The organism is Rhizobium sp. BK008 (genome assembly GCF_014197345.1).
In the GTDB taxonomy this organism is placed as follows: domain Bacteria; phylum Pseudomonadota; class Alphaproteobacteria; order Rhizobiales; family Rhizobiaceae; genus Rhizobium; species Rhizobium anhuiense.
Window position 1 is genome coordinate 115,016 of record NZ_JACIFK010000001.1, and the last position, 54,645, is coordinate 169,660.

A 54,645-nucleotide genomic window follows, 5' to 3' on the forward strand; every position below is an offset into this window, starting at 1 on the left:
ATCCTCGTGCTCGACGAGCCGACCGAAGGCATCCAGCCCTCGATCATCAAGGATATCGGCCGGGCGATCCGCTATTTGCGTGACTCCACAGGCATGGCGATCCTGCTCGTCGAACAATATCTGGATTTCTGCCGGGAGCTCGCCGATTACGTCTACATCATGGATCGCGGCGAGATCGTGCATGAAGGGCTTGCCGAAACGCTGGATACGCCGGAGGCCCGCCGTCATCTGACCGTCTGACCGGCAGATGCCGCATTTTGCAGCAGGGGACCCAGCAATTCGCAGATCTGCCGCATCTGCTGCGGGCATCCTGGACGGCATGGGAATTGCTTGCTTTCTGCTATCTGCGCGCTTGAATGAAAATCAAAGGCGCGACCGAAAGGGACGATATGACGATTGCGGCGGCAGGCACGAGACCGCAAAGAGCGGAGGGGCGCGGGCATCTGGCGGCAAAGCTGTTCGATGGCCGTACGCGCATCCGTGAGCTCTATCAGGAGGGAGCGGCGAAGATCCGCCTGCCTGATACCTTCAATGCCTCCATGGAAGCCGTCATCATCAACACCGCTGGCGGGCTCACCGGCGGCGACCGGATGGATTGGAGCGTCGATGCCGGCGCCGGTACGCGCATCGACGTCACCACCCAGGCCTGCGAGAAGATTTACAAGGCATCGGCCGGCACCGCCGAGGTGACGACCAGCATCAAGGTTGGAGCCCAGGCTCGCGTCGACTGGCTGCCGCAGGAAACGATCCTCTTCGATAGAGCCGCACTTTTCCGCCGGCTGGATGTCGATCTTGACGAGAGTGCCGAATTTCTCGCCGTCGAAGCCGTCCTGCTCGGCCGCAAGGCGATGGGGGAGGCGGTGGAGACCGGGCTGTTCCGCGACCGCTGGCGCATCCGCCGCTCGGGCCAACTGATCCATGCCGAGGAACTCAGGCTTTCCGAAGGCGTGGCGGCGCTGGCCGCGCGGCAGGCCGTGCTCGGCGGGCAGGTGGCCTTTGCGACGCTGCTTTATGCCGGACCGCTTTCCGAAGCCTATCTCGCCAAGGTCCGGCCGCTCGTCGAAGGATCGATGGGCGGTGCAAGCGCCTGGGATGGCAAGCTTGTCGTCCGCCTTGCGGCGGCCGACGGATTCTCACTCAGAAAAATCCTGATCCCGGTCATTTCCGCCTTGCGCAATGGCGCGCCTGTGCCGAAAGTCTGGAATCTATGAACCTGGAGCATGATGCCGAAAAGTGTGAGCGGTTTTCGGACGACATCAGGCTCTAACTCTTTAATGCAGAACAGGATCATCCTGTTCTAGGTATGAAGCAGATGGGCAAGCAATGAACCTCACTCCGAGAGAAAAAGACAAGCTGCTGATATCAATGGCGGCGATGGTGGCGCGGCGGCGGCTGGAGCGCGGCGTCAAGCTGAACTATCCCGAAGCGATCGCGCTGATCAGCGATTTCGTCGTCGAAGGCGCCCGCGACGGCCGCCCGGTTGCCGAGCTGATGGAAGCCGGCGCCCATGTGATCGGCCGCGGCCAGGTGATGGAGGGCGTTGCCGAGATGATCCACGACGTGCAGGTGGAGGCGACGTTCCCGGATGGAACCAAGCTCGTCACCGTGCACGAGCCGATCCGGTGAGGAGATAGGAATGCTGGAGCTCAGGCCCAATTGCGAATGCTGCGATAAGGATTTGCCGGCGGACAGCACCGAGGCACGGATCTGCACCTATGAATGCACCTTCTGCGCCGATTGCGTCGAGGGTGTGCTGAAAGGTGTCTGCCCGAACTGCGGCGGCAATCTCGTCGCGAGGCCTATTCGGCCGGTTGATATGCTTGCCAAAAATCCGGCGTCGACGAAGCGCGTGCTGAAGGCCGAGGGCTGTGCGCCCAAGGCGGCTTAAGGAGGACGAGATGATTCCAGGTGAAATCATTGCCGCAAGCGGCGACATCGAACTGAATGCCGGCGCGCAGACGGTGACGCTGGAGGTTTCCAATACGGGCGACCGGCCAGTGCAGGTCGGCAGCCACTATCATTTCGCCGAGACCAATGCCGGGCTTTCCTTCGATCGCGCTGTTGCACATGGCAAGCGGCTCGATATCCCGGCGGGAACGGCGGTGCGCTTCGAGCCGGGGCAGACGCGCTCGGTGACGCTGATCCCGCTTTCCGGCAAGCGCGAGGTTTACGGCTTCCGCCAGCTGGTGATGGGCAAGCTCTAAGAGCGATGGTCGGGAGGAACGCATGCGTTTGAATATCTGCCTGGTCGGAGCGGCGATGCTGCTCATGGCTGGTAGCGCCTCCGCCGAGGAGATCGATTGCAACAGTCCCAAGACGCAATCGGACATGACGGCCTGCGAGGCGGCGCGCCATGAGGCTGCCGACAAGGCTCTGAATGCGCAATACAAGAAGACCCGCGCCGCCCTGGCGGCGATCGACAAGGACCTGGATGGCGACATGAAGGGCGCGGAGCAGGCGCTGGTCAAAGCGCAGCGCGCCTGGATCGATTATCGCGACGCCGAATGTGACGCCTTCGGCTTTCAGGCCCGCGGCGGCACGATGGAGCCGATGCTGGTCGCCGGATGTCTCGCCAACATCACGGACAAACGCACGAAAGAGCTGAAAGAGCTCGAAGACACGATGAGCAACTGAGGTGATCAGGAAGATCATGATCGTCGGCAATGGTGAGGTCGGAGAAGGGATGGCAGGCATCATCGATGCCGCCGATTTCGTCGTCCGCTTCAACGAATGTCGCTCCTATGGCGACGGCGGCAGCCGCACCGATGCCGTCGCGGTCTGCAATACCGGCCGGCCGGCGAAAGCGATGCTCGGTTCGCGTGAGTGGCGCACCCATCCCGGCGTCGTTTCGGCGCGCGAGATCTGGAGCGTGCGCGATCCGGAAAAATTCGCCGCGCTGCGCGCGCCGCTTGCCGTCTCGCATCCGGAACTCGACGATTTCTGCGACGACTATACCGATGAGTTCAGTGCCTTCTGTGCCGATGCCGGCAAGAGGCACGTCGTCATCGGCAAGTCGATCCACGAGGCCGTCGACGTGTCGCTTTCGGCTTTTGATCCGCAGCCATATGTCGTGCCGAGCAGCGGCATGATCGTGATCGGCGAGGTGCTGGAGACACATGCCGATGCCGAGGTGACGCTCGCCGGCTTCGGCCATGCGGGCTGGGAATGGCACCCTTTTGCGGCCGAAAGGCAGCTTGTCGATAGTTATATTGCCGCCGGCCGCCTCACCCGGCTCGGCGGAAAAAACCTTATCTCTTCTTCCCACGGAGCCTGATGGATGCCCTACAAGATCTCGCGCGCCGCCTATGCCGGCATGTTCGGACCGACCACCGGAGACAAGGTGCGCCTTGCCGATACGGAGCTTTTCATCGAGATCGAGAAGGATTTCACCACCTATGGCGAGGAGGTGAAGTTCGGCGGCGGCAAGGTGATCCGTGACGGCATGGGCCAGAGCCAGGTGACGCGGGCGGATGGCGCGGTCGATACGGTCATCACCAATGCGGTGATCGTTGATCATTCCGGCATCTACAAGGCCGATATCGGGCTGAAGGACGGGCGCATCGTCGCGATCGGCAAGGCGGGCAATCCTGACATGCAGCCTGGCGTCAATATCATCGTCGGCCCGGGCACGGAGGCGATCGCCGCCGAAGGCAAGATTATCACCGCCGGCGGCATGGACAGCCATATCCACTTCATCGCGCCGCAGCAGATCGAAGAAGCGCTGATGAGCGGCATGACCTGCATGCTCGGCGGCGGCACGGGGCCGGCGCATGGCACGCTTGCCACCACCTGCACGCCCGGTCCCTGGCATCTGGCGCGGATGATCGAAGCGGCCGACGCCTTCCCGATGAACCTCGCTTTCGCCGGCAAGGGCAATGCCTCGCTGCCGGGGGCGCTCACCGAAATGGTGCTAGCCGGCGCCACCTCGCTGAAGCTGCACGAGGATTGGGGCACGACGCCAGGCGCCATCGACTGCTGCCTGTCGGTTGCCGACGAATATGACGTGCAGGTGATGATCCACACCGACACGCTGAACGAAAGCGGCTTCGTCGAGGATACGATCGGCGCGATCAAGGGCCGCACCATCCATGCCTTCCACACGGAAGGGGCGGGCGGCGGGCACGCGCCCGACATTATCAAGATCTGCGGCCAGCCGAACGTCATTCCCTCGTCCACCAATCCGACGCGGCCCTATACGGTCAACACCATCGCCGAGCATCTCGACATGCTGATGGTCTGCCACCACCTGTCGCCGTCGATCCCCGAGGATATCGCCTTTGCCGAAAGCCGGATCCGCAAGGAGACGATCGCGGCGGAAGATATCCTGCATGATATCGGCGCCTTCTCGATCATCTCGTCCGACAGCCAGGCCATGGGCCGCGTCGGCGAAGTGGCGATCCGCACCTGGCAGACGGCCGACAAGATGAAGCGTCAGCGCGGCCGGCTGAAGGAAGAAAAGGGTGACAACGACAATTTCCGCGTTCGCCGTTATATCGCCAAATATACGATCAATCCGGCGATCGCCCATGGTCTCAGCCATGAGATCGGCTCGGTCGAGATCGGCAAACGCGCCGACCTCGTGCTGTGGAACCCGGCCTTTTTCGGGGTGAAGCCCGACATGGTGCTTCTCGGCGGCTCGATCGCGGCCGCGCCGATGGGCGATCCGAACGCCTCGATCCCGACGCCGCAGCCGGTCCACTACCGGCCGATGTTTGCTTCCTACGGCAGGAGCCTCACCAATTCCTCCGTCACCTTCGTCAGCCAGGCCTCGCTCGACGCCGGCCTGAAGGGCCGGCTCGGCGTCGCCAAGCAACTGGTTGCGGTGAAGAATACGCGCGGCGGCATCTCCAAGGCATCGATGATCCACAACGACCTGACACCCGAGATCGAGGTCGATCCGGAGACCTACGAAGTGAGGGCGAACGGCGAATTGCTGACATGCGAGCCGGCGACGGTGCTGCCGATGGCGCAGCGCTACTTCCTGTTTTAGGTCCACGTCCGATGTGCGACGGACGGCCCTGATGAGAACAGGCATCCGCTGGCTGTTGCGGATCGTCTTCCTGCTTGTGCTTGTGGCGGCCTGCGGAACCTTCATTCCCAGGCCGCTGATTGCGCCGGCCAAGGCGTCTGCGGCGATGACGCATCGGATTCTCCTGCTGTCGGGTCCTATCCATACCGATATTGCCATTCCGCTCGACGCGGAAACGCGGGCGGCTTTCTCCTTCCTCGGCGATACCGGTTTTCCGCTTGGCCATCCGAATGCCGAATGGCTCATTATCGGCTGGGGCGGCCGTGCCTTCTATCTGGAAACGCCGACATGGGCGGAGCTGAAGCCGGTGCCGGTGCTGCGCGCGCTGACGATCGACCGTTCGGCGCTGCATGTGGACCTTGCCGGTCATATCACCGAGCCGCAGCCCACCGTTACGGCATTCGATGTCAGTGACGATCAATTGGCGCGGCTGCGCGATTTTATTTCGGAGAGCTTCGTCCGCGACGCAGGCACGGTGGTGCCGATCCCGGATGCCGGATACGGCGAGATCGACCGGTTCTTCGAGGCCAAGGGATACTTCAACGCCCTCTTCGGCTGCAACACCTGGACTGCCGCTGCCCTGCGCTCGGCCGGGCTTCGAACCGGCTTATGGAACCCGCTTCCACAAGCATTGCGATTATCTGTTTCTGTCTACAATTGAAGCAACCGCCGAGCCCGCCCACTCCTAAAGTGAATTGTGAACCGCACTCTCCATTTGGTTGTAAAAATCGCGGGGAAAACCGATGTTTTCCCCAGCTAAACCATTCTGAAACAACGGCCTTGATCAGCGTAGAAAATCGCTTTTATGTCAATTAGTTAAGTGTCTCTCTGATCTGTTCGATTCAGGGATTGGAAAGCTGCATCCCCTGCTAGAAAAATTCTGTCCACCGAATCGTCTGAAACCATTCGAATTTTAACGAGTCGATTAAGACACCCGCAGCAATTGGACTCTTATCAATGCCTTGAAACGCCGGGCAGGAAGGTCGATTCTCATGAGAAACTGGATGTCGCTGCAGGCCGATTTTGGCAATTTTCAACATCGCAGAAACGTCTATGTCTTCGCGCTGAAGATGAGCTTTCTTGCCGTTGTTCTCTCCGGCGTCATTATGGTGCTGACGATACCGCCGCTTGGCTTTTTCGGCCTGTTGCCGGTGACACTCTCGTATGCGATCAGCTTCGGCGCCATTTTTTCCTGGCTCGTCGGCGGGACGGTTTCCGGCATGCTGTCGCTGGCTGCCGGTTTTGCCCTGCATGAGCTGACGCTGTCCCGGGCGGAGTTCGAAAAGCTCAGCCGGACGGACACGCTCTCCGGCCTGCTGAACCGGCGCGCCTTTACCGAGGCACTGGAAAAAACCGAGGGCAACGCTTCGCTTGTGATTTTCGATGTCGACCGCTTCAAGGCGATCAACGATCGCTTCGGCCATGCTTGCGGCGATGCCGTCATTACCGCAGTATCAGGCATGCTCACATCTACCTTCGATCAAATTTCCATTGTCGCACGGCTGGGTGGGGAGGAGTTCGGCGTCATCGTCTCCGGCGAGCCGCTGGAGGCACGGATGGAGCGCATCGAAGGTGTCCGAGCCCGGATCGCAAGCGGCGCCATCAAGGCGGACGGGCACGATATCCGCATTACCGTTTCCGGCGGTGTGGCCGATCTCGTCGCCGAGCGCAACAAGCAGCAGGTCTATGCTTCTGCCGACCGGGCGCTCTATCTGGCCAAGGCGCTTGGGCGCAATCGCGTCGTGCACGAGCGGGAGGGTTTGCATCATGCCTGGCACGGGCTTGCGGAGAACGGCGTCGATGTCGAAGGCAGGGGGCTGGAGAGCGACAACGTGATGCAGGCTTACGGAATATAAAGATGGATCCGAGTGAAAAACCATTGGTGCTTGCATCGGGAAGAGCTATTTTGCATGGTCGTCCTCTCAGAAAACGGACATACCATGCAGCGCGTTACTTCCTATCTTCCTGCCGGAACCCCTTCCTCCCATCCGACCGCCCAGGTCAAGCTGCCGCATGACTTGCGCCATTTGCGCCGCAAGCTGCTGCATCTGGAAAATGGCGAGATGGTCATGCTCGATCTCAAGGATGCGGTGCTTTTCGCCAATGGCGATCTGTTGGTGCGTGACGACGGCGAGTTGATCGAGATCCTCGCTGCCGACGAGAAGCTCTTCGAGGTTCGCGGACGCGACCGCACGCATCTGGTGGAACTCGCCTGGCATCTCGGCAACCGGCATCTTGCTGCGCAGATCGAGGAAGACCGCATCGTCATCCTGCGCGATCATGTCATCCGCACCATGCTGCAGGGCCTCGGCGCCGTCGTTCTCGAAATCGACGAGCCGTTCCAGCCGGCGCGCGGCGCCTACCATTCTCACGGCGGGCATTCGCATGGGCATGATCACGATCTTGCCCATAATCACGGCCATGACCATGATCACGAACATGGCTACGAGCATGAGCATGAGCACCGCCACGATCGCGGTCATGATCATGACCACAAGCACGACTGAGCCTTGATGACGAGTGATCGCGAGCTCCAGGCATTGCTGCGCCTGACGGCATGGCTCTCGCCGGCCTTTCCGATCGGCAGCTTTGCCTATTCGGGAGGGCTGGAGCGGGCAGTGTCCGACGGGCTGGTTACAGATTCGAGCTCGCTTGCGGCCTGGATCGGCACGCTGATCGGCCATGGGTCGGTCTGGAACGATGCCGTGCTTCTGGCCGAAAGTCACAGGTACCAGGCAGAGCCCCTGCGCCTTGCCGAGATTGCCGCACTCGCCGAAGCGCTTGCCGGGTCGCGCGAGCGCCATCAGGAAACGATGTTGCTCGGCGAGGCTTTTCTTGCGGCGGCGCGGGCCTGGCCGGACGAGGTGTTCGAGCGATTGCCTGACAAGGTCGCTTATCCCATTGCGGTCGGGGCGGTGACGGGCGCCCACGACATAAAGCCCGAGAAGGCGCTTGCCATCTTCCTGCATGCCTATGCATCGCAGGCGATATCGGCAGGCATCCGTCTCGGCGTTGCCGGACAGAGGAATGGCGTTGCCATCCTTGCCGGTCTTGAAGAATGTATCGCGGAGGTCGCCCGACGGGCGGCAGCCTCGACGCTCGACGATCTGGGCTCGGCGACCGTGCAGGCCGATATTGCCAGCCTGCGCCACCAGATGCAGACGACGCGGCTGTTCCGCTCGTGACGGTGCGAAATTATCGCTGTGGCTAGAGCAATTCCAGCAAAAGGGTGCAGCGGTTTTGCGCCCGGAATTGCGTGAAAACAACGAGATAGAGCGCTTCCGTGATTCGAAGAAAAACAAGCGCTCTAAGTCATTTGACGGTGGCGCGGGCGGGCGGCTTCGCTATCATCAGCTTGGATTGGAGTAAGGCACATGAAATCAAGAAACGGACCTTTGCGTGTCGGCATCGGCGGGCCGGTCGGTTCGGGCAAGACGGCGCTGACCGAAAAGCTCTGCAAAGCGATGCGCGACGATTATTCCGTCGCCGTCGTTACCAACGACATCTATACGACCGAGGATGCCGAAGCGCTGGTGCGCATGCAGGCACTGCCTTCCGACCGCATCGTCGGCGTCGAGACCGGCGGCTGCCCACATACCGCTATTCGCGAGGATGCGACGATTAATTTGCAGGCGATCGCCGGCCTCAACCAGCGGATCCCCGATCTCGACGTCGTCTTCATCGAATCCGGCGGCGACAATCTGGCGGCGACCTTTTCGCCCGATCTTGCCGATATCACCATCTATGTCATCTCCGTCTGCCAGGGCGAGGAAATCCCGCGCAAGGGCGGGCCTGGCATCACCCGCTCGGACCTGCTTGTCATCAACAAGAAGGACCTGGCGCCCTATGTCGGCGCCGATCTCGAGGTGATGGACCGGGATGCGACGCGGATGCGTGCGAGCCGCCCCTTCGTCTTCTCCGACATGAAGCGCGGCGACGGCGTCAGCTCGATCGTCAGCTTCCTCAGGGAGCAGGGCGGGCTCTGACGGTCAGAACGGCGAAAAAGGAATGGCAAAAATGAACGGGCCGGGAGTTTACTCCCGGCCCGTTCATTTTGTGGGTTCTTTGCCTATTCCGCCGCGAAGGGCGGCAGGCGGAGCACGTTGGTGTCGTTGCCGTTGGCGGTCTTGCGCTTGCTTTCCGGCTTTTCGATCGCGGTCAGGCGCTCCTCCAGCGAGTCGATCTCGCTGCGGTTCTCGCGGGTGACGCGGGTGAGATCCTCGCGCGACAGCGGCAGGTCCTCATTGTCCTTCCGGCCCACCAGCCGGCCGAAAGCCCAGCCGAGCAGGCGGGACAGATCGTCCATGATCAGGAAGAAGGAGGGCACGACGACGAGCGAGAGCACCGTCGAGACGATGATGCCGCCGATCACCGCGATCGCCATCGGCGCCCGGAAGGAGCCGCCTTCGCCGACACCGAGCGCGGAAGGCAGCATGCCTGCCGACATGGCGATCGAGGTCATGATGATCGGCCGGGCGCGCTTGCGGCCGGCTTCGACCATGGCTTCGACCCGGGCTATGCCCTGGTGGCGCATCTCGATGGCGAAATCCACGAGCAGGATGGCGTTCTTGGTGACGACACCCATCAGCATCAGGATACCGATCATGACGGGCATGGACAGCGGATTGCTGGTGAGGATCAGGCCGGCTGCGACGCCGCCAATGGCGAGCGGCAGTGAGAACAGGATGGTGAAGGGCTGGATCACGTCCTTGAAGAGCAGGATCAGCACCGTCAGCACCAGCAGGAGGCCCATCAACATGGCGTTGACGAAGCTCTGCTGCATCTCGGACTGGACTTTGGTGTCGCCGCTTTCGGCAAGGTGCACCGTGGCCGGAATATTGGCCTCCTTGACGATTTCACGGAACCGGGCCGAAGCCGTGTCGAGCGCCACGCCCTGCGGCAGGTCGGAACCGATCGAGACGACGCGGTAACGGTTGTTGCGCTTGATCGAGCTTACGCCCTCCGAATAGTCTATATTGGCGACGCTCGCGAGCGGAACGGTGCCGCCGCTGGCGGTCTGGATCTTCAGTGCCCGCAGCGCCGCAAGGTCGCGACGCATGTCGAGTGCCGCCTGGACACGGATCGGGATCTGGCGATCGTCGAGCGAGATCTTGGCAAGGGCCGCATCGACATCGCCGATGGTGGCGACGCGGATGGTCTCGGAGATCTGCTGCGGCGTGATGCCGAGGCGGGCGGCCTCGTCTTTGCGCGGGTAAACCTGCAGTTCCGGGCGGGGCAGGGCGCCGTCGGCGCTGACATTGGCCAGCAGCGGATCAGCGCGAAGCTTGGATTCCAGAATGCCGACGGCGTCGTTCAGGTCCCTCTCGTTCTTGGAGAGGAAGTTGAAGGAGAGGTCGCGTTCGCCGCGGTCGTTGAGCTTGAGGATATGAACGTCGGGAATGTCGCGCAACTTGGCGAAGACTTCCTTTTCGATATCCCATTGCGGACGTTCGCGGCCGTGGACTTCCACCTTCGGCAGCATCGGCCCGATGACCGGGATATGGCCGAGCCCGTCATTGACCATCTTCTTGATCAGCGATTGGTCGAGCTTGTGAAGCGCCAGCGTGATGGTGGCGCGGCGCAGTTCGAGATCCCCCTTCGGCGATGCGCCGCCGAGGACGAAGACGCTTTCGACGCCGTTGATGTCCTTGACCCGATCGTAGATCGCATCCGTCGTCTTCTCGGTATCGTCAAGCCGTGCATTGGGCGGCAGTTCGACGGAGAGAACGATGCGCGAGGCATCTTCCGGCGGCAAAAAGCTGCCGGGAACCTGCATCAGCAGCAAAACGGAGCCGACCAGGAAAGCGAAGGCGACAATCAGCGTCGCGTAACGCGTATACCAGCGCCCGGTCGTGCCGCGTATGAGACGGGTGTATCCACGCATCAGCAGGCCGTCATTGTCGTGATGGTCTTCCATGCCGTCTTCGGCGCGCATGAGATAGGCAGCCATCATCGGGGTGATGAGGCGCGCGACCATCAGCGAGAAGAAGACGGAGAAGGCGACCGTCAGGCCGAACTGGATGAAGTACTGGCCCGGAATGCCCGGCATGAAGGAAACCGGCACGAAGACGGCGATGATCGTGAAGGTGGTGGCGATGACGGCAAGGCCGATTTCATCAGCCGCCTCGATCGCCGCCCGATAGGGCGTCTTGCCCATCTTGATGTGGCGGGCGATGTTTTCGATTTCGACGATCGCATCGTCGACGAGAATACCGGTCGCGAGCGTCAAAGCGAGGAAGCTGACGAGGTTCAGCGAGAAGCCCATCATGTCCATGATCCAGAAGGTCGGGATCGCAGACAGCGGAAGGGCGATTGCCGAAATCAGCGTCGCGCGCCAGTTCCTCAGGAACAGGAAGACGACGATGACGGCGAGCAGCGCGCCTTCGAGCAGCGTATGGATGGCGGCTTCGTAATTGCCATAGGTGAAATACACCGAATCGTCGATCAGTTCGATCTTCACGTTCGGGTTTTCGGTCCGCACCTTGTCGAGGCTTTGCGCTACGGTCTCGGCGACGCTGACTTCGCTGGCGCCCTTCGAGCGGAAGACGCCGAAGGTGACAACCGGCGTGGCGTTGAAGCGCGAGAAGGATTTCGGCTCTTCATAGGTGTCCTTGATGACACCGAGATCGGACAGTTTGACGAAGCGGCCGTTCGGCAGCGCGATCGTCGTGTCGGCGAGCTCCGCGACGTTGCGGGCATCGCCCAGAACACGGATCGCCTGTTCGCTGCCGGCCACCTGGCCGCGGCCGGAGCCGAGGTCGATGTTGGTGCCACGCAGCTGCTGGTTCACGCTTGCAGCGGTGATGCCATAGGCATCGAGCTTGCCGGGGGTGAGTTCAATGCGCACTTCGCGCTCGGCGCCGCCATAGCGATCGACGCGGCCGATGCCGGCCTGGCCCTGCAGTGCACGCTTGACGGTATCGTCGACGAACCAGGAGAGTTCTTCCAGCGACATATCGGGCGAGGAAACGGCGAAGGTCTGGATCGCCTGGCCCTCCACATCGACCTTGGTGACGATCGGCGCTTCGGCCGTCGCCGGCAGGTCGCTGCGGATTCGGTCGATCGCGTCCTTGACGTCCTGTACGGCCTGTTCCGTCGGCACTTCCATCCGGAACATCACATTGGTCTGCGAGCTGCCGTCTGTCACCGTCGACTGGATTTCGTCGATGCCGGTGATCGAGGCGATCGCGTCTTCGATCTCCTTCGTCACCTGCATTTCGAGTTCAGCCGGTGAGGCGCCGCTCTGGGTCACGCTGATCGAAACGAGCGGCACATCGATGTTCGGGAAGCGCGTGATCGGCAGCGAATTGAAGGACTGCATGCCGATGAACACCAGCAGGCAGAAGGCCAGAAGCGGCGCGATGGGATTTCGAATGGACCAGGCTGAAAAATTCATCGGATGGTCTCTTTAGTTGGAAGCCGGGGGCTGTTCACGCACCGGAGTGATGTGGTCGCCGTCACGGACATAAGCGCCCGCCTTGGCCACGACCTCGTCGCCGGTCTTCAATCCATCGACGATCTCGACATAGGCACCGTCCTGGATGCCGGTCTCGATCTTGGCGAATTTCACCACGCCATCCTCGACCTTGCGGGCGGAGGAGCCTTCATTGCCGGTCAGCACGGCGGTCAGGGGAAGCGATACGCCCTCGGTCTCGCGGACGATGATCTCGGCGCTGCCATACATGCCGGAACGCGCCTTGCTGTCATCGTCGATGGAGATATGGACGAGGCCGAGGCGGGTGACCGGATCGACGGTCGGCGACACCAGGCGGACGGCGCCGGAAAGCTTCTCGCGGCTGCCGGAAAGCGAAATTGCCGCCTTCTGGCCGGCCACGACCCTGACGATATCGCTTTCGGCGACCTCGGCGACAAGCTCGACATCACCGTCGCGGATGATGGTGAACAGCGGGTCGCCGTTGCCGGCGGCTATCGCGCCGACCTTGGCGTTTTTCGCCGAGACCGTGCCGGCGACCGGCGTCTTCACGTCGGTGCGTGCCAGCTTCAGATCGGCATCGGCGATCTGGCTGTCGAAGACCTTGAGATCGGCTTCGGCGACCTCGATCGCCTGTTCGGCGGAGACGACGCGGGCATTGGCGGCAGCGGCAGTCGCATCGGCCTGTTCGACCTGGGCGGTGGAGACCGTGCCCTTCTTGACCATTTCCTGGGCGCGGGCCTGCTGCTGCCTTGCCTGTTCGGCATTGGCCTGTGCCTCGATGAGCTGGGCGCGCAGCTGGGCGAGACTTGCCTGACCCTTGGCTTTCGTCGCCATCATCTGGCTCTTTTCCAGCACCAGCGCGTCGTCATTGAGCGTCGCCAGCGTGCTTTCCGCCTGAACCTTGTCGCCGACATCGGCTTTCAGCGTGCGGATCGACAAACCTTCGACCTGCGGCTGGATATAGACTTCCTCGACGGGCTTGATCGTTCCCGTGCCGATGACACGGTCGACGAGAGTGCGATTGACAGCCTTGGTGACGACGATTGCCGGCAGGTTCTGCTGCGGTTTTGCGACCGGCGTTTCCTGCGAAAATGCGGTTGATGCAGCAAGAGCGGCTGCGAAAAGGGTGGAGGCGCCTAGAATTCCAATCGGCTTACGTGCCATGCGTCTTCGTCCAATCTTATGATAAGGTTGGCCGAACTCGCGCGTCTGCCACTCAGCGCGCGATCAGGCCACTGCCCTTCCTGCATTCTCAGAGGTATCCGCCGATCCTTTGCCGTCTTCATCCCTCGCCGGCAAATTCGGCTTGTAGGTGGTATCGATTTGCTCGATCTACAAGTCCGGCAGAAAACAATTCCCCATGAGGCGATAATAATTACCATTCCGACGTCAATCAATCACCGCAAGGTTATGTCAACATTACGAAGATTGATCGCGCTTCTACCACATGACGTTTGACGCCCGATAAATGCGACAGTTGCAAGGTGTTTTTTCCGGTCTTGCGCCGAAAAACAAAACGCGCGGAAATCTTCCGCGCGTTTCGCTTCGCAATATTGCCGAAACTACTTGGCAGCGGCGTCGGTAATGTCGTGCGTCCAGGCGCCCGCAGGCTCCTTGCTGATGATCTTCTGGTCGAGCAACGCCTTTGCCGTGCGGGCATAGAGCGCTTCGTCCAGCTTGCCGGAGCCGTCGCCGACCAGCTTGGCGACTTCGCCCATCATGCGCTTCTGGTGGTTTTCGTCCTGACCGCCATTGTCCATGACGATCTCGGCGGCTTCATCGGGATTCTCGGTCGCATATTTCCAGCCCTTCAACGAAGCGCGGACGAACTTGACCATCTTTTCCTTGAAGGCCGGGTCCTTCAGCTTGTCTTCCATCGCATAGAGGCCGTCTTCGAGAAGGTCGTTGCCCATCTCGGTATAGTTGAAGACCGTCAGTTCTTCCGGCTTGAAGCCGGCATCGATCGCCTGCCAGTATTCGTTATAGGTCATGACGGAAATGCAGTCGGCCTGCTTCTGGACGAGCGGCTGTACGTCGAAGCTCTGCTTCAGCACGGTGACGCCGTTCGGGCCGCCTTCCGTGGACAGGCCGAGCTTGTTCATCCAGGCAAAGAAGGGATATTCGTTGCCGAAGAACCAGACGCCGAGCGTGTGGCCCTTGAAGTCGGCTTCGGTCTTAACCGGGCCGTCCTTGCGGCAGACCATTTCCAGGCCGGACTTCTGGTAGGGCTGGGCGATGTTGACGAGCGGAACGCCCTTTTCGCGGGCAACCAGGGCGCCGCCCATCCAGTCGACGATGACATCGGCGCCGCCGCCGGCGATCACCTGCTCGGGGGCGATATCGGGGCCGCCCGGCTTGATGTCGACGTCGAGGCCTTCTTCCTTGTAAAAGCCCTTGTCCTTGGCGACGTAATAACCGCCGAACTGGCTCTGCGTGACCCATTTCAACTGCAGCACCACCTTGTCGGCGGCCATCGCATGGGCTGCTGCAAGCGACATCGCGCTTGCCATCATTGCAACCATCAACTTTCTCATTTTCTTATCCTTACCCTCTGAAGTTATGCCCGGACCTGTTTGCAAAGCCCGCGCGCGTCTAGCCACCACGGATAGACGGATGCCAGAACGTCACCGCCCGTTCGGTCAGGGCGATGACACCATAGAAGATCGAGCCGGCCAGCGCCGCGACGGCGATTTCCGCCCAGACCATGTCGACATTCATGCGGCCGATCTCGGTGGAGATGCGGAAGCCCATGCCGACGATCGGCGTTCCGAAGAATTCCGCAACGATGGCACCAATCAGCGCCAGCGTCGAGTTGATCTTCAGTGCATTGAAAATAAAGGGCATTGCTGCCGGAAGCTTGAGCTTGAGCAGCGTCTGCCAGTCGCTCGAGGCATAGGTGCGCATCAGGTCGCGCTCCATGCTGCCGGAGGCGGCAAGGCCGGCGACGGTGTTCACCAGCATCGGGAAAAAGGTCATGATGATGACGACGGCGGCCTTCGACGGCCAGTCGAAGCCGAACCACATGACCATGACGGGGGCAACGCCAATGATCGGCAGAGCCGACACCATGTTGCCGATCGGCAGCAGGCCGCGGCGCAGGAAGACGATGCGATCGGCCAGCACCGCGACGGCGAAGCCGCTGAGGCAGCCGACGATGTAACCGATCAGCACCGCCTTGAAGATCGTCTGCCTGACATCGTCGCCGAGGATCGGCAGCGAGGCCATGATGCGCGCGCCGATGGCGCTCGGCGGCGGCAGCAGGATGAAGGGGACGCCGGCACCGCGCGTAACCGCCTCCCAGAGGATGAGTATCCAGGCGCCGAAGATCGCCGGGATCAGCAGTTGGAGTGTCGATCTGCCGAAGGTGGTGACGGGCTGCAATTTCGACAGCTCGGTGACGCATCGCCAGGCAAGCAGCCAGCAGGCAAAGAGCAGCAGGAAGAAAGCCCGTGTGGCCGCGCCGTCATTGCCGGAGAGAGCGGAAAGCAGCATCCAGGCGGCGCCATGTGCGCCGATAAACAAGACGGTGGCACGATAGGCCGGCGGCTGCGGCGCGAAGGACAGGAGGGCTGCCGCGATGACGATGGTGAAAGTGAGGCTTGCCGTGCCGTCGGTGAAGGGGCGCGGCGCGCCATCGGCCAGGAGCGGCAGGGCCGTCAGCGCCGCGAGACAGAGAAGGAGGGCAACGACGCCTTGCCAGGAAAAGCTCAGATGTCTCATGCCGGCCTCCCGCCCATGGTGCGGTCGACGATCTTCGCCGCAAGGCCGACGATCGCGACCAGGATACCGGCCAGCAGCGATCCGGCGACGAGGGCGGCCCAGATGTCGATGGTCTGGCTATAATAGGAGCCGGCGAGCAGCTTCGAGCCGATGCCGGCGACAGCCCCCGTCGGCAACTCGCCGACGATGGCGCCGACCAGGCTGGCGGCGATCGCGACCTTCATCGAGGTGAAGAGGAAAGGGATCGAGGCGGGAACGCGGAGCTTCCAGAACGTCTGCATCGGGCTGGCATAATAGGTGCGCATCAGGTCGAGATGCATGATTTCGGGCGAACGCAGCCCCTTCACCATGCCGACGGCGACCGGAAAGAAAGAGAGGTAGGTGGAGATCAGCGCCTTGGAAACGAGGCGGGAAGCGTCGGAATCGAGGTTCAGCAGATGCGCAATTGCATTGTCGCCGGTCAGCACATTGTAGGAGATGATGACGATCATCGGTGCAATCGCAAGGATCGGTATGGTCTGGCTCGCCACCAGCCAGGGCATCAGCGAGCGGTCCATGGCGCGATTGTGCACGATAAGCACGGCAAGAAGGATGCCGAGCAGCATGCCGAAACCGAAGCCGAGCAGGGTCGAGGAGAGCGTCACCCAGCTGTGATAGACGAGGCTGCGATTGCTCGAAAGGCTGCGCAGGAAGGTGTTCTCGTAGACGTTCTGCGCCACCTGATGCGGCGCCGGCAGGATCGGCTTCGGCTGGGCGAGCGTCTTGCCAATGAATTCGATGGTCGTAGGGGTGGCGCCGGCGCGGCCGTCCATGTCGCGCTGGAACGGCGCGTTCATCAGGACCGCAGCGACATACCAGATGACGAGGAGGGCCAGCAGAATGGTGGTGACGGGGACGATCTTGTCTTTGAAGGTATCGGGTTTCACAGCGACTGCCCCCATTTGCTGGCCCCGGACGCCCAACCATCCCTCGAACTCAACCGGCTAAACCTCATGGCTATGCCCCGTTCTCAGCCCCTCGCGGACGCGATGGGCGATTTCCAGGAATTCGGGGGTGTCGCGGATGTCGAGCGGGCGTTCGGCCGGCAGGGTCGAGTCGATCACGTCGGTCACGCGGCCCGGACGCGGCGACATCACCACGATCTTGGTCGAGAGGTAGACCGCCTCGGGGATGGAATGGGTGACGAAGCAGATAGTCTTGTTGGTGCGGGTCCAGAGCTTCAGCAGCTCTTCGTTCAGATGGTCGCGGACGATCTCGTCCAGCGCGCCGAAGGGCTCGTCCATCAGCAGCAGGTCGGCGTCGAAGGCGAGCGCGCGGGCGATCGAGGCGCGCTGCTGCATGCCGCCGGAAAGCTGCCAGGGGAATTTCTTCTCGAAGCCGGAAAGACTGACGAGATCGAGCGCTTCGGCGATGCGCCTCGTCCGGTCCGCGCCAGAATATCCCATGATCTCCAGCGGCAGGGCGATGTTGTTTTCGATGGTGCGCCAGGGATAGAGCGCCGGCGCCTGGAAGACATAGCCGTAGGCACGGGCCTTGCGCGCCTCTTCCGGTGTCATGCCATTGATCGAGATCTCGCCCGAGGTGCTCTTCTCCAGATCGGCGATGACACGCAGGAAGGTCGTCTTGCCGCAGCCCGACGGGCCGATGAAAGAGACGAAATCGCCCTTGCGGACATCGAGATTGACATTGCTCAGGGCACGCACCGGGCCGTCATTCGCCTGGTAGGTGAGACAGAGATCCTTGGCGGATACGACGGAAGGTGCTTGCATCAATGCGACCAGTCTTGTTTTCCCCGCGGGAACGCGGTTTGCGTGTTATCATTATCGCCGGTTTTATCGACGATACATTCCATGGAGGATGAGGATGGACGTGACATCAAAGCCCACCTGCCACATCGTTCGCCCCAATCATGCCTATGACGGCAAGCAGGGGCTCAGCTATTTCGAAGGGGTCGCGGCCGAGACGGTCGGCGCCAAGGGCATCTGCATGCACCTCCTGACGATCCCACCCGGCGTGCGCGCCAAGGCGCATCTGCATGAGGCGCACGAGACGGCGATCTACATGCTCTCCGGCGAGGCGCATACCTGGTACGGGGACCGGCTGGAGCATCACGTCGTCGTCCATGCCGGCGAACTTTTCTATATCCCGGCCGGCGTGCCGCATCTGCCGGCAAACCTCAGCAGCACGCCGTGCACGGCGGTCATCGCGCGCACCGATCCGAACGAGCAGGAGAGCGTCGTGCTGCTGCCGGAGTTGGACGCTTTGGTGCCGGCGTGAGGTCATTGGCATGGAGGCGTCGGTCCCCGGTTGATGGCCGTATCGTTACGCACCATCATCATACGCCGGTTGCCGGAATGCCGCTGCGCTCCACCTTGCGCGGAGAGGTGATCTCCTTCCAGGTGGACAGCGCCTTGCTGACGGCCGTCACCGGCTCGCGCCGGACGAATTCGCCGTGGCCCTCGCGGGTCTTGACGGTGCTTTCCTCGATCGCGACGATGCCGCGCGTCAGCGTGTAGCGCGGCAGGCCGGTCACTTCCTTGCCCTCGAAGACGTTGTAGTCGATCGCCGACTGCTGGGCCTTGGACGAGATGGTCTTGGAACGTTTCGGATCCCAGACGACGATATCGGCATCGGCGCCGACCAGGATCGCGCCCTTCTTCGGATAGATGTTGAGGATCTTGGCGATGTTGGTCGAGGTGACGGCGACGAATTCGTTCATCGTCAGCCGGCCTGTGTTGACGCCATGCGTCCAGAGCATCGGCATGCGGTCTTCGAGGCCGCCGGTGCCGTTCGGGATCTTGGTGAAATCGCCGACGCCGAAGCGCTTCTGCGCCGTGGTGAAGGCGCAATGGTCGGTGGCGACCACCTGCAACGAGCCGGAGGCAAGGCCCGCCCAAAGCGAGTCCTGATGCTGTTTGCTGCGGAAGGGCGGCGACATCACCCGGCGGGCGGCGTGATCCCAGTCGGGGTTGGAATATTCGCTCTCGTCGAGCGTCAGGTGCTGGATCAGCGGTTCGCCATAGACACGCATGCCTTTGGCGCGGGCGCGGCGGATCGCCTCGTGCGCCTGTTCGCAGGAGGTGTGGACGATATAGACCGGGCAGCCGGCCATATCGGCGATCATGATGGCGCGGTTGGTGGCTTCGCCCTCGACTTCTGCGGGCCGCGAATAGGCATGCGCCTCGGGGCCGTTATTGCCTTCGGCCAGCAGCTTTGCCGACATCGAGGCGACGACGTCGCCATTTTCGGCATGCACCAGCGGCAGGGCGCCGAGTTCGGCGCAGCGCTGGAACGACGCGAACATCTCGTCGTCGTCCACCATCAGCGCGCCCTTATAGGCCATGAAGTGCTTGAAGGTGTTGATGCCCTTGTCGCGGACGATGGTCTCCATCTCCTTGAAGACCTGCTCGCTCCACCAGGTAACCGCCATGTGGAAGGAATAATCGCAATTGGCCCGGGTCGATTTGTTGTCCCACATGGTCAGCGCTTCGAGCAGGGACTGGCCGGGGGCGGGGAGCGCAAAATCGACCACCATCGTCGTGCCGCCGGAAAGGGCCGCGCGCGTGCCGCTCTCGAAATCGTCGGAGGAATAGGTGCCCATGAACGGCATTTCGAGATGGGTATGCGGATCGATGCCGCCCGGCATGACATAACAGCCGGAGGCATCCAGCGTCTCGTCGCCCGAGAGGTTCGGCCCGATCTCGACGATCTTGCCGCCGTCGATTTTCACGTCAGCCTTGTAGGTCAGGTCGGCGGTGACGATGGTGCCGTTTTTGATGACTGTGGTCATGATCGTTCCCCATTCCTTAATGATTTGAAAGGCGAGCTTCGCGGCGATTACCTCACACCACGATCTCCGCCGTCTCGACCACCGCATGGAACAGCACGTCGGCTCCAGCCGTCGCCCATTCCTTGGAAATCTCCTCGGCCTCGTTGTGAGAGAGACCACCCACGCACGGGCACATGACCATCGTCGCAGGTGCAACCTTGGCGGCCCAGCAGGCGTCGTGGCCGGCGCCGGAGATGATGTTCATGTGGCTGTAGCCGAGCCTCTCGGCGGCATCGCGCACCGAGGTGACCAGTTTCGGATCGAAGGTGATCGGCTCGAAGTGGCCGATTGCCTCGATGGAACAGCCGACGCCGAGCGCATCGGTGATCTCGGGCGCCTTCGCCTCGATCTTGGCCCGCATCCGGTCGAGCTTCTCCTTGTCGGGCGAGCGGATGTCGACGGTGAAGACGACCTTGCCCGGCAGCACGTTGCGGGAATTCGGCGAGAAGAACACCTGGCCGACACCGCCGACGGCGCCCGGCTGTTCGCCCATCGCCACACTCTGGACCATTTCCAGGATGCGGGCCATGGCGAGGCCGGCATTGACGCGCAGGTTCATCGGCGTCGAACCGGTATGGGCTTCCTTGCCGGTCAGCGTGAATTCCAGCCACCACAGGCCCTGGCAATGGGTGACGACGCCGATCTGCTTTTCCTCGGCCTCGAGGATCGGCCCCTGCTCGATGTGATATTCGAAATAGGCATGCATCTTGCGGGCGCCGACCTCTTCGTCGCCGACCCAGCCGATGCGCTTCAGCTCGTCGCCGAACAGATTGCCATCCGGATCCCTGCGATTATAGGCAAAATCCAGGCTGTGCACGCCGGCAAAGACGCCCGACGCCAGCATGGCAGGCGCGAAACGGGCGCCTTCCTCATTCGTCCAGTTGGTGACGACAACAGGATGTTTGGTCTTGATGCCGAGATCGTTCATGGTGCGTACGACTTCGAGGGCCGCGAGCACGCCGAGCACGCCGTCATATTTGCCGCCGGTCGGCTGGGTGTCGAGATGCGAACCGACATAGACGGGCAGGGCATCGGGATCGGTGCCGGCGCGGGTGGCGAACATCGTGCCCATGCGGTCGACGCCCATGGTCAGGCCGGCCTCGTCGCACCATGTCTTGAAGAGGCCGCGTCCTTGCGCATCGGCATCCGTCAGCGTCTGGCGATTGTTGCCGCCGGCGATGCCGGGGCCGATCTTCGCCATGTCCATGAGACTGTCCCAGAGACGGTCGCCATTGACGCGCATGTTCTCGCCTGGTGCTGCCACCATTTCCTATGCCCTCACCTGTTTGCGGCAGTCATGCAAAGGGCATGCCTGCCTGTTCCCGTGGTCTATTCCTGCGCTTCTTATTGGTTTTGTCGAGCGCCGGAAAATCGCCAGTTGCCTTTGTTTTTCATCTGGCGGATAATTTGACCGATTGGTAAACATTACAACTTCCACCGCCGGGCTCAAGACGAAAATCACGAAAATCGCCGATAAAAATACGGGCAGTTGCTCAACAAAGCGGCAGGAGGTGTCTCCGGGCAAAACTTGAGCGAAGAAGTTGAATTTCAAGGGGAAATAACAGCCTGTGACCATACCGAGAGCAGCGAAAACCCTGAGGCGGACGCGAATCCAGGAGGAGAAGGAAGAGCAGATCCTGGAGGCGGCGCTCGACGTGTTTTCGGCAAGCGGCTTCCGCGGCTCGACCATCGACCAGATCGCCGAAGTGGCCGGCATGTCGAAACCCAATCTGCTCTATTACTTCCGCACCAAGGAAGCCATGCACCGCGCGCTGATCGACCGGGTGCTCTACACCTGGCTGGAGCCGCTGCGGGCCTTCGACGCCGAGGGCAATCCCGAGGAGGAAATCCGCAGTTACATCAGACGCAAGCTGGAGATGGCCCGCGATTTTCCGCGCGAGAGCCGGCTTTTCGCCAATGAGGTGCTACAGGGCGCGCCGCATATCGAGGACGAGCTGAAGGGGCCGCTGAAGGAACTGGTCGACGAGAAGGCGGAGGTCATCCGCGCCTGGGCGAAAGCCGGCAAGATCGTCAAATGCGACCCCTACCACCTGATCTTCTCCATCTGGTCGACGACGCAGCATTACGCAGATTTCGACGTCCAGGTGCGGGCCGTGCTCGGACAGGAGCATTCCGGTGAGGGCCGCTTCGAGGATGCGGCGCGGTTTCTGGAGCAGCTCTTCATCGGCGGGCTGCGACCGGATCGTTCCGAGACCTGAGGTCTATTGCCTTTTAGGAAGCGGCACGCGGCCCAGTATGTCCGTCATGCCTTCCATCGTATAGGGCTTCTGCAGCACAGGTGCGTCCGAATGGCTGTTCGCCTGGGCGATGCCTTCCCCATAACCTGTGGCAAAAATGAAGGGCACGCCGTCAGCTGCCAGCCGGTCGGCGATCCCGAAACTCGTCTCATCGCCGAGATTGACATCGAGAAGCGCCAGATCGAAGGACCGGCCAGCCAGGATTTCCATCGCCTCGCTGACACTTGGCGCCGTTGCCACCTCGGCGCCGAGCCGGCGTAGGATGTCCTCGCCATCCATGGCGATGATCAGGTTGTTTTCCACCAGCAGAACATTCAGGCCGGAGAGTGGCTGATCGTCGGCAATCGTCTTGCGATCGGCCGCTCCGACCGGAGCCGGCTTTGACGATTCGCTCGTCGGGCCGACGACATGTCGCGCCGGAATGCAGAAATCCGCCTCGAGCCCGTCCTTGGCGTAGCGGACCTCCGCCTTGCCGCCAAGGTCATAGGGAATCGAGCGGCGGATGATGGTCGAACCGAAGCCGTGGCGTTTGGGTTCGATGACGGGCGGGCCGTCTTTTTCGTGCCAGTCAATGTGCAGATTGCCTTCGTCGTCGCGCCGCCAGCCGAGTTCGACGGTGCCGCTGCCGTTGCCGGAAAGACTGCCGTATTTGGCGCTGTTGGTCATCAGCTCATGGAAAACAAGGGCGGCGGTGGAGAATGCCTGCGGTTCCAGCAGTACGTCCTCGCCGCTCATCCGGATGCGTTGTGCGTTTTTCCCGAGATAGGCGGCTGTTTCTGCCAGCAGCAATTGCCGGAGCGAAGCGGGCGCCCAGTGGTCGCGGGTGATCTGGTCATGGGCTCGTGCGAGCGACTGGATGCGGCCCTCGAGCTGGCGGATGTAGTCGCCAAGGCTGACGGAGGTTGCCTGCGACTGCCGGACGATCCCGGTGATGAGGCTCAATATGTTGCGGACACGGTGGTTCAGTTCGGCGATCAGCAGTTCCTGGCGCTCGTTTGCCGTCTGGCGCGCCATGCTGACCTCGTCGGTCAGGCGCAGCACCACCTCGATCAATGTAACGCGGATGGTTTCGGCGACGCGGTGCTCGGCTTCGGTGAAGGGCAGCGAGCGGCCGCGCACCAGTTCAGACCAGGCTTCGAAACTCTTGCGCGGCGTCAGCCGCGGGCCGTTGGGGCCGTACTCCACCGGCTTGTACGGGTCGCCGCCCCAGCGGACGGTGCGCACCAATTCCTGACGGAAAAGCACGACATAATCGCGCGGCGAACGCGAGATGGGGATGGCGAGCATGCCCGCCACCGCGTCGTCGACCTCAAGATCCGGATAGGCTTCTGCGAACCTGTCCACGGCATAGATGCGGCCGGCGGCATTGCGGTTGAGGTGGCGGACGAGGGCTGTGAAGCCTCTCTCGTCCGGCCCGATGCCGGCAAGTGCCAGCCGGCCGTTGATCCAGACGCCGATGCCGTCGGCAGGAATGGCGTCGGCAAGCGCCTCGATCAGCCAGGCGGGATCGTCGAGCAGGCTTGCATTGTCCGCCACGGAGGTGAGGAGCCGGTCGGCGATGCGGCGCGCCTTGGTCTCGTATTCGAGAGCCTGCCGCCGTTCGCGGCTTTCAAGGCGCGAAGCAAACATCTGGCCGAAGAGTTCGGCAGTAGAGCGGCTTTGGGCCGAAGGCAGACGCGGGCCGTAATGATGGCAGGCAAACAGGCCCCAGAGCCTGCCGTCGACGACGATCGATATGGAGAGCGAGGCGCCAACGCCCATGTTTTTCAAATATTCGATATGGATCGGCGAGACCGAACGCAAGACCGACATGGAAAGATCGAGCGGCTGGCCGTGTTCGTCGAGCGGCGGAAGGATCGGGACCGGGACGGCGTCGACATCGGCAATGATGCGGAACAGGTTGCGCAGATAAAGCGCGCGTGCCTGCACCGGAATGTCGGAAGCCGGGTAGTGCAGCCCGAGAAACGAGCCGATCCCGGCCCGGGCGGCTTCCGCCACGACTTCGCCGGAACCGCTTTCATCGAAACGGTAGACCATGACCCGATCGAAGCCGGTGAGGGCGCGCGCCTGTCTTGCTCCTTCGCGGAAAAAAGCCTCCATTGTTTCCGTGTGATCGAGGCGGGACATCATGCTGCGCATCGAGAGGGAAGCGGCGTCGCGCCTATCTTCCTGGCAGCGCTCGCCTTCGATGATGACCTGACCTTCGTTCAGATGCACGGCAACGTCGAACCTGTTTTGATCGGGCGTCAGAGCAATGCCGAAAATGCGCTCGACGACGTCGGAGCTGCGCAACGTGGTCAGCTTGTTGCGGACCGTGTGGAGTGCTTCAGGGGTGATCAGGGAGACAATGGGACGGCCGATCGCGTCGGTCTGCGCAACACCGAGGAACTCCACCAGATTTGTAGAGGCGCGCGTGACAATCCAGTCTGAGGATACCGCCAAGAGAAAGCCGAAGGGTTGAACCGAGCCGAGCTGGTGTATCGGCTCACGGTCGCAATTGGTGAGATCGACGGGTTCGTGCGTGCCGCTCATTGGACAGCTTCCGTGGGGACCGCTTCCATCGGGGCCGCTTCCAGCGTGAGTTGCCCGGCTTTGAGGAAGAGGTCGAAGACATCGCGGGCAGCGGTTATGGCAGCGGCGGGATCGTCCACGTTGCTCCCGTCAAGACGATCCATGAAGAGCCGCATGGCGCCCTTCGGGCCTTGGGGGCTCAGGTAGCTGCCGGGCAAGTGATCAGGGATGGCCTTGGCGAGCAGGGCGCCGCCGAGCTTGGAGCCTTCAAGGACGTAGGCAGCCCCCCAGACCGCCGCGTCGCAATGCAATGCCGGTTGCGGAAGGAGCGGGGGCAATCGATCGTCGAGCGCCCTTATGTCGGCAGCGAGCAGGTGCGCGCGCCTTCTTTCCGGCCAGTCGGGGAGCAGGCGGGCGATTCCGGCTTGCTCAAGCGCATGTTCGACCGATGGTACGACCTGGGCATGGGCGCGCAGGAAGGCCTTGTAATCCTGGGGGCGTGAGAGGTTGAAACTGCCGAAGAGAGTGTCGACCGCGGCGTGGCAATCTGCTGTTTGTGCGCGGAGGGCGCTGCGAAGTGACATGCTGACCGTGTTCCGAGTGATATGGCGTGCGCTATGAGGGGCGACGAACTAGCGATATACTGCGGTATCGAGTTATTTCCAGAGAAACGGCTAGGAATAACATAGGTTTCTCGCCTGCTGGTGGCTGCAATCCGCCATTGGCGATCAGCACCCAACGTTCAGCCCATCATTGCGGGCAGTCTGGCGGCGAGCGTGTCGATCGCGAGCCTCACCTTGGGCAGCATGACCGGGGAGCGTAGCCAGATGGCATGGGCATCGAAGACATTGGCCGGTTCGTGTTTCAGCACCTGAATGAGCCGGCCTGCCAGCACCTGCTCGCGTACCAGCCAGCAAGGCAGCCAGGCCAGGCCGCGCCCGGCGACGGCCGCATCGGAAATCGACGCGAGGTCGTCGAGCCGCAGCCGTGCCTTCGGCTGCATCCGCCGTCCGGGATCGGCTGCAGTGGGGAATATCCACCCTTTGTCGTTATCGCCCCGCCTGTAAACGATGCCTTCATGCAGCGGAATATCGGAGATCGCCTGCGGCGCGCCATATCGTTCCAGATAGGCGGGCGATGCGCAGACGGTCATGCGCTGGCGGGCGATCGCCCGGGCCATCAGATCCGGATTGTCCTTCAGCGGTCCGTTGCGGATGGCAAGGTCGAAGCCGTCCTCGAGCAGGTCGACGATCCGGTCGCTGAAGGATAGGTCGAGTTCGAGATCCGGATGTTCATCGAGCAGGCTTGCGAGGATCGGCGCGATGCAATGGCGGCCGAAAAGCACGGGCATGGAGATGCGCAACCGGCCGCGCACATCACGCCGGCCGGATTCCAGCATGGCTTCCCCGAGGCGGATTTCCTCGACCGCTCGCAGGCAGCGCTCGTAGAAGAAACGGCCTTCCTCGGTCAGGCTCTGCATGCGCGTCGTGCGGTTGAAAAGCCGAACGCCGAGACGCTGTTCCAGACGTGCGATCGTCTTGCCGACGGCCGAGCGTGTGAGGTGGAGCCGCTCGGCGGCAGCCGAAAAGCCGCCTGCCTCGACGGCTTCGACAAAAATCGAGATCCCTTTCAGCTGTTCCATTTGTTTCCTTTTTGGAACCATTTTGGTGAATTAATATCGCAACTGGCGCGAAATATTCAACGATATGTTTTCGCTCCCTGCAATGGACAAGGAGCAAGACAATGCAGACAACACGGCAATGGCAGATCGATGCGGTTGGATCGGAGCACAATCTCACGGTCGGCGAGCGGAGGCTCGAACCGGTTTCGGGAAACAGGATCCTGGTCCGGACGGAAGCTGTCTCGCTCAATTTCCGCGACCGGCTGGTGATGGAGAGCGGCATGGGATTGCCGCTGCAATTTCCCTTCGTGCCGGCCTCCGATATGGCGGGGGTCGTGGAGACGGTCGGGCCTGAGGTCACCCGTTTCAAGCCGGGCGACCGGGTCATTTCGACCTTTTCGCCCGACTGGATCGACGGACGCGGGTTGGGCGATGCCCGCACGCCGCCTTACAAGACACGCGGCGGCGTCTATCCCGGCGTCCTTTCCCAATACACCGTTCTGTCGGAGGAATGGTATTCGCGCGCACCCGATACGCTCGATGCAGCACAGGCGAGCACCTTGCCCTGCGCCGGGCTGACTGCCTGGTTCGCCTTGATCGAACGCGGTGGTCTGAAGGCCGGTGACAAGGTGCTGGTGCAAGGCACCGGCGGCGTGGCGCTTTTCGGCCTGCAGATCGCCAAGGCGCACGGCGCCGAGGTCTTCATCACCTCAGGCAGCGCGGAGAAGCTCGAGCGCGCCGTTGCTCTCGGCGCCGATCACGCGATCAACCGCCGCGAGGGCGACTGGGTTGAGCAACTCTACCAACTGACCGGCGGCTATGGCGCCGACCACGTGCTTGAGATCGTCGGCGGCCCGCATCTCGACCTGGCACTGAAAGCGGTGGCGATCAATGGCCGCATTTCCGTGATCGGCGTGCTCGAAGGCTTCGAAGTCTCCGGCCAGGCCGCTCCGCTGCTGCTCAAGGCGCCTGTCGTGCAGGGCATTTCCGTCGGCCATCGCCGCGCGCTGGAAGACCTGGTGCGGGCAGTCGACCAGACCGGGCTGAAGCCCGTGATCGACAAGCGCTATGCCTTCGACGAATTCCCGCAGGCGCTCGATCATCTCTATCGCGGGCCCTTTGGCAAGGTGGTCGTCGAGTTCTGACGGTCGCGATCTTCCGTTCGATTAAGTTATGCGGCCATTCAAAGGGCGACAGCGCCGGGCATCTGAAAAGACGCGCGGCGCTGCCGGCGGAGAAGGGAGGCTGCTCAGGCCGCGGCTGGAACGCCTTGTTCGAAGGTGAAGCGTTCATCGGCCCAGCCGGTCATGCCGCCGATCATCAGTTTCACGGACAGGCCGAGGCGGGAGAGGCGAAGTGCGGCCTTATCAGCGCCGTTGCAATGCGGGCCGGCGCAATAGACGACGAAGAGCGTGTCGGAAGGCCAGGCCGACATGCGGTGCGCCGTCATCTTGCCATGCGGCAGGTTGATGGCGCCGGGAATGTGGGACTGTGCAAAGAGCGTCGGCGAGCGTACGTCGAGAAGAACGAAATCGACCTTGCCAGATGCAAAGGCTGCGTGGACGTCGGAGCAATCGGTCTCGAAGGCAAGCTTGGCGGCAAAATGGGCAGCGGCGATATCAGCAGCGGCGGCGGGGATGTCTGCGACGGGGCTTGGCATTTGCGATTTCCTTTTTGGTTCGAATTGCAGCCTGGTATCGCCGATGCTAAAGCTCTGCGAAATTGGCCATCATGACTGACAGCGTAAAGATCATGCCAAACTCCTCGCCGCAGCAGACGAAAGGACCGCTGGTCGCAGCGCTTGCCTATGACGGGCTCTGCACTTTCGAATTCGGCATCGTCTATGAGGTCTTCGGCCTGCCACGCCCGGAGATGGGGGAGGATTGGTATCGCTTCTCGGTCTGCGGCATCGAACCGGGGCCGCTTCGCGCCGCCGGAGGGCTGACGGTCGCCGTCGACAAGGGCCTGGAGGTGCTCGATGAGGCGGACCTGATCGTCGTGCCCGGCTGGCGGGCGATCGATGCGCCGGTGCCGGCACCCCTCGCGAGAGCACTGACGGCAGCGCATCAGCGCGGCGCGCGCATCATGTCGCTCTGCTCGGGCGTTGCAGTTCTTGCCGGATCGGGACTGCTTGCCAACCGCAGGGCGACAACACATTGGCGCTATGTCGCCACGATTGCCGCGCGTTATCCCGACATCACGCTCGATGCCGACGTTCTCTACATGGACGAAGGCAGCCTGCTGACGGCGGCAGGCAGTGCTGCCGGCATCGATCTCTGCCTGCATGTGGTGCGCGGCGATTTCGGTTCGGAGGCGGCAAACAGCGTCGCCCGCCGGCTGGTCGTGCCACCGCATCGCGAAGGCGGACAGGCGCAATTCATTCGCGCGCCGGTTCCCGAGGAGCGCGAGGGCATCCGCTTGGGGCCGCTGATCGAATGGATGCGCGAAAGCCTTTCCGAGGACCAGCCGATCAGCCTGCTTGCCAAAAGAGCCGGTATGAGCATGCGCACCTTTCAGCGGCGCTTCGAAGCGACGACGGGTCTCAGCGTCGGCGAATGGCTGCTGACGGAGCGGCTGCGCCATGCCCGCGATCTGCTGGAGAGGGAACTTGCCGTTTCGCTCGACGATATCGCCGTCGCCAGCGGCTTTGGAACACTGGCGACGATGCGGCATCATTTCCGCAGGCGGCTCGGGACGAGCCCCAATGCCTATCGGAAGTCGTTCGGCGGTTAAATTGGCCCGAGGCTTCGAACGTTACTGGCAAGACTGCAACGCCGCGGATTTCCGCGGCGTTGCAAATCCCTATTCCGCCGCCTGGCGTGCCATCGGGTTGTTCGGGTGCGTCGTCCAGTTGGCATAGTTCGGGTCGACGACGCGGCCGGTGCGCTTGTCGAGGGTGCCGGCGGGAAGCTGCTCCATGGTGATGCAGTTCTCGACCGGGCAGACGCTGACGCAGAGATTGCAGCCGACGCATTCCTCGTCCATCACCTCGAAATGACGAGCGCCGTTGACGAAGTTGGTGATTGCCTGGTGCGAGGTATCCTCGCATGCGATGTAGCAGCGGCCGCACTTGATGCAGGCGTCCTGGTCGATCTTGGCCTTGGCGATGTAGTTGAGGTTCAGATACTGCCAGTCGGTGACGTTGGGCACGGCGCGGCCGGTAATGTCGTCGAGGTTGCGGTGGCCTTTTTCGTCCATCCAGTCGGAGAGGCCCGTGATCATCTCCTGGACGATCTTGAAGCCGTAGGTCATCGCCGCTGTGCAGACCTGGACGTTGCCGGCGCCGAGAACGAGGAATTCGGCCGCGTCCCGCCAGGTGGTGATGCCGCCGATGCCTGAGATCGGCAGGCCGTAGGTTTCGGGATCACGGGCGATCTCGGCCACCATGTTGAGCGCGATCGGCTTGACCGCCGGGCCGCAATAACCGCCGTGGCTGCCCTTGCCGCCAACCGTCGGGTTGGGGGCGAAGTTGTCGAGATCGACGGAGACGATCGAATTGATCGTGTTGATCAGCGAGACGGCATCGGTGCCGCCCGCCTTGGCGGCGCGGGCGGGGCGGCGGACATCGGTGATGTTGGGCGTCAGCTTGGTGATGACGGGCATCCGGGTGTACTGCTTGCACCAGCGCACGACCATTTCGATATATTCCGGCACCTGGCCGACCGCGGAACCCATGCCGCGCTCGGACATGCCGTGCGGACAGCCGAAATTGAGCTCGATGCCGTCGGCGCCGGTCTCTTCGACCAGCGGCAGGATCGCCTTCCAGGCCTGCTCCTCGCAGGGTACCATGATCGAGGCGATCAGCGCCCGGTCCGGCCAGTTCATCTTCACCTGCTTCATTTCCCGCAGGTTGGTATAGAGGTCGCGGTCGGTGATGAGCTCGATGTTGTTCAGCCCCAGCAGGCGGCGGTCGGCGCCCCAGATCGCGCCGTAGCGCGGGCCGTTGACGTTAACGACAGGCGGGCCTTCCTCGCCCAGCGTCTTCCAGACCACGCCGCCCCAACCGGCCTTGAAGGCACGCTCGACGTTGTAGGCCTTGTCGGTCGGCGGCGCCGACGCCAGCCAGAACGGGTTCGGGGACTTGATGCCGACGAAATTATTGCGGAGATCAGCCATTGTTCATTCTCCCCTTCATGCAACCGCGACAGCCGGAGCGGCGGCCGCGGTGAGGGTGCGGTGGATGGATTCAGCCGCGTCGCGACCGTGGGCGACGGCGGAAACCGTGAGGTCGTCGCCGCCGAAGACGCAGTCACCACCGGCCCAGACGCCGTCGAGCGAGGTATGGCCTTCGCCATCGACGGCGATGCGGCCGCTTTCCATGCGCAGCGAACCGAGACCGGAGGCGTCAAACGTCTGGCCGATCGCCTTGAAGATCTGGTCGGCGGCAATGACGCCCGTTTCGCCGGTGCCGACCAGGCGGCCTTCGAGAAGCTTGGTATATTCCACTTCGATGGCGGCGACTTTGCCGTCCTGCGACAGGATCGATTTCGGCGCCAGCCAGTGGCGGATGATGACGCCCTTGGAGCTTGCCAGATCCTGCTCGAATTCCGAAGCGTTCATGTGTTCCTTGCCACGGCGGTAACAGATCGTCACCTCCTCGGCGCCAAGCAGCTTCGCCTGCACGGCAGCGTCGATCGCCGTCATGCCGCCGCCAAGGACGACGACGCGGCGGCCGACGGCGATTTCGCTCTTGTTTTCAGCCTGACGCAGTGCCGCGATGAAATCGACGGCGTCGTCGACGCCTGCGAGGTTCTCGCCCTCGATGCGCAGCGCGTTGACGCCGGCAAGGCCGATACCGAGGAAGACGCCGTCATATTGGGCCTGCAGATCGGCAAGCGAGAAATCGCGGCCGAGAAGCTGCCCATGCCGGACCTCGATGCCGCCGATCGAGAGGATGTAGTCGACTTCCTTCTGGGCGAAATCGTCGACCGTCTTATAGGTGGCGATGCCGTATTCGTTGAGGCCGCCGGATTTTTCCCTGGCATCATAGATGACGACGGAATGGCCTTTCACGGCCAGGCGATGGGCGGCGGCAAGGCCGGCTGGGCCTGCGCCGACGACGGCGATCGTCTTTCCGGTCGGTTCGGCCCTGGCATAGAACTGCTTGCCGGCCTGCATGGCGGCATCTGTCGCATAACGCTGCAGGCGGCCGATCTCGACGGGCCGCTCTTCGGCCGTGTTGCGCACACAGGCCTGTTCGCAGAGTTCTTCGGTGGGACAGACGCGGGCGCACATGCCGCCAAGGATGTTCTGATCGAAGATCGTCTTTGCCGAGCCGATCGGATTGCCCGTCGAAATCTGGCGGATGAACAGCGGAATGTCGATCGAGGTGGGACAGGCCGTCATGCACGGCGCGTCATAACAGAAATAACAGCGGTCGGCGGCGACCAGCGCCTCGTGATTGTCGAGGCGCGGATGCAGATCGGAAAAATTAGCCTCATACTCGGCGGGCGAAAGCCGGCCAGCATGAATCCCAGTTTCCAGTCGTTCCATTGAAGTTCCCTCATTATTGGTAAACGGCCTGTGAGGGAAAGCGTAACTCAGGTTTAAAAATTTATCAAACGGTAAAATTTTGACGGTTTTCTCTTGCTGGATGCCAAGTAATCAATTGTTTTTATTGGAAGAATTTATCTGGTCCGCATTCGTGAAATGGCTGGACGCGCCCCGCGCCAAGGGCATCGGAAAAAAGATTCAAAAAAGTCGAATTTTTTTCCGATCGGAGGGAACCAAAGTTTGATGTCGCCGTTATTGCGATATCCGGATGGTGATCGCATCGACCCAACATGCGCGCCCCCAACCCACTATCCGGACGTACTCACGGTCCCCTCCCGGTGAGTGAAGACAGCCGGTGCGCCGCCCTCGCACCGGCTGTTTTTCCGTTTGGCGCCTATTTCCAGGCTTTCACACGCGTTTGAAGATCTCGAATTCGGTTTCCGGAATGGTCAGGCGATACTCGATGCGGCCGGGAACGAGTTTCAGCTCCGCCTTGCCATTGACCGACGAAGGCACGACCCGTTCCAGCACGGTGCGGCCGAAGCTGTTGTCGCTGAATTCGTGGACTTCCGACTGATCATGAAGCACCTCCGCCCAAGCGACTTCGATCGCCTTCCTATCGCCGATTGCGGCTTCGCGGCAATTCAGCGTGATCGAGGCGGCGCCGCCTGATATCGCGCCGTAGGAGGCGGAGTTGACGATGAGTTCGTGGAGGGCGAGCCCGAGATGCACGGCGGCATTCGGCGTCAGATGCGCATTGATGCCATAGATCGGCATGGAGCCTGATGTTTCCGGCCAGTAGGGGGCGAACTGCTTTTCGGCGAGTTCGAAGAGATAGGCGCCGCGCCAGCTCGAATCCGTAATCAGATCCTGCGAGTTGGAAAGCGATTGCAGCCGTCCGCGGAATTTGAGGAGGAAGGTGTCGAGAGACAGCGTGTTGCGCGCGGTCTGCGTGGCAATCCCCTGGATGATGGCGAGAAGGTTCTTCGAGCGGTGTGAGAGTTCGCGCAGCAGCGATTTCAGCACTTTTTCGCGGTGCCGGCTTTCGGTCACTTCGGCCATGACGGAGAGAAGTCCGTGCGCGCCGCGTTCACCGGTGCGCTGGATCTTCAGTTCATAGGTGCGCCTTTCGCCGTCGACGTCGATCTCGACCTCGGCATTGTTGGGGATGCCGGTTTCCAGCACCTTGTGTTTCAGCGCTGTCAGATATCGCCCATGGGCGTCGCCGAAAAGGGCAGCGTCGCTGTTGCCGGGCATAAAGAGCGCTGCAAAATGCGGCGGCAGATTTTCGGCGTAGAAGATCGACAGCCGGGCGTCTTGGCAGAGGATTGAAATCCCGGCGCTGCCGAGCGCGCGTTCCATCATTGCGGCTTTGCCTTCGAAGGTGAAAGGCACGCCGGACAATGGTTCAGTCGTATTCACTCGACCGCCTTTCCTTGTGACATCTTGAACGTCGCTGAAGGGAGCGCCCTTCCAGACACCGCCTGTCAACTCTAGAACAAAGCGCTGCAAAAACCGTTAAAGCCACCGGAGTCCCGGTAGCACCGGAACGTATGCTTTGGCGATTTGGTTCCGAAGTCCGGAAAATTGCGTCTCAGGCGGCCACTCTGGTCGATTCGTTGAAGAAAAGAGCTTGGCTGATCAGTGCCTTGACCATGTCCGGATTGAAGGGCTTGGTGACAAGGAAAGTCGGCTCAGGGCGCTCGCCGGTCAGAAGCCGTTCAGGGAAAGCGGTGATGAAGATCACCGGCACGCTCGACGTCTTCAGGATGTCGTTGACTGCGTCGATACCGGAACTGCCGTCGGCAAGCTGGATGTCGGCCAGCACCATGCTCGGCTTGGTCTTATTGTAGAGCGCGACGGCTTCGGCATGCGTGCGGGCGATGCCGGTGACGCGATGGCCGAGGCTTTCGACCATCTGCTCAATATCCATGGCGATCAGCGGCTCGTCCTCGATGATCATGATATCGGTGGCGACCTGACGGGAAATTTCCTGCGAGGCCACGTCGAGCAGATGCATGACGTCCTGTTCCTCGGTTTCCAGGATATCGGCGATTTCGGCGACGCGAAAATTCTCCACAGAGGCGAGCAAAAAGGCCTGACGGGCACGAGGCGAAACCTTGGAAAGGTTCAGTGTGGCGCGTTGCTCCCAGGCATAGGGCGAAGTCGGCTCTGGAATCTGGACTGCGGTGGAACCAAACAGTTGCGTAAACAGTTTGTAGAGTGCGACCCGGTCGTTCGCCGTATCCGGGAAAATCGACAGATCGGCGATGATGGCTTCGAGGACGGCGGCGACATAGGCGTCGCCCGAAGTCTGGGTGCCGGTGAGGGCGCGGGAATAGCGACGCAGATAAGGAAGGTGCGGCGCAATTCGAGTAGAAAGTGTCATTAATGGCTCCTGCATACAGGCCGGCATTGGCTTCAATGAGCGGTTAACGTCGCCTTGCTAAAAAAGTTCCGGAACGGGAGGAACTTTTTTTGTCGCGCCGCATTATTCCAGCCGACAATGAAAGGGCGTAGCGTTTTGACCCATGCAACGGCAAATACTGGCGACATCGACACTGGAACGTTCGGAGTCGATGGTTGAAATCATGATTGATCCCCTGCACGCCCCTCTAACAGACAACCGGCGAGAAGACGAATTGATGACTACACGCAAGAAAGAGGCAGCCGATCAGCGAAAGCTGGAGCTGCGGGCAAGCGACATCCTGGACCCGAACAATCAGATCGGCGTCAGGTTGCGGTCGCTTTATGCGGCCGCACAGGATGAAGCGATTCCCGATCGTTTTCTCGACCTTCTCGAAAAGCTCGACCATGCTGAAATGATGGCTTCCGCCAAAATGGCCGAATAGGATCGCCGCATGGAAGATAAAGCGCAACCCAGCTTCAAGCGGGAACTGCTGGCGGCACTCCCCAGTCTTCGCGCCTTCGCGATCTCGCTCATCGGACGGCACGACCGTGCCGACGATCTCGTCCAGGACACCATCATGAAAGCCTGGGCCAAACAGGATCATTTCGAGATGGGCACCAATATGAAGGCCTGGCTCTTCACGATCCTGCGCAACGAACTCTACAGCCAGATGCGCAAGAGCGGCCGCGAGGTACAGGACAGCGACGGGCTGTTCACGGAATCGATGGCGATGCATCCCTCGCAATATGGCGCGCTCGATCTGCAGGACTTCAAAAAGGCGCTCGACCAGCTGCCGCCGGACCAACGCGAAGCGATCATCCTCGTCGGCGCCTCGGGCTTCTCCTATGAGGAGGCCGCCGAAATCTGCGGCTGCGCCGTCGGCACCATCAAGAGCCGCGTCAACCGGGCCCGCCAGCGACTGCAGGAATTGCTGCAGATATCAGGCGAGGCGGATTTCGGCCCCGACGCCACGTCGGCGCCGCTGACGTCGAAGGCCTTTGCCTTCTGACAAGAGTTATACTTGGGAGGAAGGCCGGCTGCCCCTTCGGGGCGCCGGCTTTTTTGCGTTCGTGGGAGTGTTAGAAGGGCGTGTATCCAAAAGTGGTGGATATTTGTCTAACGCGCACTACTGTTCGTCCCTCATTCCTGTGCTCGTCACAGGAATCCAGTGCGCCCAAGTCCTTGGGCGCGAAAGGTTTTTCCCACCTGCCGTGTCGGTTCATTCACCGCGCGGAACGCGCCGTAGCTGGATTCCTGTGACAAGCACAGGAATGAGGGAGAGCGAGGTGGGAGTCATGCCTAATCTTCCGCTGGTAATGTGAAGAGGAAATACTTTCCCCTCTCCATTCTCGTGACAGTTGCGGGATAGGAGCAGGTGGGTTGCCACCTCAATCAATCCTCGCGCTTCGAGCCCACCAGATTGGCCGCGACGATTGCCGCCAGGACGCCGGCGGTCAGGAGCGGCTGGGCGCGGACGAGGCCGAGCCCGACCGTTGCCAGCGATTCCAGTGCCGCGCGGCGTTCACGGGCGCGGCGCGCTTCCCGGGCGTTGATGACCGCCATCACCACCAGCGCGATGACGGCGATCAGCAGCGCGCAGGCGGCCAGGAAGAGGGCCGCGCCGACCGGGCCGTAGATGCCGGCGAGCCAGATGGCGCCGGCGGTGACGGCCAGCGCGTAGGCGGTGAGGAGGAAGAGCACGGCAAGCGCAATGAAGATGCCATTGCGCTTGGCGCGCGCAACGGTGCGGTGCACGCTTGCGCCCGTCAGCAGGCTGAGGATCGATAACAGCATCGCGCTTCCTCAGCGCCGGGCGAGGAAGGCGATGGCAAGGCCGAAAGCGGCTGCGGCGCCGATCGTTGCCAATGGATGCTTGCGCACGGTCTCGCGCATTTCGGTTGCGCCGCGCTCATAGCCGTGCTGCAATTCGCGCAGCAGATCCTCGCTTCGGCCGAGCAGTTCCTCGTAGCCGGCGCTGGCCTGGCCGCGGATTTTGTCGCCCTGGTGGCGTGAGCTCTTGCCAACGAGGCGGGTCAGTTCCGCGAGTTCGTCGCGTAACGCTTCGATCTGCTCCTCGATGCCGGATTCCAAATTGTGGAAGGTGCCGTTGCGGCGGCTGCGGCCGGACTGGAAGATAGAATAGCTCATGGCTGTCTCCATTGGCTGGGGCGCGCGCAAGCCCGCCTGTTTCGCACGTGGGTCACCACCGTCCGTTGCATGAATCAAATCGCCCGGCATTGACCCAGATCACTGCCGACAACGTGTCGCACGGTCAAAAGTTCCGTGCAGGCAGGCTCAGGGGCGGGAAACGGCGCTGTGGGCGAGTACGAAGGGGGTGCCGTCGGCCGGCACCTGATTGATCCGCAGCGCGCAGCCGAACACCGACAGCATCGTTTCGTCGTTCAGCACGTCACCGATGCTGCCGGCGGCGGCGAGGCGGCCGGATTTCATCAGCACGATGCGGTCGGCAAAGAGCGCCGTCAGGTTGAGATCGTGCATGACGGCGATGACACCGCCGCCGCGTTGGCAGAAGTTGCGGGCGAGCGTCATGATGGTCAGCTGGTGGCTGATGTCGAGGCTCGAGACCGGCTCGTCGAGCAGCAGCCAGCAGGGCTTGCCATCGACGACGGGCTCGGCGATCTGGCAGAGCACGCGGGCAAGCTGCACGCGCTGCTGCTCGCCGCCGGAGAGTTCCTGATAGAAACGGCCTTCGAAGCCGGTCAGGTCGACGGAGGCGAGCGCGGCCGCCGCCGTCTGCTCGGCCTTGTCGGGATGCAGGTTGAGACCCGATGTCAGGCCCATGCGGACGATCTCGCGCACGGTGAAGGGAAAGGAGATGGTGCTTGCCTGCGGCAGCACGCCGCGGATGGCGGCAAGCTGCCAGGGTTTCAACCCCTTGACCTCGTCGCCGCCGATGCGCACCGAGCCGCCATAGGCAAGTTCGCCGGAGATGGCTTTCATCGTCGTCGTCTTGCCGGAGCCGTTCGGTCCGGCAATCGCCGTCAGTTCGCCGGCCTTTGCGGTGAAGGCAACGTCGCTGATGATGGCCTTGCCGGAAAGGCGCACGGAGACGCCGGAAACTTCGATCATCTGAACGTCACTCACAACATCCGCTCACAGCGCAAGACGCGAACGCTGCCTCAGCAGGATCCACAGGAAGAACGGCCCGCCGACCGCCGCGGTGATGATGCCGATCGGCAGTTCGGCCGGCGCAACCAGGGTGCGCGCCAGGACATCCGCGAAGATCAGCAGCGAGCCGCCGAGAAGCGCTGCGGCCGGCAACAGGAAACGATGGTCCGGGCCGATCGCCATGCGCAGGATATGCGGCACGACGATCCCGACGAAACCGATGCCGCCGCTGACGGCGACGGACGCACCGGTCGCCGCGGCGACCCCGACGATCGCGACATTTTTCAGCCGTTGCACCGGCACGCCCATATGAAAGGCGGCCGCCTCGCCGAGCGTGATGGCATTGAGGCCGCGCGCCATGAAGGGCAGGGCGGTGAAGGACAACAGGATGATCGGGCCGGCCGCGGCGATCTTCGTCCATGTGGCGCCGGCAAGCGAGCCCATGCTCCAGAAGGTCAGGTCGCGCAGCTGCTGGTCGTTGGCCATGTAGATCAGCAGTCCTGTCATGGCGAGGGCAAGCGCGCCGAGTGCAATGCCGGCAAGCAGCATCGTTGCCACGGAGGTCTGGCCGTGACGGGTGGCGATCCTGTAGAGCAGCAGCGTCGTGACGAGACCGCCGCCGAAGGCGGCCGCCGGCAGAGCGTAGATGCCGAGAAGGGCTGCGAGCGGGGCTGCGATGCCGCCGCCGAGCACGATGATGGTGACTGCGCCGAGGCTTGCGCCGGAGGAGACGCCGACGAGGCCTGGATCGGCCAGCGGATTGCGGAACAGGCCCTGCATCACCGCACCGGAAACCGCGAGCGAGGCGCCGATCAGGAAGCCGAGGATCGCCCTGGGCAGGCGGATATCGAAGATGATGATCCGGTCACGCATGCTGAGCGCCGTCTCGGAGCCGGCCATGTTGCTGATAACGTCGAGGATCGAGGCATCTGAAGCGCCTGTCGTCACCGAAAACAGCATCGAGAAGACCGAGTCGGCGGCAAGCAGAACGATTGCCAGCAAGGCAAGCCGCGTCCGGTCGCCCGCCGGCTTGATTTCGCGCATGTCTGCCATCGAGACGTGTCGCCCTCGTTCCATGGCTTGCGGCAGGGCCATGATCAGCCCCCGTAGATCGCCGTGTTGAGATCCCGCGCCGCGGCTGCCGTGCGCGGACCGAAGCCGAGCAGGTAGACGCCGTCCATCCGGATGATCGCTTTTTTCTCGCCTGCCGGCGTCAGCGCGATCGCCGGCTGCGCCAGCAGGTCCTCGTTCTTGGTGCCGGCGCCATCGCCGCGGTTCATCATCAGGATGAAGTCAGGCTTGGCTTCGATGATCGCCTCGTCCGTCAGCGGCTTGTAGCCTGGGAATGCGCCGACGGCGTTGACTGCGCCGGCGAGCTTGACGATGCCGTCGGCTGCGGTGCCGGTGCCCGATGCCATGATCCGGCCGTTCTGGGCGCTGAGGATGAAGAGGACGCGCTTGCGTTCGGCCTCCGGGCGCTTTTCGGCATCGGCGATCGCCGCGTCGAGATCGGCCGCGACCTTTTCTTCAAGTGCCTTCGCCTTGTCCGGCACGCCAAGCAGCGTGCCGACGCGGTCGATCTTGGCGATGATGCCGTCGCGGGTAAAGGCGCTCGGCACGGTCTCGAAGGGTACGCTGGCATTCTTCAGCACAGCCAGCGCCTCCTGCGGGCCTGAACCTTCGACGGCGATGATCGCCGTCGGGTTCATGGCGAGGATGCCTTCCGGCGAGAGTGCACGCATGTAGCCTACGTTCGGCAGCTTCAACGCCGCCTCCGGATAGATGCTCGTCGTGTCGCGGGCGATCAGCCGGCTTTCCTCGCCGAGCGCATAGACGATCTCGGTGATGTCGCCGCCGACCGAAACCAGGCGTGACGTGTCGAGCTTCTTTTCCTCGCCATGGGCGGCGCGCACGAAGGCGAAGCCTTCGATCGGCCGCGCCGTCGGGATCAACGGCAGCGCCATGACGGCTGCCGTCAGGGCCAGTTCCCAGGCACGGATCCGGCGCAGATTGTTACGCATCGTCATCGCTATGATCCTTATGCGGCCACGCTTGCTGCCCGCGGCAGGTTTTCCATGATCTCGCGCCACTCGACGCGTTCGTCGGAACCTTCCTGCCGCTTGCCGAAGAACTGGATGATCATTTCGCCGTCGGCATCGTAAGCCTCCAGCGAGGTGACGTGCCCGTCCTTGGTCGGCTTGCGCACGGCCCAGGTCTCGGCGATGTGATCCTGGCGCAGATGCAGATGGAAGGTCGGGTCCATGATATTGATCCACGGACCCATCGGCTGCACGTTGAAGATCGGGCCGGAATGGATCTGGACGATGCCGTTATTGGCGACGAAGCACATGATCGGCAGGCCTGATTTGACCGAGGCATGCATCATCTCTGCCGTCGCTGTGTTGTCGAGTTTCCAGGCATAGTCGTCGCCGACGCTGCGTACGGCCGCCTGGCGGCCGATCTTCAGGCGCTTCAGCATGCCGAAGAACTCATGTGTATCGGTGAGTTTGCTCCAGTTGTCGCGCAGCTCGTCGCGGCTGACGTCGGCGGTTTCATCGACGGCATTCGAGGTCTCGGCCTCGATAAATTCCTGCGACTGGTCTTCCAGCTTCAACTCGGCGACGATCGCGTGATAGGCCTCGACATTCGAGCTTGGGCGCAGATGCACCTTGTGCACGGCGTTGCCTGATTTGTCGAAATATTGCAGGCTGAGGCGTTCCTGGTCGCCATCCTTCTTGGAGACGGCGAAGCCATGCTCCCAGCGGCTCGGGAAGATGCGCAGGTCGATATTCTCGCCGAGAACGATGGCGGCCTGCGCGCCGCTCTTGATGTTTTCGAAGACGCCGATCTTCTCGTGCACGGCGCTTTCGTTGCGCGACAGCGCCATCACTTCGCCGAGACCGGCGACGCGTTCGAGAAGCTTCAATGCGCTGCCGTCGATGCGGGTGACGCTGATGCCGGTTTCGGCGGCGACGAGGGCTGCCTCTGATATCTTCAGCTGGGCGGCGATATCGCGCTCGCGCATCTTCGGATTTTCAGCGCGAAACGCACGGATTTCGGCTGGCGCCGGTCTTGTCTGCTCGGTCATGTCCTACCCTACTTATTGAGAATGAGCTTGCCCTGACGGGTGATCTTCAGGCGGTAGACCACGCCGTCATGTCGAATCATGATCTCGTTCGTGCCGCGGAAAAGATCCGGGCTTTCGACGATCCGGTGCTGCGCCGCAGGCTCGCTCTGCAGCGGCACATGCTTAAAGTTATCTGGCTTTTCAACCATCATTTCGGTTGGCAATTCCGTGAAGCCGGTGATCGGGATCGCCGGTTTTGATGACAATTAACTTGACTTCTTACTCATAGTTTTTTAAAGACGCAATAGGAGACTAATGCAGTCAAGTTTTTGAGATTGCTGATATCGGGACAATGGCGGAGAAGATTATGGCGGTGAGGTTTGCGGCTGTTACGGCTGGCATGGTGATGGCGGTTTCAAGCATATGCCAGGCGCAGGATGCGGCAACCGCCAAGCTGGATATCGAACTCAACGCTCTGGCGCCATCGCAGAAGGGCTGCATGATGACCTTCGTCGCCGAGAACAATCTTCAGGCGCCGATCAACAAGATCTCCTTCGAGCTCGCCTTCTTCAACGACAAGAATGCCGTCGACCGCATCACCGTGCTCGACTTCCGCGATCTGCCGCAGGGCAAGAAGCGCGTGCGCCAGTTCGATATGCCGAACGTGAAGTGCGAGACGGTCACGCGCATCATCATCAACGACACGCCGGTCTGCGACGGACCTGTTGCCGGCGAATGCATGAAGGGTCTGGTCACCCGCTCGCAGATTTCAGTTCCCTTCGAGGGCTAAAAATACGCCGGGGATGAACTCCGGCGGACATGTTTCAGGCTGTCCGAGGCATACACAATGGCAATTTCAGCGAAGTCCAGATCGAGACAGGTGCTCATCGCGGAGCCGGACGCTGGCGGCAGCCTGAACGACAATATCCCCGGCATGCATCCCGGCCACGAGCTTTCCGATCTGCGCAATGCGCAACGGCAGCCGGCCGGCGAGGCGATGGTCCACTATGCGCGTTTCGCGCAGATACCGTCTTTTCCCGACCATCCGGAAGCCGCGCCGGCGGCTCCCGTTGCTGCGCCTCCGATGGATGCGATGGTAGAAAAGCAGGAGGATGAAAAGGCGCCCGTGCGGCGGCGGGTGGCGCTGACTTGTATCGGTTCGTTTTTCTTTCACGCCGGTCTGGTGGCGGCTCTTGCTCTGTTCATGCCGAAACCACCGAACAAAGTGATTGAAGATGCCGGCGAAGCCGTTAGCGTCATCGTGTATGGCGATTCCGATGTTGACCAGACCTCCGCAGGTGATCCGGAGCTGGAAGTGAAGCCGGAAGAAATTGCCGCAGAGGAGGTTAAGCCGGATGCGGTTCAGTCGACTAGCGAGACTACCGAATTTCAGCCGACAGAGATACAGCCAGAGCCGACTCAACCAGTCGAGGCCGAACCTGTAGAAGCCGTGCCGCCTGCCCAGGAGGTGACGCGTGTTTCGCCCGAGACAGTTGTGGCAGCGGAACCGGAGGTGCTTGTTTCTCAGAACCCCGCCGACACTTTCGTCGCTCAGCCGATGGCAACGGCGGTGCCGGAACTGCCCGTGCCCGATATCGTATCGACCACGGTACCAGAACAGGTGACGACGGCTGCAGTGCAGCCGACCGAAGTTCAGCCGGAAGAAGTGAAGCCTGTCGAGGTCGCTGAAGTCCCGCCGGAACCCGAAGAAAAGCCAGAGGCGAAACCGAAGCCGAAGGTTGAGAAGCCGAAACCGGATGAAAAAAAGCAGCCTCGGAAGAAGGTGGAGCCGGCAGGCGGAAAGAAGGGCTCGGATAGCCGGGACTCGACGAGGGGCGTTGCTACTGGTGCACAGGAGGCGCCACAGTTTGACGGCATGTCGACAACAGCTGGCAGAGGCGACGGCACAGGAAGCGCGGCGGTGGCCAATTATCCCGGCAAAGTGCAGAAGCGTATTCGCCGTGCAATTCGGGTGCCCGACGAATACAAGAGGATGGGCGGCGCCATGTCTGTGCGTCTCAAATTGACGATTGATGGAACGGGCAGGTTGGCGGCTGTCTCCGTCGCCGGCAGTTCAGGAATTGCAGACTTGGATAAGGCTGCTGTCGATGGCGTACGCCGTGCGGCGCCGTTTCCACCCTTACCCCCTGAGTGGGGTAAGCCGAGTTGGACCTTTACCCAAGAGGTTCAAGTCACGGCTCGATAAATATGATAAAAATAATCAACTTTATACTTTACTCTAAAAATCAAGTTTAATAAGGTCCACCCGCACACGCAGGAATCGTGTGACGATCAACGAGTGAACGGGTGGTATATGGCTCGCAAGGGCAAGAAGGGTTCGAACCGGGAGGTCCGCGACAGCGCGGGCGAGGACGCTGCTCAGGCATCCACCGGGCGATCCAAACTGGATGGCCGCAGTTTCCTCTATGTCGGCGGCCGCGACTGCCAGGTGGCGCATCTTCGCCAGATCTGCAGCAATTTCGGCGCCGAGCTCATTCATCACGACGGCGGCTTGCGCGAAGCGGTTTCCCGCATCGATACCGTTCTTCCCTCGGTCGACTGCGTGTTCTGCCCGATCGACTGTATCAGCCACGATGCCTGCCTGCGGGTGAAGACCGGCTGCAAGAAGTTCGGCAAGGCCTTCATCCCGCTTCGCAACGGCAGCAAATCCAGCCTGGAGCGTGCGCTGCAGACGATGAACGAACGAGACAATGCAAGATGAACGACCAGCGCCCCGACGGCTTCACCATGATCGGCCTGCACAAGCTCGCCGCGCAGACCGGCGAGGGCCTCGTGCCCGAGCTCTACGCACTTTTCCGGCAGCATGCCGAACGCCAGAATATCCACCAGAATGTGACGCTGTTCCCGACCTGGGAAGCGCGTATGCCCGGAGAAGCCGCAACAAGACCGCTTGGCCAAGCGGCGGCAAACGGTAATAATATCCTCGCTTTTCCCTCGCGTTCCGCAAGGGCGGGCAAGAGGCAGGCGTAGGGAGATTCCATGTATATCGCAATGAACCGCTTCAAGGTCGCAACCGGAAGCGAAGGTGATTTCGAGACGGTCTGGCGCAACCGCGATTCCAGCCTGCCGGAGGTGCCCGGTTTCGTCGAATTCCGGCTGCTGCGCGGCAAGGTCAACGAAGAGGAGGGCTATACGCTCTATTCCTCGCACACGGTCTGGAAAAGCGAAGCGGATTTTCAGAACTGGACGAAGTCCGAAAGTTTTCGCGCGGCGCACCGCAATGCCGGCGATCACAAGGCGATCTACAAGGGGCCGCCGGTTTTCGAAGGCTTCAATGTGGTTGATGGCGTTTGATTGCAGTTGGTGCGGCGTGATTTAGCTCTTAGCGAAATCTTGATTCTGTCTTCAGCATGGCCCCACGCACACCCTCATTCCTGTGACAGGCACAGGAATGAAGGAGGAGAAGACGTGAGCAGTCAGCAAAAACTCTCTCAAGCCTTAACCCGGAAGACAGCGCCCGCGGCAACGGCCAGCCAGCCAAGCATCATCGCCCAGCCGCCGGTCGGTGCGGCATAGGGGAAGAGGCTGGAGCCGGTAAAGCGCAAGGTGACGAGATCGCCGGCAAAAAGCAGCGTTCCGACAATCATCAGAAAACCGGCCAGCCAGGCGGTTCTGAGCCTGGCGTTGCCGAGAGCCAATGCCAGCAGGGCCGGGGCGTGGGCAAGGCACATGGCGGATGCAGATGCCGCAAGATTGGCTTCGCCGCCGCCATGGGCGGCAAGGGCGGCGAGCCCCACGCCGGCGACGCCGAACAGGCCGGCAAAGAGATAGAGCACCGGCTCCAGACGCGCGTTCAAGCTCATGGTCAATCCTTATCGCCAGATGGCCTTATAGTCAGAGGGCCTTATAGTCAGAGGGCCTTATCGTCAGGGGCCTTGTTCTGCATGTGATAGGCGAGCCGTTCGACCGGCGCCCAGATGAGATCGCGCAGCGCCTGGCTGGCAATGGTTTCATCCATGGCACGGCGGAAGCAGAGCAGCCACTCATCGCGCTCGACAGGGCCGATCTCGGCGACGAAATGGCGGCTGCGCAGGCGCGGATGGCCGCGCTTGTCGGTATAAAGCGGCGGACCGCCGAGATATCCGGTCATATATTCGTAGAATTTCTCTTCGCTGCCCTGAAGGCTCGGCGGATGCACGGCGCGCACGTTCCTCGCCTCCGGCAGCCTGTCCATCAGTTCGTAGAAGCGGTGCGTCAGCGCCCGCACGATGGGATCGCCGCCGATCGCCTCGTAAAGTGTGGTGACTTTCTCCGTCACGAAACCATCCCTGAATACATCTGTCCCCGCCTCTACATGCACCTCTGGGAAAACGATCGCAACCGTCATCAAGGTGCCGCGGCATTTCGCGCATAATCCCGGTATCGCAGGGGTTCCAATCGATTCCTCTTGACAAAACCGTCCGGACGGTATCTTTTAATCTGCATGTCGAACGCTCATCATCGCAAGAAACAGCCCGCTCTCGTGCGCCAGCAATTGCTGGAGGTCGCGGCGCGCCTTGCTGCCAGCGAAGGCATGGCTGCCGTCACGCTCGATGCGGTGTCGGCCGCCTCCAGCGTCAGCAAGGGCGGGCTGCTGCATCATTTTCCGACGAAGAATGCGCTGCTCGATGCCCTGTTCGAGAGCCTGCTCGAAAAGTTCGACGCCGATATAGAGGAACTGATGCGCGGCGATCCGCAGCCGCAGGGCCGCTTCACCCGCGCCTATCTCAGGGCGGTAGCCGGCCTAAAGGATCGTCCCGACGATTCCAGGGGGTGGACGCAGGTAACGATCGCGCTTCTGGCCGAACCCCGGCTGCGTCTTCGCTGGCGCCAATGGGTGCAGGCACGGGCGGAGGAGTACATCGGCACCGACTCCTCCCTCGATGCGCAGGTCGTGCGTTTCGCCGCCGACGGACTTTGGTTCGCAGATACGTTGGAAAGCCATGATATCGACGGCGTTCTGAGGCGGGATCTCATCGATCGCCTTGTCGAACTGACCGGCAAGTAATCCGAAAAGGAATTCGCCATGAGCCAGGCTGCCGTCTACGGGCTGCTGTTTGCAGCCATCGTGCTCGAGGTCGTCGGCACGACCGCGCTGCAACTGTCGCAGCAGTTCACCCGCATCGGGCCGACGGCACTCGTCGTCGCCTGTTATGCGGCCGCCTTCTATTGCCTGTCGCTGACGCTGAAGAGCATCCCGGTCGGCATCGCCTATGCGATTTGGAGCGCTTTGGGAATCGTGCTGATTTCCTCGGTCGGTCTGGTCTTCTTCAAGCAGCGCCTCGACCTGCCGGCCATCGTCGGGCTCGGGCTGATCGTCACAGGCGTTATGGTCGTCAATCTCTTCTCGAAATCCGTTTCACATTGATATTGCTGTGGTATTTCCAGGCGGATTTTCCGCCTTCGTCCGGCAAATTTTCCCCTTTGTCAAAATACTGACAAAGGTCTATGTGTTCCTTAGATGTGGAGGAGACGAGGCGCAGCCAGCGCCGTTTTCCAAAGCGCTTTGAATCCTGCCTTCCCGCCTATCGATACTTCCAGGTTTCTACAGGAGCACATCATGGCCATTCGCACCGTCGTCTGGGGAGAGAATATCCACGAGAATACCAATGCCGTCGTCCGGGGCATCTATCCCGAAGGCATGCACACGACGATCGCCAACGCGCTGAATACCGACCCCAGCATCTCGGCGACGACGGCGACGCTGCAGGAGCCGGAACACGGCCTCAGCGAAGCCCGCCTTGCCGAAACCGATGTCTTGACCTGGTGGGGCCACAAGGATCACGGCGCGGTCTCCGATGTCGTCGTCGAGCGTGTCGCCAAGCGCGTCTGGGAAGGCATGGGGCTGCTCGTGCTGCATTCCGGCCATTTCTCCAAGATCTTCAAGCGGTTGATGGGCACACCCTGCGCGCTGAAATGGCGTGAGGCGGGTGAGCGCGAGCGTCTGTGGACGATCAATCAGCGCCATCCGATCGCCGCCGGCATCGGCGAACATTTCGAACTCGAGAACGAGGAAATGTACGGCGAGCAGTTTTCGGTGCCGGAACCGCTCGAAACGGTGTTCATCTCCTGGTTCCAGGGCGGCGAAGTGTTCCGCTCGGGCCTGACCTGGCGCCGTGGCGCCGGCAACATCTTCTATTTCCGCCCCGGCCACGAGACTTACCCAACCTATCACGACGTCAATGTCCAGAAGGTGCTGATCAACGGCGTGAAGTGGGCCTATAACCCTGAGGGCTCGTTGACGGGTATCACCGACGCTCCAAATGTGCCGGTAGAAAAAGCACTGGAGCCGATCGTCGAACGCGGCCCGAAACTACACCAAGCCGGCGAAGCCGGTTACCGCTGAGGAGCATCCATGCGATTACTCGTTCTTGGCACGGGCGTGATGGCGAAAAACCAGCTCGCCCGCTTCCCCCTCATCGATGGCGTGACAGTGGTTGGCGCCGTCGACACCGATCCCGATCGGCTTTCGGCCTTCGCCGACAAATTCAACATCGAAAAGCGGTTTCTTTCCCTGGAGGAGGCGATCGCTTGGGGCGAGTTCGATGCGGCGACGAACGTCACGCCCGACCGCATCCATCACCCGACGACGATGGCGCTGATTGCTGCGGGCAAGCACGTCTTCTGCGAAAAGCCGCTGGCGGAGAATTATGCGAAGGCGCTGGAGATGACGGAGGCGGCCGAAAAGGCCGGCGTCATCAACATGGTGAACCTTACCTATCGCAACGTCGCGCCGCTGCAGCGCGCCCGTGAGATGGTGCTCGCCGGCGAGCTCGGCACGATCAGACACGTGGAAGCATCCTATCTCCAGAGCTGGCTGGTGTCGCGCGCCTGGGGCGACTGGCGCACCGAGTCCACCTGGCTGTGGCGGCTTTCCACCGGCCACGGCTCGAATGGCGTGCTCGGCGATGTCGGCATCCATATTCTGGATTTCGCCGCCTATGGCGCGGCGACCGACATCGACCACGTCTTTGCGCGGCTGAAGACCTTCAACAAGGCGCCGGGCGGTCAGATCGGCGAATATCTGCTCGACGCCAATGACAGCTTCACCATGTCCGTCGATTTCGCCAATGGCGCACTCGGCGTCATTCATGCCAGCCGCTGGGCGACAGGGCATCTGAACGAGTTGAAGCTGCGCATTTATGGCGAGAGGGGCAGCCTCGAGGTCATCCATCGTCCCAACGGTTCCGAGCTGCATGGCTGCCTCGGCGAGGATGTCGAAACCGCCACCTGGACGAAGATCGAGGTTGAACCGGTGGCGACCAACTATGAGCGTTTTGCCGAGGCCGTGGCAAGCGGCATCCAGCCGGACCCGAACTTCCGCCACGCCGCCAACCTGCAGAAGGTGCTCGACCTCGCCATGGTGACCGAGCGCGAACGGCGCGAGCTGAAGGTCTGATCCTGTCCGCTGGATAAGCCGCCGTTCATCCGACGGCGGCTTACGCAGCGCATCGGCGCGTCATCGGCTTTTCGTTTGCGAGGTTTTGACGCTATGCTTCTGCATGGGCAGCTCGAGGCTCTCCTTTGGTCCGTTCCTTTACGATCCCGTGACAGGAAGCCTGTGGCGGGACGGGAAATCCGTTGCGGCGGGACCGCGACCGGCGGCGCTGCTCGGCTTGCTGCTGGAAGCTGAGGGCCGGGTCGTCACCAAGGCGGATCTGATTGACAGGGCCTGGACGGGGCTTGCCGTGGAGGAAGGCAACCTTACGGTTCAGATTGCCGCGCTCAGGAAGCTTCTCGGCGCAAGGCCGGATGGCACGGAGTGGATCGTCACCGTTCCCAGGGTCGGCTACCGCCTGCCGCGCCAGGAGGATGGCGGGCCCGTGGCGTCGCAGCCGCCTTCCGTCGCGGTTCTTCCCTTCGTCAATCTCGGCGGCGATGCCGACCAGGATTATTTTGCCGATGGTGTGGTGGCGGAGATCATCACCGCCCTTGCGCGCTTCCGCTCCTTTTCCGTTGTCTCGCGTCATTCCGCCTTCGTCTACAAAGGACGCAGTGTCGATGTGCGAGAGGTGGCCCGAGAACTGGGCGTGCGCTATGTGCTCGAAGGCAGGATCCGGCGGGAAGGGGCGCAGGTGCGTATCAATGTACAGCTGGTCGACGGCGTGACCGCGGCCAATCTCTGGGCCGATCATTTTGAAGACGGCATCAGCGACGTCTTCGCTTTCCAGGACCATATCACCGAACGCGTCGCCTCGATCGTCGAGCCGGCGATCGAGATCGCCGAAATCCAGAGGTCACGACGTGACCGGCCGAACAGTCCGGCAGTTTACGATCTCTATCTGCGCGCCCTTGCCGCGATCATCGACGAGTCGATCGAAAGCAATGCCGCCGCCTATGCCTTGCTGCAGGAGGCGCTCGCCATGGAGCCGGAAAATGCGATGCTGCTTTCGCATGCCGCCTGGGTGCTCGAACATCGCATTACCATGGGCTGGCCGCGGCTCGGGACGGACGACAAGGCGGAATGCGTCAGTCTTGCCCGGCGCGGGCTTCAGCATTCGGCCGGCGATCCCCGCGTGATGGCCCATTGCGGTATGGCGTTGCTGCAGACAGGCAAGGATTATGAAGGCGGCATGGCTGTGCTGGAGGCGGCCGCTGCCGCCAATCCCAACGATCTTCTGGTCGCGGCTTGCTCCGGCATTGCGGCTTTGCACTGCGGCGATATCGAGCATGCGCTCGAGCGCATGCATCGCGCCCTGAAATTGGGACCCCGCGATCCGGATGCGCGTTTTTCTCTGACGGGCATCGCCATGGCCGAAATCTTTCGCGGCAATTACGAGGAAGCACTTTCATTTGCGTCACGCTCGCTGGCGCTGAACGCCCATTTCGATCCGACTTACTGGATGCTGATCGCCGCACACGCGCATCTCGGCAATATGGAGCAGGCGCGGCAGTTCCTGCGCGCGCTCGAGAAAATGGCACCTGATGTGACGCTGGAAGGCATTCTGGCGGGTCAGCCGGCCAAGAATCCCCAGCGTTTTGCGCCGGTTCTGGAAGGGCTGGCGCGCGCCGGGATGCGGCCGCGGCCATAGGCTTTTGCAAGTTTTTGCAGTTTTTAGTCGGACTTTAAGGACCCAGCCCCGTTGCGTCAGCCACGCTGATCCCATCAATCGGGATGGAGGGTCGGCTGATGCTTTCCAGCATGCATATTCTGTCGCTCAAACAGGGCAAGCTTTATGGCGAGCGAATTCCAATAGAGACGCTACCGCAGGAGTTCAAGTTGCCACAGCGCCTTATTCTTCTGTTCTCGCTGATCGGTAGCTGGCGCGAGCGTACGAAAAAAGGCCCCACCGAAGCGGGGCCGGAAGTTGCCGAGCCGCAGCAGGCGGCTTCGGTTGCCTGATTATTCGATGACCTGCACCACACGGTGGGTGCGGGGTTCGACGATCACGCGTTGATTGTTGATGACCGTATAAGCATATCTCGGGTTGTCAGGGACCGGCGTTACGACGACGTCTGCCGGAAGCGGTTTGCCGACGACGATCGGTTCCTGGACGACCACGGAAGCAGTCGGGGCCGGCTGCTGCTGGACATAGGTCACGACCTCGCGCGGCGGCGGGTCGACAACGGCACCGGCGACACCGCCGGCCACGCCGCCAATGGCAGCACCCACGGGGCCGCCGACGATCGCGCCGGTGATGGCGCCACCGGCTGCACCGGTCACGGCGCCATCAGCGAGCGCATTGGTTGCAAGAGACGACAGCGCAATAGCGCTGGAGACAAGTAGGACCTTGTACATTTTGCTTCTCCTTACTGGGGTTGCGTTTGGGTAACGACCGCGCCAATTCGAGGTTCCAGCAGGAGAGGGTCACGCTTTGGAAGGCTGATTCACATTGTGTGAGGTGGCCCAGGCATGGGTCGGGATGCCTTATTCCAGCCGCCGGCGGAAGAGCCAGGCGGCGGCGCTGAGTGTGACGGCGGCGATCAGCGCCAGCGGGATCGTCTGGTTCACTACCTCGCTCAAGGGGATATCCTTGAGGAAAACGCCTTTGACGATCACCAGGAAATAGCGCAGCGGATTGATGAGGGTTATCGGCTGCAGCCAGCTCGGCATGTTCTCGATCGGCGTGGCGAAGCCTGAGAGCAGCATGGCCGGAACCATGAACAGGAAGGCGCCGAGGATCGCCTGCTGCTGCGTCATCGACAGCGCCGAGATGAACAGGCCGAGGCCGGCCACCGAACCGAGATAGAAGATCGCGCTGCCGTAAAGCAGGAAGAGCGAGCCGCGCAGCGGCACCTCAAAGAGGAAGACGGCAGCCAGGATATAGACGGTGATGTGGAAGAGGCCGATCATCATCGGCGGGATCAGCTTGCCGATCAGGATTTCGTGCATGCGCAGCGGCGAGACCATCAGCTGGTCGAAGGTGCCGAGCTCGCGTTCGCGAGCAATCGACAGCGCCGTGACGATAAGCCCGATCAGGAGCGCGATACTGGCGATCAGGTTCGGCACCATGAACCATTGGTAGGTGAGGTTCGGATTGAACCAGTTGCGCGGCACTGTCGAGACGATGTCGGCGCCGGCCCGTTTGCCGGCCGGCGTCTCGGCAGCAAGGCCGGCGCCTATCTGTGAGAGGTAGCCGGCGACGATCTGCGAGGCGTTGGAGCGGCGGCCGTCGAGCACCACCTGCAGGTCGGCCGGCGCTCCCGCCTCGATATTGCGCGAAAAATCCGGGCCGATCTCTATCGCCGCAATGGCTGTCTGGGTATCGATCGCCACCTGGATATCCGCCTGGCTTCCCGCCATCTCGATCCGGCGAAAGGTCGGCGAGCCATCGATACGCTCGATCAGTTCCTGGCCCCAGTGACCACTGTCGCGGTTGAGGATCATGATATCGACATTACGGACTTCGAGAGTTGCGGCGTAGGAAAAGACGAGAAGCTGGACGATCGGCGGGCCGATCAGGATGGCGCGACCCTTGGGATCGCGCAGCACGGCCAGCAGTTCCTTGACGATGAGGGCGTAAAGCCTTGTCCATCCCATCTCAGCCGATCCTCTTTCTGGTGCTGCGGGCGGCAAGCATGAACATGATGGCGCCGATCGTCAGCATGACCGATATCGCCTTCACGAACATCGGCCAGATGTCGCCGGCGAGGAAGACCGTCTGCAGGCTGGGGATCAGGTAACGCGCCGGCACGATGAAGGTGATCCACTGGATCACGGTCGGCATGGAATTGATCTCGAAGAGGAAGCCCGACAGCAGGAAGGCCGGCAGAAATGCTGTAATCAGCGCCAACTGCGAGGCGAGGAACTGGTTCTTCGTTACCGTCGAGATCAACAGGCCCTGGCCGAGCGCCGGGATCAGGAAGGCGGCCGAGAGTGTATAAAGGGCGGCGACGGAGCCGCGGAACGGCACGCCGAAGAGGAAGACCGCAAGCAGCACGCAGAGCGTCATCGAGGTGAGGCCGAGCAGGAAATAGGGCAGGATCTTACCGGCGAGCAGTTCGACCGCCGTCACCGGCGTCGCCATCATCGCCTCCATGGTGCCACGCTCCCATTCGCGGGCGACGACGAGCGAGGTCAGAAGCGTGCCAACCAGCGTCATGACGATGGCGATCGAGCCCGGCACGAGGAAATTGCGGCTTGTCAGTTCAGGATTGAACCAGAAGCGCTGCTCGACCGCGATGGCGGGACTATGCGAGGCGACGTCCGCCTGTCTCTGCCGCTCCCAGTTGGCGACGGCGCCCTGGGCATAATTTTGCACGAAATTCGCCGTGTTCGGATCGGAGCCGTCGACGATCACCTGGATATCGGGACGGTTGCCGGCGGTGTAGCGCGTGGTGAAATCGGCCGGGATGACGACGACGCCGCGCACCTTGCCGACCACGAGGTCTTCTTCGAAAAGACGCCGGTCACGGCCCATCGCCACATCGAAATAGCGTGAGGCCTGGAAACTGGCCGACAGATCCTGCGTCAGCGGCGTCATCTCCTCGGTCACGAGGCCGATGCGGGTGCGGGTGGTATCGAGCGAGACGCCGTAGCCGAACAGAAAAAGCAGGATCAGCGGCAGCACGAAGGCAATGAGGATGCTGCTCGGATCGCGGATCGCCTGCAAGCTTTCCTTGCGCACCAGGGCTGAAAGACGCCGAAGCCGACCGGAGGAGACACTCATGCGGCATCCTCCACTTCCGATTGCTGCACGAGGGCGATGAAGGCATCCTCCATCGTCGGGTCCGGCTGCTCCTTGGTCGCGACCCGCGCCTTCAATTCATCGGGCGAGCCGAGCGCAATCGAGCGGCCGCGATAGATCAGTGAGATTCGGTCGCAATATTCGGCCTCGTCCATGAAATGGGTGGTGACGAGCACTGTGACGCCCTTTTCGACCAGCGCATTGATATGCGTCCAGAATTCACGCCGGGTGATCGGATCGACGCCGGAGGTCGGTTCGTCGAGGAAGAGGGCGCGCGGCTCGTGCATAACGGCGCAGGCAAGCGCCAGGCGCTGCTTCAGGCCGAGCGGCAGATCTTTGGCGGGTTCGCCGGCATGGCGACCGAAATCGAAAATGTCCGCCATCAGGTCGATGCGCTCGCGCCGGTGTTTTCCGCGAAGGCCATAGACGCCAGAGAAGAATTCGAGGTTCTGCATGACGGTGAGATCGCCGTAGAGCGAGAATTTCTGCGCCATGTAGCCGAGCTGGTTGCGGGCTTCGGCGGCATCACGGCGAAGATCGAAACCGGCAACGCGGCCTTCGCCGCCGGTCGGCTTCAGCAGGCCGCAGAGCATCTTGAAGGTGGTGGACTTGCCGGCGCCGTTCGGACCGAGCAGGCCGAAGATCTCGCCGCGGCGGATATCGAAGCTGATATCGTCGGCAGCGGTGAAATCACCGAAGCGCTTGGTCAGGCCCTTGGCCTCGATTACCGGCCGGTCGTTCTCAGCCTTCAGCGACTGCTGAGCTTCTGCGAGCCTGGAGCGGCCACCCGGACCGCCGCCCAACATATCGATGAAGGCATCCTCGAAGCGCGGCGGTGCAGGGGCGAGTGTTGCGCCATCGCCGGCCTTGCTGATATCGGGCTTCTTGTCCTTCGCCGCGACCAGGCGGATCGCCTCGCCCTGGATCACGCCGTCGATGACGCCATCGGCCTGCAGGAGTTCGGCGAGCACCTGCCGGCGGCGGCCGGTGACATTGGATACCCTGAAGACCCGGTCCTTGACGCGCTCGGTCATCTCCATCGGTTTTCCCGAAAAGAGCAGCTTGCCCTGGTTCAAAAGCAGCACGTGATCACAGGCTTCCGCTTCGTCCAGATAGGCGGTCGACCAGAGCACGCCGATGCCTTCCTTCGTCAGGTTCTCGACCATCTTCCAGAGGTCGCGGCGCGAGATCGGATCGACGCCGACGCCCGGCTCGTCGAGCAGCAGCAGGCGCGGCTTCTTCAGAAGCGCACAGGCAAGGCCGAGCTTCTGCTTCATGCCGCCGGAGAGTTTCCCGGCCAGCCGGCCGGTGAACCGCTTGAGATCGGTGAAGGTGAGCAGTTCGTCGAAGGCGCTCGCGCGTTCGCTCTTCGGCAAGCCACGCAGATCGGCATAAAGATCGAGATTTTCCCGCACCGAGAGATCCTCATAGAGGCCGAAGCGCTGCGGCATGTAGCCGATCGCCGCCTGGATGCCGGCTGCATTCTTCCTGGTGTCGAAGCCGAGAACCTCCATCGTTCCCGTGTCGGGCAGCATCAGACCGGTCATCAGGCGGATCAGCGTCGTCTTGCCGGCGCCGTCAGGGCCGACGAGGCCGGTGATCGCGCCGCCGCCGATCGTGCCGGAGACGGTGTCGAGGGCGGCGGGTGCGTCGCCGAAGCGCTTGGTGACGCCGTCGATCCGGACGAGCGGCTTGTCGTCCGAACCTGTCAGCGAGCCGGTCTCGGCGGCAATCATTGTCCGCCTGCCGTCGGCATGGGAAGGCGCACGGTGACCGGCATGCCCTGGCGCAGATCCGGGCCGGGCTTGTCGATGACGATCCGCAGGCGATAAACGAGGTCGGTGCGGAGTTCCGGCGTCTCCACCGATTTCGGAGTGAATTCGGCGACCGGCGAGATGAAGCCGATCGTGCCTTCGTAGGGCTTGTCGGGCGCCGTATCGGAGGCGACCGAAACCTTCATGCCGGGGTGGATGCGGCCGAGATCGGGCTCCGCAACATGGGTGCGCACCCAGACG

The 54,645-nt window shown here is 62.0% G+C and carries 60 protein-coding genes (2 of these 60 only partly in view); 30 read left to right on the plus strand and 30 right to left on the minus strand.

Annotated elements, in window-relative coordinates:
- The 13 genes from urtE to ureG form a co-directional block, all read left to right on the plus strand.
- On the plus strand, window positions 1–240 hold the final stretch of the coding sequence (gene urtE / locus FHT69_RS00495; protein WP_025570357.1) for an urea ABC transporter ATP-binding subunit UrtE. 456 nt of this gene lie to the left of the window's left edge; 240 of the gene's 696 nt are visible here — the last part of the coding sequence; its start codon lies off the left edge, out of view; it ends in the stop codon at window positions 238–240.
- Between the two features lie 149 nt (window positions 241–389).
- Complete coding sequence (locus FHT69_RS00500) at window positions 390–1,211, plus strand: urease accessory protein UreD (protein ID WP_025570358.1); 822 nt, start codon at window positions 390–392, stop codon at window positions 1,209–1,211.
- 112 nt (window positions 1,212–1,323) lie between these two features.
- On the plus strand, window positions 1,324–1,626 hold the full coding sequence (locus FHT69_RS00505) for an urease subunit gamma (RefSeq protein WP_025570360.1): 303 nt from the start codon (window positions 1,324–1,326) through the stop codon (window positions 1,624–1,626).
- A 10-nt stretch (window positions 1,627–1,636) separates the two neighbouring features.
- The gene (locus tag FHT69_RS00510; protein ID WP_029868293.1) at window positions 1,637–1,888 is read left to right on the plus strand and encodes a DUF1272 domain-containing protein; all 252 of its coding nucleotides are present in this window, start codon (window positions 1,637–1,639) and stop codon (window positions 1,886–1,888) included.
- Between the two features lie 10 nt (window positions 1,889–1,898).
- Window positions 1,899–2,204, plus strand: a complete 306-nt coding sequence (locus FHT69_RS00515; protein ID WP_025570364.1) for an urease subunit beta — start codon at window positions 1,899–1,901, stop codon at window positions 2,202–2,204.
- A gap of 22 nt (window positions 2,205–2,226) precedes the next feature.
- Window positions 2,227–2,634: a lysozyme inhibitor LprI family protein gene (locus FHT69_RS00520; RefSeq protein WP_029868292.1), complete on the plus strand. Its 408-nt coding sequence runs from the start codon at window positions 2,227–2,229 to the stop codon at window positions 2,632–2,634.
- A 16-nt stretch (window positions 2,635–2,650) separates the two neighbouring features.
- Window positions 2,651–3,274 carry a Urease operon accessory protein gene (locus FHT69_RS00525; RefSeq protein ID WP_183905356.1) on the plus strand — a complete coding sequence of 208 codons (624 nt, stop codon included), beginning with the start codon at window positions 2,651–2,653 and terminating at the stop codon, window positions 3,272–3,274.
- 3 nt (window positions 3,275–3,277) lie between these two features.
- Window positions 3,278–4,990 (plus strand): urease subunit alpha, encoded by a 1,713-nt coding sequence (gene ureC, locus FHT69_RS00530; protein ID WP_047618681.1) that lies wholly within the window; start codon window positions 3,278–3,280, stop codon window positions 4,988–4,990.
- Window positions 4,991–5,021: 31 nt separating this feature from the next.
- Window positions 5,022–5,690 carry a TIGR02117 family protein gene (locus FHT69_RS00535; protein WP_097545124.1) on the plus strand — a complete coding sequence of 223 codons (669 nt, stop codon included), beginning with the start codon at window positions 5,022–5,024 and terminating at the stop codon, window positions 5,688–5,690.
- 331 nt (window positions 5,691–6,021) lie between these two features.
- On the plus strand, window positions 6,022–6,885 hold the full coding sequence (locus FHT69_RS00540; RefSeq protein WP_183904754.1) for a GGDEF domain-containing protein: 864 nt from the start codon (window positions 6,022–6,024) through the stop codon (window positions 6,883–6,885).
- An 84-nt stretch (window positions 6,886–6,969) separates the two neighbouring features.
- The gene (locus FHT69_RS00545) at window positions 6,970–7,536 is read left to right on the plus strand and encodes an urease accessory protein UreE (protein WP_183904755.1); all 567 of its coding nucleotides are present in this window, start codon (window positions 6,970–6,972) and stop codon (window positions 7,534–7,536) included.
- A gap of 6 nt (window positions 7,537–7,542) precedes the next feature.
- Window positions 7,543–8,214, plus strand: a complete 672-nt coding sequence (locus FHT69_RS00550; RefSeq protein ID WP_183904756.1) for an urease accessory protein UreF — start codon at window positions 7,543–7,545, stop codon at window positions 8,212–8,214.
- Window positions 8,215–8,403: 189 nt separating this feature from the next.
- The gene (gene ureG, locus FHT69_RS00555) at window positions 8,404–9,015 is read left to right on the plus strand and encodes an urease accessory protein UreG (RefSeq protein ID WP_003590582.1); all 612 of its coding nucleotides are present in this window, start codon (window positions 8,404–8,406) and stop codon (window positions 9,013–9,015) included.
- Between the two features lie 83 nt (window positions 9,016–9,098).
- Here ureG and FHT69_RS00560 read toward each other — a convergent pair whose 3' ends face one another.
- The 6 genes from FHT69_RS00560 to FHT69_RS00585 all read right to left on the minus strand — a co-directional run bounded on the left by FHT69_RS00560 (window position 9,099) and on the right by FHT69_RS00585 (window position 17,953).
- Window positions 9,099–12,425: an efflux RND transporter permease subunit gene (locus FHT69_RS00560; RefSeq protein WP_183904757.1), complete on the minus strand. Its 3,327-nt coding sequence runs from the start codon at window positions 12,423–12,425 to the stop codon at window positions 9,099–9,101.
- A gap of 12 nt (window positions 12,426–12,437) precedes the next feature.
- Window positions 12,438–13,628: an efflux RND transporter periplasmic adaptor subunit gene (locus tag FHT69_RS00565; protein WP_047618696.1), complete on the minus strand. Its 1,191-nt coding sequence runs from the start codon at window positions 13,626–13,628 to the stop codon at window positions 12,438–12,440.
- 398 nt (window positions 13,629–14,026) lie between these two features.
- The gene (locus FHT69_RS00570) at window positions 14,027–14,998 is read right to left on the minus strand and encodes an ABC transporter substrate-binding protein (RefSeq protein ID WP_047618698.1); all 972 of its coding nucleotides are present in this window, start codon (window positions 14,996–14,998) and stop codon (window positions 14,027–14,029) included.
- Between the two features lie 58 nt (window positions 14,999–15,056).
- Complete coding sequence (locus FHT69_RS00575) at window positions 15,057–16,184, minus strand: ABC transporter permease (protein ID WP_025570397.1); 1,128 nt, start codon at window positions 16,182–16,184, stop codon at window positions 15,057–15,059.
- Entirely contained in the window at window positions 16,181–17,110 is a 930-nt protein-coding gene (locus tag FHT69_RS00580) for an ABC transporter permease (RefSeq protein ID WP_025570395.1), read from the minus strand. Before FHT69_RS00580 ends, FHT69_RS00575 begins: the two co-directional genes overlap by 4 nt.
- A 57-nt stretch (window positions 17,111–17,167) precedes the next feature.
- Window positions 17,168–17,953: an ABC transporter ATP-binding protein gene (locus FHT69_RS00585; protein ID WP_063474392.1), complete on the minus strand. Its 786-nt coding sequence runs from the start codon at window positions 17,951–17,953 to the stop codon at window positions 17,168–17,170.
- A 94-nt stretch (window positions 17,954–18,047) separates the two neighbouring features.
- On the opposite strand from FHT69_RS00585, the gene FHT69_RS00590 reads away from it, so the two are divergent.
- Window positions 18,048–18,461 (plus strand): cupin domain-containing protein, encoded by a 414-nt coding sequence (locus tag FHT69_RS00590; protein ID WP_025570392.1) that lies wholly within the window; start codon window positions 18,048–18,050, stop codon window positions 18,459–18,461.
- Window positions 18,462–18,519: 58 nt separating this feature from the next.
- On the opposite strand, the gene hydA is transcribed toward FHT69_RS00590, so the two are convergent.
- Both hydA and FHT69_RS00600 read right to left on the minus strand, forming a co-directional pair.
- Window positions 18,520–19,974, minus strand: a complete 1,455-nt coding sequence (gene hydA, locus FHT69_RS00595; protein ID WP_183904758.1) for a dihydropyrimidinase — start codon at window positions 19,972–19,974, stop codon at window positions 18,520–18,522.
- Window positions 19,975–20,026: 52 nt separating this feature from the next.
- Window positions 20,027–21,280 carry a Zn-dependent hydrolase gene (locus FHT69_RS00600; RefSeq protein WP_183904759.1) on the minus strand — a complete coding sequence of 418 codons (1,254 nt, stop codon included), beginning with the start codon at window positions 21,278–21,280 and terminating at the stop codon, window positions 20,027–20,029.
- A 301-nt stretch (window positions 21,281–21,581) separates the two neighbouring features.
- Here FHT69_RS00600 and FHT69_RS00605 point away from each other — a divergent pair, with 301 nt between their 5' ends.
- Complete coding sequence (locus FHT69_RS00605; protein ID WP_025570386.1) at window positions 21,582–22,232, plus strand: TetR family transcriptional regulator C-terminal domain-containing protein; 651 nt, start codon at window positions 21,582–21,584, stop codon at window positions 22,230–22,232.
- A gap of 3 nt (window positions 22,233–22,235) precedes the next feature.
- Here the strand turns inward: FHT69_RS00605 and FHT69_RS00610 are convergent, their stop codons facing one another.
- The 3 genes from FHT69_RS00610 to FHT69_RS00620 form a co-directional block, all read right to left on the minus strand.
- The gene (locus tag FHT69_RS00610) at window positions 22,236–24,803 is read right to left on the minus strand and encodes an HWE histidine kinase domain-containing protein (protein WP_183904760.1); all 2,568 of its coding nucleotides are present in this window, start codon (window positions 24,801–24,803) and stop codon (window positions 22,236–22,238) included.
- Window positions 24,800–25,366: a biliverdin-producing heme oxygenase gene (locus FHT69_RS00615; protein WP_183904761.1), complete on the minus strand. Its 567-nt coding sequence runs from the start codon at window positions 25,364–25,366 to the stop codon at window positions 24,800–24,802. The genes FHT69_RS00610 and FHT69_RS00615 overlap by 4 nt, the downstream gene beginning before the upstream one ends.
- 158 nt (window positions 25,367–25,524) lie before the next feature.
- Window positions 25,525–26,424, minus strand: coding sequence for a LysR family transcriptional regulator (locus FHT69_RS00620; protein ID WP_168333386.1), 900 nt, complete (start codon window positions 26,422–26,424; stop codon window positions 25,525–25,527).
- A 101-nt stretch (window positions 26,425–26,525) separates the two neighbouring features.
- Here FHT69_RS00620 and FHT69_RS00625 point away from each other — a divergent pair, with 101 nt between their 5' ends.
- Complete coding sequence (locus tag FHT69_RS00625; RefSeq protein ID WP_168333385.1) at window positions 26,526–27,548, plus strand: zinc-dependent alcohol dehydrogenase family protein; 1,023 nt, start codon at window positions 26,526–26,528, stop codon at window positions 27,546–27,548.
- A gap of 104 nt (window positions 27,549–27,652) precedes the next feature.
- On the opposite strand, the gene FHT69_RS00630 is transcribed toward FHT69_RS00625, so the two are convergent.
- Window positions 27,653–28,063, minus strand: a complete 411-nt coding sequence (locus tag FHT69_RS00630) for a rhodanese-like domain-containing protein (protein ID WP_063474401.1) — start codon at window positions 28,061–28,063, stop codon at window positions 27,653–27,655.
- Between the two features lie 71 nt (window positions 28,064–28,134).
- Between FHT69_RS00630 and ftrA the strand changes: the two genes are divergently transcribed.
- A complete protein-coding gene (gene ftrA / locus FHT69_RS00635) occupies window positions 28,135–29,136 on the plus strand; it encodes a transcriptional regulator FtrA (protein ID WP_063474402.1) in 1,002 nt (333 codons plus the stop codon).
- Between the two features lie 69 nt (window positions 29,137–29,205).
- Here the strand turns inward: ftrA and preA are convergent, their stop codons facing one another.
- The 4 genes from preA to FHT69_RS00655 form a co-directional block, all read right to left on the minus strand.
- Complete coding sequence (gene preA / locus FHT69_RS00640) at window positions 29,206–30,519, minus strand: NAD-dependent dihydropyrimidine dehydrogenase subunit PreA (RefSeq protein ID WP_047618719.1); 1,314 nt, start codon at window positions 30,517–30,519, stop codon at window positions 29,206–29,208.
- 15 nt (window positions 30,520–30,534) lie between these two features.
- On the minus strand, window positions 30,535–31,896 hold the full coding sequence (locus FHT69_RS00645) for an NAD(P)-dependent oxidoreductase (protein WP_132573195.1): 1,362 nt from the start codon (window positions 31,894–31,896) through the stop codon (window positions 30,535–30,537).
- A 408-nt stretch (window positions 31,897–32,304) separates the two neighbouring features.
- A complete protein-coding gene (locus FHT69_RS00650; protein ID WP_047618776.1) occupies window positions 32,305–33,300 on the minus strand; it encodes a sensor histidine kinase in 996 nt (331 codons plus the stop codon).
- A 190-nt stretch (window positions 33,301–33,490) separates the two neighbouring features.
- Window positions 33,491–34,285: a response regulator gene (locus FHT69_RS00655; protein ID WP_047618726.1), complete on the minus strand. Its 795-nt coding sequence runs from the start codon at window positions 34,283–34,285 to the stop codon at window positions 33,491–33,493.
- Between the two features lie 256 nt (window positions 34,286–34,541).
- Between FHT69_RS00655 and FHT69_RS00660 the strand changes: the two genes are divergently transcribed.
- Both FHT69_RS00660 and FHT69_RS00665 read left to right on the plus strand, forming a co-directional pair.
- Entirely contained in the window at window positions 34,542–34,748 is a 207-nt protein-coding gene (locus FHT69_RS00660; protein WP_024319398.1) for a NepR family anti-sigma factor, read from the plus strand.
- A gap of 9 nt (window positions 34,749–34,757) precedes the next feature.
- Window positions 34,758–35,315: an RNA polymerase sigma factor gene (locus tag FHT69_RS00665; protein WP_007630757.1), complete on the plus strand. Its 558-nt coding sequence runs from the start codon at window positions 34,758–34,760 to the stop codon at window positions 35,313–35,315.
- A gap of 383 nt (window positions 35,316–35,698) precedes the next feature.
- On the opposite strand, the gene FHT69_RS00670 is transcribed toward FHT69_RS00665, so the two are convergent.
- From FHT69_RS00670 to hemP, 7 genes are all read right to left on the minus strand, one after another.
- Window positions 35,699–36,100, minus strand: coding sequence for a hypothetical protein (locus tag FHT69_RS00670; protein ID WP_132573193.1), 402 nt, complete (start codon window positions 36,098–36,100; stop codon window positions 35,699–35,701).
- Window positions 36,101–36,109: 9 nt separating this feature from the next.
- Window positions 36,110–36,454, minus strand: a complete 345-nt coding sequence (locus tag FHT69_RS00675) for a DUF883 family protein (RefSeq protein WP_132573191.1) — start codon at window positions 36,452–36,454, stop codon at window positions 36,110–36,112.
- A gap of 147 nt (window positions 36,455–36,601) precedes the next feature.
- Window positions 36,602–37,396: a heme ABC transporter ATP-binding protein gene (locus FHT69_RS00680; protein WP_132573189.1), complete on the minus strand. Its 795-nt coding sequence runs from the start codon at window positions 37,394–37,396 to the stop codon at window positions 36,602–36,604.
- Between the two features lie 24 nt (window positions 37,397–37,420).
- Window positions 37,421–38,530, minus strand: a complete 1,110-nt coding sequence (locus tag FHT69_RS00685; protein ID WP_183904762.1) for a FecCD family ABC transporter permease — start codon at window positions 38,528–38,530, stop codon at window positions 37,421–37,423.
- A 2-nt stretch (window positions 38,531–38,532) separates the two neighbouring features.
- The gene (locus FHT69_RS00690) at window positions 38,533–39,462 is read right to left on the minus strand and encodes a hemin ABC transporter substrate-binding protein (RefSeq protein WP_183904763.1); all 930 of its coding nucleotides are present in this window, start codon (window positions 39,460–39,462) and stop codon (window positions 38,533–38,535) included.
- 11 nt (window positions 39,463–39,473) lie between these two features.
- The gene (locus FHT69_RS00695; protein WP_047618744.1) at window positions 39,474–40,523 is read right to left on the minus strand and encodes a hemin-degrading factor; all 1,050 of its coding nucleotides are present in this window, start codon (window positions 40,521–40,523) and stop codon (window positions 39,474–39,476) included.
- Window positions 40,524–40,531: 8 nt separating this feature from the next.
- Window positions 40,532–40,714, minus strand: a complete 183-nt coding sequence (hemP, locus tag FHT69_RS00700) for a hemin uptake protein HemP (protein WP_028758866.1) — start codon at window positions 40,712–40,714, stop codon at window positions 40,532–40,534.
- A gap of 155 nt (window positions 40,715–40,869) precedes the next feature.
- On the opposite strand from hemP, the gene FHT69_RS00705 reads away from it, so the two are divergent.
- The 5 genes from FHT69_RS00705 (at window position 40,870) to FHT69_RS00725 (ending at window position 43,817) form a co-directional block, all read left to right on the plus strand.
- On the plus strand, window positions 40,870–41,292 hold the full coding sequence (locus tag FHT69_RS00705) for a hypothetical protein (protein WP_028758867.1): 423 nt from the start codon (window positions 40,870–40,872) through the stop codon (window positions 41,290–41,292).
- A 57-nt stretch (window positions 41,293–41,349) separates the two neighbouring features.
- A complete protein-coding gene (locus tag FHT69_RS00710) occupies window positions 41,350–42,708 on the plus strand; it encodes an energy transducer TonB (protein ID WP_097631172.1) in 1,359 nt (452 codons plus the stop codon).
- Window positions 42,709–42,816: 108 nt separating this feature from the next.
- Complete coding sequence (locus FHT69_RS00715) at window positions 42,817–43,224, plus strand: DUF2325 domain-containing protein (RefSeq protein WP_028758869.1); 408 nt, start codon at window positions 42,817–42,819, stop codon at window positions 43,222–43,224.
- Window positions 43,221–43,493 carry a hypothetical protein gene (locus tag FHT69_RS00720; protein ID WP_028758870.1) on the plus strand — a complete coding sequence of 91 codons (273 nt, stop codon included), beginning with the start codon at window positions 43,221–43,223 and terminating at the stop codon, window positions 43,491–43,493. The genes FHT69_RS00715 and FHT69_RS00720 overlap by 4 nt, the downstream gene beginning before the upstream one ends.
- Before the next feature lie 9 nt (window positions 43,494–43,502).
- Window positions 43,503–43,817, plus strand: a complete 315-nt coding sequence (locus FHT69_RS00725; RefSeq protein ID WP_028758871.1) for an antibiotic biosynthesis monooxygenase family protein — start codon at window positions 43,503–43,505, stop codon at window positions 43,815–43,817.
- Between the two features lie 137 nt (window positions 43,818–43,954).
- Here the strand turns inward: FHT69_RS00725 and FHT69_RS00730 are convergent, their stop codons facing one another.
- Together FHT69_RS00730 and FHT69_RS00735 are read right to left on the minus strand one after the other, a co-directional pair.
- Window positions 43,955–44,326 (minus strand): DUF423 domain-containing protein, encoded by a 372-nt coding sequence (locus FHT69_RS00730; protein ID WP_047618751.1) that lies wholly within the window; start codon window positions 44,324–44,326, stop codon window positions 43,955–43,957.
- 47 nt (window positions 44,327–44,373) lie between these two features.
- The gene (locus FHT69_RS00735; protein ID WP_028758873.1) at window positions 44,374–44,781 is read right to left on the minus strand and encodes a group II truncated hemoglobin; all 408 of its coding nucleotides are present in this window, start codon (window positions 44,779–44,781) and stop codon (window positions 44,374–44,376) included.
- A 165-nt stretch (window positions 44,782–44,946) separates the two neighbouring features.
- Between FHT69_RS00735 and FHT69_RS00740 the strand changes: the two genes are divergently transcribed.
- The 6 genes from FHT69_RS00740 to FHT69_RS00765 all read left to right on the plus strand — a co-directional run bounded on the left by FHT69_RS00740 (window position 44,947) and on the right by FHT69_RS00765 (window position 49,845).
- The gene (locus FHT69_RS00740) at window positions 44,947–45,510 is read left to right on the plus strand and encodes a TetR/AcrR family transcriptional regulator (RefSeq protein WP_097595710.1); all 564 of its coding nucleotides are present in this window, start codon (window positions 44,947–44,949) and stop codon (window positions 45,508–45,510) included.
- Between the two features lie 18 nt (window positions 45,511–45,528).
- Window positions 45,529–45,870, plus strand: coding sequence for an SMR family transporter (locus FHT69_RS00745; protein ID WP_097595711.1), 342 nt, complete (start codon window positions 45,529–45,531; stop codon window positions 45,868–45,870).
- Between the two features lie 192 nt (window positions 45,871–46,062).
- Entirely contained in the window at window positions 46,063–46,848 is a 786-nt protein-coding gene (locus FHT69_RS00750; RefSeq protein ID WP_132573185.1) for a ThuA domain-containing protein, read from the plus strand.
- A 9-nt stretch (window positions 46,849–46,857) separates the two neighbouring features.
- The gene (locus FHT69_RS00755; RefSeq protein ID WP_028758594.1) at window positions 46,858–47,901 is read left to right on the plus strand and encodes a Gfo/Idh/MocA family protein; all 1,044 of its coding nucleotides are present in this window, start codon (window positions 46,858–46,860) and stop codon (window positions 47,899–47,901) included.
- Window positions 47,902–48,004: 103 nt separating this feature from the next.
- Window positions 48,005–49,534, plus strand: a complete 1,530-nt coding sequence (locus FHT69_RS00760) for a winged helix-turn-helix domain-containing tetratricopeptide repeat protein (RefSeq protein ID WP_132573184.1) — start codon at window positions 48,005–48,007, stop codon at window positions 49,532–49,534.
- A 98-nt stretch (window positions 49,535–49,632) separates the two neighbouring features.
- Window positions 49,633–49,845 carry a hypothetical protein gene (locus FHT69_RS00765; RefSeq protein WP_028758592.1) on the plus strand — a complete coding sequence of 71 codons (213 nt, stop codon included), beginning with the start codon at window positions 49,633–49,635 and terminating at the stop codon, window positions 49,843–49,845.
- Here FHT69_RS00765 and FHT69_RS00770 read toward each other — a convergent pair whose 3' ends face one another.
- The 5 genes from FHT69_RS00770 to hlyD form a co-directional block, all read right to left on the minus strand.
- Window positions 49,846–50,241, minus strand: a complete 396-nt coding sequence (locus FHT69_RS00770) for a DUF1236 domain-containing protein (protein ID WP_097596442.1) — start codon at window positions 50,239–50,241, stop codon at window positions 49,846–49,848.
- A gap of 129 nt (window positions 50,242–50,370) precedes the next feature.
- A complete protein-coding gene (locus FHT69_RS00775; RefSeq protein ID WP_047611565.1) occupies window positions 50,371–51,483 on the minus strand; it encodes an ABC transporter permease in 1,113 nt (370 codons plus the stop codon).
- A gap of 1 nt (window position 51,484) precedes the next feature.
- A complete protein-coding gene (locus FHT69_RS00780) occupies window positions 51,485–52,612 on the minus strand; it encodes an ABC transporter permease (protein ID WP_047611563.1) in 1,128 nt (375 codons plus the stop codon).
- The gene (locus FHT69_RS00785) at window positions 52,609–54,366 is read right to left on the minus strand and encodes an ATP-binding cassette domain-containing protein (RefSeq protein WP_047611561.1); all 1,758 of its coding nucleotides are present in this window, start codon (window positions 54,364–54,366) and stop codon (window positions 52,609–52,611) included. Before FHT69_RS00785 ends, FHT69_RS00780 begins: the two co-directional genes overlap by 4 nt.
- Window positions 54,363–54,645: the end of a secretion protein HlyD gene (hlyD, locus tag FHT69_RS00790; RefSeq protein ID WP_183904764.1), read on the minus strand. 728 nt of this gene lie beyond the right edge of the window; only the last 283 of its 1,011 coding nucleotides appear in the window; its start codon lies beyond the right edge, outside the window; it ends in the stop codon at window positions 54,363–54,365. Before hlyD ends, FHT69_RS00785 begins: the two co-directional genes overlap by 4 nt.

Bases quoted from the DNA above. Each gene is read 5' to 3' on its own strand.
- FHT69_RS00500 (WP_025570358.1), top strand. From the start codon at position 390: ATGACGATTGCGGCGGCAGGCACGAGACCGCAAAGAGCGGAGGGGCGC.
- FHT69_RS00505 (WP_025570360.1), top strand. From the start codon at position 1,324: ATGAACCTCACTCCGAGAGAAAAAGACAAGCTGCTGATATCAATGGCG.
- FHT69_RS00510 (WP_029868293.1), top strand. From the start codon at position 1,637: ATGCTGGAGCTCAGGCCCAATTGCGAATGCTGCGATAAGGATTTGCCG.
- FHT69_RS00515 (WP_025570364.1), top strand. From the start codon at position 1,899: ATGATTCCAGGTGAAATCATTGCCGCAAGCGGCGACATCGAACTGAAT.
- FHT69_RS00520 (WP_029868292.1), top strand. From the start codon at position 2,227: ATGCGTTTGAATATCTGCCTGGTCGGAGCGGCGATGCTGCTCATGGCT.
- FHT69_RS00525 (WP_183905356.1), top strand. From the start codon at position 2,651: ATGATCGTCGGCAATGGTGAGGTCGGAGAAGGGATGGCAGGCATCATC.
- ureC (WP_047618681.1), top strand. From the start codon at position 3,278: ATGCCCTACAAGATCTCGCGCGCCGCCTATGCCGGCATGTTCGGACCG.
- FHT69_RS00535 (WP_097545124.1), top strand. From the start codon at position 5,022: ATGAGAACAGGCATCCGCTGGCTGTTGCGGATCGTCTTCCTGCTTGTG.
- FHT69_RS00540 (WP_183904754.1), top strand. From the start codon at position 6,022: ATGAGAAACTGGATGTCGCTGCAGGCCGATTTTGGCAATTTTCAACAT.
- FHT69_RS00545 (WP_183904755.1), top strand. From the start codon at position 6,970: ATGCAGCGCGTTACTTCCTATCTTCCTGCCGGAACCCCTTCCTCCCAT.
- FHT69_RS00550 (WP_183904756.1), top strand. From the start codon at position 7,543: ATGACGAGTGATCGCGAGCTCCAGGCATTGCTGCGCCTGACGGCATGG.
- ureG (WP_003590582.1), top strand. From the start codon at position 8,404: ATGAAATCAAGAAACGGACCTTTGCGTGTCGGCATCGGCGGGCCGGTC.
- FHT69_RS00560 (WP_183904757.1), bottom strand. From the start codon at position 12,425: ATGAATTTTTCAGCCTGGTCCATTCGAAATCCCATCGCGCCGCTTCTG.
- FHT69_RS00565 (WP_047618696.1), bottom strand. From the start codon at position 13,628: ATGGCACGTAAGCCGATTGGAATTCTAGGCGCCTCCACCCTTTTCGCA.
- FHT69_RS00570 (WP_047618698.1), bottom strand. From the start codon at position 14,998: ATGAGAAAGTTGATGGTTGCAATGATGGCAAGCGCGATGTCGCTTGCA.
- FHT69_RS00575 (WP_025570397.1), bottom strand. From the start codon at position 16,184: ATGAGACATCTGAGCTTTTCCTGGCAAGGCGTCGTTGCCCTCCTTCTC.
- FHT69_RS00585 (WP_063474392.1), bottom strand. From the start codon at position 17,953: ATGCAAGCACCTTCCGTCGTATCCGCCAAGGATCTCTGTCTCACCTAC.
- FHT69_RS00590 (WP_025570392.1), top strand. From the start codon at position 18,048: ATGGACGTGACATCAAAGCCCACCTGCCACATCGTTCGCCCCAATCAT.
- hydA (WP_183904758.1), bottom strand. From the start codon at position 19,974: ATGACCACAGTCATCAAAAACGGCACCATCGTCACCGCCGACCTGACC.
- FHT69_RS00600 (WP_183904759.1), bottom strand. From the start codon at position 21,280: ATGGTGGCAGCACCAGGCGAGAACATGCGCGTCAATGGCGACCGTCTC.
- FHT69_RS00610 (WP_183904760.1), bottom strand. From the start codon at position 24,803: ATGAGCGGCACGCACGAACCCGTCGATCTCACCAATTGCGACCGTGAG.
- FHT69_RS00615 (WP_183904761.1), bottom strand. From the start codon at position 25,366: ATGTCACTTCGCAGCGCCCTCCGCGCACAAACAGCAGATTGCCACGCC.
- FHT69_RS00620 (WP_168333386.1), bottom strand. From the start codon at position 26,424: ATGGAACAGCTGAAAGGGATCTCGATTTTTGTCGAAGCCGTCGAGGCA.
- FHT69_RS00625 (WP_168333385.1), top strand. From the start codon at position 26,526: ATGCAGACAACACGGCAATGGCAGATCGATGCGGTTGGATCGGAGCAC.
- FHT69_RS00630 (WP_063474401.1), bottom strand. From the start codon at position 28,063: ATGCCAAGCCCCGTCGCAGACATCCCCGCCGCCGCTGCTGATATCGCC.
- ftrA (WP_063474402.1), top strand. From the start codon at position 28,135: ATGACTGACAGCGTAAAGATCATGCCAAACTCCTCGCCGCAGCAGACG.
- preA (WP_047618719.1), bottom strand. From the start codon at position 30,519: ATGGCTGATCTCCGCAATAATTTCGTCGGCATCAAGTCCCCGAACCCG.
- FHT69_RS00645 (WP_132573195.1), bottom strand. From the start codon at position 31,896: ATGGAACGACTGGAAACTGGGATTCATGCTGGCCGGCTTTCGCCCGCC.
- FHT69_RS00655 (WP_047618726.1), bottom strand. From the start codon at position 34,285: ATGACACTTTCTACTCGAATTGCGCCGCACCTTCCTTATCTGCGTCGC.
- FHT69_RS00660 (WP_024319398.1), top strand. From the start codon at position 34,542: ATGACTACACGCAAGAAAGAGGCAGCCGATCAGCGAAAGCTGGAGCTG.
- FHT69_RS00665 (WP_007630757.1), top strand. From the start codon at position 34,758: ATGGAAGATAAAGCGCAACCCAGCTTCAAGCGGGAACTGCTGGCGGCA.
- FHT69_RS00670 (WP_132573193.1), bottom strand. From the start codon at position 36,100: ATGCTGTTATCGATCCTCAGCCTGCTGACGGGCGCAAGCGTGCACCGC.
- FHT69_RS00675 (WP_132573191.1), bottom strand. From the start codon at position 36,454: ATGAGCTATTCTATCTTCCAGTCCGGCCGCAGCCGCCGCAACGGCACC.
- FHT69_RS00680 (WP_132573189.1), bottom strand. From the start codon at position 37,396: ATGATCGAAGTTTCCGGCGTCTCCGTGCGCCTTTCCGGCAAGGCCATC.
- FHT69_RS00685 (WP_183904762.1), bottom strand. From the start codon at position 38,530: ATGGCCCTGCCGCAAGCCATGGAACGAGGGCGACACGTCTCGATGGCA.
- FHT69_RS00690 (WP_183904763.1), bottom strand. From the start codon at position 39,462: ATGACGATGCGTAACAATCTGCGCCGGATCCGTGCCTGGGAACTGGCC.
- FHT69_RS00695 (WP_047618744.1), bottom strand. From the start codon at position 40,523: ATGACCGAGCAGACAAGACCGGCGCCAGCCGAAATCCGTGCGTTTCGC.
- hemP (WP_028758866.1), bottom strand. From the start codon at position 40,714: ATGATGGTTGAAAAGCCAGATAACTTTAAGCATGTGCCGCTGCAGAGC.
- FHT69_RS00705 (WP_028758867.1), top strand. From the start codon at position 40,870: ATGGCGGTGAGGTTTGCGGCTGTTACGGCTGGCATGGTGATGGCGGTT.
- FHT69_RS00710 (WP_097631172.1), top strand. From the start codon at position 41,350: ATGGCAATTTCAGCGAAGTCCAGATCGAGACAGGTGCTCATCGCGGAG.
- FHT69_RS00715 (WP_028758869.1), top strand. From the start codon at position 42,817: ATGGCTCGCAAGGGCAAGAAGGGTTCGAACCGGGAGGTCCGCGACAGC.
- FHT69_RS00720 (WP_028758870.1), top strand. From the start codon at position 43,221: ATGAACGACCAGCGCCCCGACGGCTTCACCATGATCGGCCTGCACAAG.
- FHT69_RS00725 (WP_028758871.1), top strand. From the start codon at position 43,503: ATGTATATCGCAATGAACCGCTTCAAGGTCGCAACCGGAAGCGAAGGT.
- FHT69_RS00730 (WP_047618751.1), bottom strand. From the start codon at position 44,326: ATGAGCTTGAACGCGCGTCTGGAGCCGGTGCTCTATCTCTTTGCCGGC.
- FHT69_RS00740 (WP_097595710.1), top strand. From the start codon at position 44,947: ATGTCGAACGCTCATCATCGCAAGAAACAGCCCGCTCTCGTGCGCCAG.
- FHT69_RS00745 (WP_097595711.1), top strand. From the start codon at position 45,529: ATGAGCCAGGCTGCCGTCTACGGGCTGCTGTTTGCAGCCATCGTGCTC.
- FHT69_RS00750 (WP_132573185.1), top strand. From the start codon at position 46,063: ATGGCCATTCGCACCGTCGTCTGGGGAGAGAATATCCACGAGAATACC.
- FHT69_RS00755 (WP_028758594.1), top strand. From the start codon at position 46,858: ATGCGATTACTCGTTCTTGGCACGGGCGTGATGGCGAAAAACCAGCTC.
- FHT69_RS00760 (WP_132573184.1), top strand. From the start codon at position 48,005: ATGGGCAGCTCGAGGCTCTCCTTTGGTCCGTTCCTTTACGATCCCGTG.
- FHT69_RS00765 (WP_028758592.1), top strand. From the start codon at position 49,633: ATGCTTTCCAGCATGCATATTCTGTCGCTCAAACAGGGCAAGCTTTAT.
- FHT69_RS00770 (WP_097596442.1), bottom strand. From the start codon at position 50,241: ATGTACAAGGTCCTACTTGTCTCCAGCGCTATTGCGCTGTCGTCTCTT.
- FHT69_RS00775 (WP_047611565.1), bottom strand. From the start codon at position 51,483: ATGGGATGGACAAGGCTTTACGCCCTCATCGTCAAGGAACTGCTGGCC.
- FHT69_RS00780 (WP_047611563.1), bottom strand. From the start codon at position 52,612: ATGAGTGTCTCCTCCGGTCGGCTTCGGCGTCTTTCAGCCCTGGTGCGC.
- FHT69_RS00785 (WP_047611561.1), bottom strand. From the start codon at position 54,366: ATGATTGCCGCCGAGACCGGCTCGCTGACAGGTTCGGACGACAAGCCG.